Origin of the sequence: Pseudomonas sp. GZD-209 (assembly GCF_049310485.1) — a bacterium.
Lineage (GTDB): Bacteria > Pseudomonadota > Gammaproteobacteria > Pseudomonadales > Pseudomonadaceae > Aquipseudomonas > Aquipseudomonas sichuanensis.
Window position 1 is genome coordinate 1 of the sequence record NZ_JBMOWQ010000174.1, and the last position, 57,671, is coordinate 57,671.

43 protein-coding genes (1 of these 43 running past the window's edge) are annotated in these 57,671 nt (G+C 64.7%); 22 read left to right on the top strand and 21 right to left on the bottom strand.

Annotated features, from left to right (window positions below):
• Positions 1-2,857: DUF6531 domain-containing protein (locus ACO6VM_RS19305; RefSeq protein WP_422403664.1), on the bottom strand; the 2,857-nt coding region annotated here is incomplete at its 3' end.
• Between the two features lie 355 nt (positions 2,858-3,212).
• On the opposite strand from ACO6VM_RS19305, the gene mexE reads away from it, so the two are divergent.
• From mexE to ACO6VM_RS19320, 3 genes are read left to right on the top strand one after another with little or no spacing between them, the layout of a single operon-like run.
• A complete protein-coding gene (gene mexE / locus ACO6VM_RS19310; protein ID WP_422403665.1) occupies positions 3,213-4,454 on the top strand; it encodes a multidrug efflux RND transporter periplasmic adaptor subunit MexE in 1,242 nt (413 codons plus the stop codon).
• A 12-nt stretch (positions 4,455-4,466) separates the two neighbouring features.
• Positions 4,467-7,646 carry an efflux RND transporter permease subunit gene (locus tag ACO6VM_RS19315; RefSeq protein WP_125463724.1) on the top strand — a complete coding sequence of 1,060 codons (3,180 nt, stop codon included), beginning with the start codon at positions 4,467-4,469 and terminating at the stop codon, positions 7,644-7,646.
• The gene (locus ACO6VM_RS19320) at positions 7,643-9,058 is read left to right on the top strand and encodes an efflux transporter outer membrane subunit (protein ID WP_422403666.1); all 1,416 of its coding nucleotides are present in this window, start codon (positions 7,643-7,645) and stop codon (positions 9,056-9,058) included. Before ACO6VM_RS19315 ends, ACO6VM_RS19320 begins: the two co-directional genes overlap by 4 nt.
• A gap of 495 nt (positions 9,059-9,553) precedes the next feature.
• On the opposite strand, the gene ACO6VM_RS19325 is transcribed toward ACO6VM_RS19320, so the two are convergent.
• From ACO6VM_RS19325 to ACO6VM_RS19340, 4 genes are read right to left on the bottom strand one after another with little or no spacing between them, the layout of a single operon-like run.
• Positions 9,554-10,282: an amino acid ABC transporter ATP-binding protein gene (locus ACO6VM_RS19325; protein ID WP_390971042.1), complete on the bottom strand. Its 729-nt coding sequence runs from the start codon at positions 10,280-10,282 to the stop codon at positions 9,554-9,556.
• On the bottom strand, positions 10,269-10,919 hold the full coding sequence (locus ACO6VM_RS19330) for an amino acid ABC transporter permease (protein ID WP_190306083.1): 651 nt from the start codon (positions 10,917-10,919) through the stop codon (positions 10,269-10,271). Before ACO6VM_RS19330 ends, ACO6VM_RS19325 begins: the two co-directional genes overlap by 14 nt.
• A complete protein-coding gene (locus ACO6VM_RS19335; protein ID WP_258706351.1) occupies positions 10,916-11,581 on the bottom strand; it encodes an amino acid ABC transporter permease in 666 nt (221 codons plus the stop codon). Before ACO6VM_RS19335 ends, ACO6VM_RS19330 begins: the two co-directional genes overlap by 4 nt.
• 9 nt (positions 11,582-11,590) lie before the next feature.
• Entirely contained in the window at positions 11,591-12,379 is a 789-nt protein-coding gene (locus ACO6VM_RS19340) for a transporter substrate-binding domain-containing protein (RefSeq protein WP_422403667.1), read from the bottom strand.
• Between the two features lie 273 nt (positions 12,380-12,652).
• On the opposite strand from ACO6VM_RS19340, the gene ACO6VM_RS19345 reads away from it, so the two are divergent.
• The 5 genes from ACO6VM_RS19345 to ACO6VM_RS19365 all read left to right on the top strand — a co-directional run bounded on the left by ACO6VM_RS19345 (position 12,653) and on the right by ACO6VM_RS19365 (position 17,709).
• Positions 12,653-13,357: a FadR/GntR family transcriptional regulator gene (locus ACO6VM_RS19345; RefSeq protein ID WP_422403668.1), complete on the top strand. Its 705-nt coding sequence runs from the start codon at positions 12,653-12,655 to the stop codon at positions 13,355-13,357.
• A gap of 394 nt (positions 13,358-13,751) precedes the next feature.
• Positions 13,752-15,161, top strand: a complete 1,410-nt coding sequence (locus ACO6VM_RS19350; RefSeq protein WP_422403669.1) for a circularly permuted type 2 ATP-grasp protein — start codon at positions 13,752-13,754, stop codon at positions 15,159-15,161.
• A 3-nt stretch (positions 15,162-15,164) separates the two neighbouring features.
• Positions 15,165-16,115 (top strand): alpha-E domain-containing protein, encoded by a 951-nt coding sequence (locus ACO6VM_RS19355; protein WP_125463716.1) that lies wholly within the window; start codon positions 15,165-15,167, stop codon positions 16,113-16,115.
• Positions 16,112-16,909: a transglutaminase family protein gene (locus ACO6VM_RS19360; RefSeq protein WP_347151436.1), complete on the top strand. Its 798-nt coding sequence runs from the start codon at positions 16,112-16,114 to the stop codon at positions 16,907-16,909. The genes ACO6VM_RS19355 and ACO6VM_RS19360 overlap by 4 nt, the downstream gene beginning before the upstream one ends.
• A 68-nt stretch (positions 16,910-16,977) precedes the next feature.
• On the top strand, positions 16,978-17,709 hold the full coding sequence (locus tag ACO6VM_RS19365; protein WP_422403670.1) for a peptidase: 732 nt from the start codon (positions 16,978-16,980) through the stop codon (positions 17,707-17,709).
• A gap of 42 nt (positions 17,710-17,751) precedes the next feature.
• On the opposite strand, the gene ACO6VM_RS19370 is transcribed toward ACO6VM_RS19365, so the two are convergent.
• From ACO6VM_RS19370 to ACO6VM_RS19395, 6 genes are all read right to left on the bottom strand, one after another.
• A complete protein-coding gene (locus ACO6VM_RS19370; RefSeq protein WP_422403671.1) occupies positions 17,752-19,392 on the bottom strand; it encodes a methyl-accepting chemotaxis protein in 1,641 nt (546 codons plus the stop codon).
• A gap of 464 nt (positions 19,393-19,856) precedes the next feature.
• Positions 19,857-20,234 (bottom strand): response regulator, encoded by a 378-nt coding sequence (locus ACO6VM_RS19375; RefSeq protein ID WP_390971027.1) that lies wholly within the window; start codon positions 20,232-20,234, stop codon positions 19,857-19,859.
• Positions 20,235-20,279: 45 nt separating this feature from the next.
• On the bottom strand, positions 20,280-21,506 hold the full coding sequence (locus tag ACO6VM_RS19380; protein ID WP_422403672.1) for a hybrid sensor histidine kinase/response regulator: 1,227 nt from the start codon (positions 21,504-21,506) through the stop codon (positions 20,280-20,282).
• Positions 21,500-22,075, bottom strand: coding sequence for a chemotaxis protein CheB (locus ACO6VM_RS19385; RefSeq protein ID WP_422403673.1), 576 nt, complete (start codon positions 22,073-22,075; stop codon positions 21,500-21,502). The genes ACO6VM_RS19380 and ACO6VM_RS19385 overlap by 7 nt, the downstream gene beginning before the upstream one ends.
• A complete protein-coding gene (locus ACO6VM_RS19390; RefSeq protein WP_110994616.1) occupies positions 22,072-22,893 on the bottom strand; it encodes a CheR family methyltransferase in 822 nt (273 codons plus the stop codon). The genes ACO6VM_RS19385 and ACO6VM_RS19390 overlap by 4 nt, the downstream gene beginning before the upstream one ends.
• Before the next feature lie 4 nt (positions 22,894-22,897).
• Complete coding sequence (locus tag ACO6VM_RS19395) at positions 22,898-26,365, bottom strand: response regulator (RefSeq protein ID WP_422403674.1); 3,468 nt, start codon at positions 26,363-26,365, stop codon at positions 22,898-22,900.
• Between the two features lie 257 nt (positions 26,366-26,622).
• Between ACO6VM_RS19395 and ACO6VM_RS19400 the strand changes: the two genes are divergently transcribed.
• Both ACO6VM_RS19400 and ACO6VM_RS19405 read left to right on the top strand, forming a co-directional pair.
• The gene (locus ACO6VM_RS19400; protein ID WP_125858327.1) at positions 26,623-26,973 is read left to right on the top strand and encodes a response regulator; all 351 of its coding nucleotides are present in this window, start codon (positions 26,623-26,625) and stop codon (positions 26,971-26,973) included.
• 422 nt (positions 26,974-27,395) lie between these two features.
• A complete protein-coding gene (locus ACO6VM_RS19405) occupies positions 27,396-28,610 on the top strand; it encodes a glycosyltransferase (protein WP_422403675.1) in 1,215 nt (404 codons plus the stop codon).
• A 30-nt stretch (positions 28,611-28,640) separates the two neighbouring features.
• On the opposite strand, the gene cobF is transcribed toward ACO6VM_RS19405, so the two are convergent.
• Positions 28,641-29,390: a precorrin-6A synthase (deacetylating) gene (gene cobF / locus ACO6VM_RS19410; protein ID WP_422403676.1), complete on the bottom strand. Its 750-nt coding sequence runs from the start codon at positions 29,388-29,390 to the stop codon at positions 28,641-28,643.
• 144 nt (positions 29,391-29,534) lie between these two features.
• Positions 29,535-30,824 (bottom strand): OprD family porin, encoded by a 1,290-nt coding sequence (locus ACO6VM_RS19415; protein ID WP_422403677.1) that lies wholly within the window; start codon positions 30,822-30,824, stop codon positions 29,535-29,537.
• A 356-nt stretch (positions 30,825-31,180) separates the two neighbouring features.
• Between ACO6VM_RS19415 and ACO6VM_RS19420 the strand changes: the two genes are divergently transcribed.
• The 3 genes from ACO6VM_RS19420 to ACO6VM_RS19430 all read left to right on the top strand — a co-directional run bounded on the left by ACO6VM_RS19420 (position 31,181) and on the right by ACO6VM_RS19430 (position 32,755).
• The gene (locus ACO6VM_RS19420) at positions 31,181-31,540 is read left to right on the top strand and encodes a histone-like nucleoid-structuring protein, MvaT/MvaU family (protein WP_110994653.1); all 360 of its coding nucleotides are present in this window, start codon (positions 31,181-31,183) and stop codon (positions 31,538-31,540) included.
• 350 nt (positions 31,541-31,890) lie between these two features.
• Positions 31,891-32,418, top strand: a complete 528-nt coding sequence (gloA, locus tag ACO6VM_RS19425) for a lactoylglutathione lyase (RefSeq protein ID WP_390971010.1) — start codon at positions 31,891-31,893, stop codon at positions 32,416-32,418.
• Positions 32,419-32,512: 94 nt separating this feature from the next.
• Positions 32,513-32,755 (top strand): hypothetical protein, encoded by a 243-nt coding sequence (locus tag ACO6VM_RS19430; protein WP_125463705.1) that lies wholly within the window; start codon positions 32,513-32,515, stop codon positions 32,753-32,755.
• An 81-nt stretch (positions 32,756-32,836) separates the two neighbouring features.
• On the opposite strand, the gene ACO6VM_RS19435 is transcribed toward ACO6VM_RS19430, so the two are convergent.
• Entirely contained in the window at positions 32,837-33,658 is an 822-nt protein-coding gene (locus ACO6VM_RS19435; protein WP_401060747.1) for a shikimate 5-dehydrogenase, read from the bottom strand.
• A 162-nt stretch (positions 33,659-33,820) separates the two neighbouring features.
• Between ACO6VM_RS19435 and ACO6VM_RS19440 the strand changes: the two genes are divergently transcribed.
• Both ACO6VM_RS19440 and ACO6VM_RS19445 read left to right on the top strand, forming a co-directional pair.
• Positions 33,821-34,165 (top strand): hypothetical protein, encoded by a 345-nt coding sequence (locus ACO6VM_RS19440; protein WP_110994624.1) that lies wholly within the window; start codon positions 33,821-33,823, stop codon positions 34,163-34,165.
• Positions 34,166-34,266: 101 nt separating this feature from the next.
• On the top strand, positions 34,267-34,449 hold the full coding sequence (locus ACO6VM_RS19445) for a hypothetical protein (protein ID WP_422403678.1): 183 nt from the start codon (positions 34,267-34,269) through the stop codon (positions 34,447-34,449).
• Between the two features lie 116 nt (positions 34,450-34,565).
• Here ACO6VM_RS19445 and ACO6VM_RS19450 read toward each other — a convergent pair whose 3' ends face one another.
• Positions 34,566-35,594 carry a transglutaminase domain-containing protein gene (locus ACO6VM_RS19450; protein ID WP_422403679.1) on the bottom strand — a complete coding sequence of 343 codons (1,029 nt, stop codon included), beginning with the start codon at positions 35,592-35,594 and terminating at the stop codon, positions 34,566-34,568.
• Between the two features lie 553 nt (positions 35,595-36,147).
• Entirely contained in the window at positions 36,148-36,444 is a 297-nt protein-coding gene (locus ACO6VM_RS19455; RefSeq protein ID WP_422403680.1) for a hypothetical protein, read from the bottom strand.
• A 271-nt stretch (positions 36,445-36,715) separates the two neighbouring features.
• On the opposite strand from ACO6VM_RS19455, the gene pbpG reads away from it, so the two are divergent.
• Entirely contained in the window at positions 36,716-37,642 is a 927-nt protein-coding gene (pbpG, locus tag ACO6VM_RS19460) for a D-alanyl-D-alanine endopeptidase (RefSeq protein ID WP_422403681.1), read from the top strand.
• Positions 37,643-37,678: 36 nt separating this feature from the next.
• On the opposite strand, the gene ACO6VM_RS19465 is transcribed toward pbpG, so the two are convergent.
• From ACO6VM_RS19465 to ACO6VM_RS19475, 3 genes are all read right to left on the bottom strand, one after another.
• Positions 37,679-38,311 (bottom strand): LysE family translocator, encoded by a 633-nt coding sequence (locus ACO6VM_RS19465; protein ID WP_125463698.1) that lies wholly within the window; start codon positions 38,309-38,311, stop codon positions 37,679-37,681.
• Positions 38,312-38,762: 451 nt separating this feature from the next.
• Positions 38,763-39,257: a GNAT family N-acetyltransferase gene (locus tag ACO6VM_RS19470; RefSeq protein ID WP_422403687.1), complete on the bottom strand. Its 495-nt coding sequence runs from the start codon at positions 39,255-39,257 to the stop codon at positions 38,763-38,765.
• Between the two features lie 60 nt (positions 39,258-39,317).
• On the bottom strand, positions 39,318-39,752 hold the full coding sequence (locus tag ACO6VM_RS19475) for a hypothetical protein (RefSeq protein WP_422403682.1): 435 nt from the start codon (positions 39,750-39,752) through the stop codon (positions 39,318-39,320).
• A gap of 180 nt (positions 39,753-39,932) precedes the next feature.
• Here ACO6VM_RS19475 and pvdM point away from each other — a divergent pair, with 180 nt between their 5' ends.
• The 6 genes from pvdM to ACO6VM_RS19505 all read left to right on the top strand — a co-directional run bounded on the left by pvdM (position 39,933) and on the right by ACO6VM_RS19505 (position 49,176).
• Complete coding sequence (gene pvdM / locus ACO6VM_RS19480; RefSeq protein WP_401060865.1) at positions 39,933-41,279, top strand: pyoverdine-tailoring dipeptidase-like protein PvdM; 1,347 nt, start codon at positions 39,933-39,935, stop codon at positions 41,277-41,279.
• An 18-nt stretch (positions 41,280-41,297) separates the two neighbouring features.
• Positions 41,298-42,569: an aminotransferase class V-fold PLP-dependent enzyme gene (locus ACO6VM_RS19485; protein ID WP_401060863.1), complete on the top strand. Its 1,272-nt coding sequence runs from the start codon at positions 41,298-41,300 to the stop codon at positions 42,567-42,569.
• Between the two features lie 13 nt (positions 42,570-42,582).
• Positions 42,583-43,443: a formylglycine-generating enzyme family protein gene (locus tag ACO6VM_RS19490; RefSeq protein ID WP_422403683.1), complete on the top strand. Its 861-nt coding sequence runs from the start codon at positions 42,583-42,585 to the stop codon at positions 43,441-43,443.
• Positions 43,444-43,559: 116 nt separating this feature from the next.
• The gene (locus ACO6VM_RS19495; protein WP_422403684.1) at positions 43,560-44,894 is read left to right on the top strand and encodes a lysine N(6)-hydroxylase/L-ornithine N(5)-oxygenase family protein; all 1,335 of its coding nucleotides are present in this window, start codon (positions 43,560-43,562) and stop codon (positions 44,892-44,894) included.
• Between the two features lie 16 nt (positions 44,895-44,910).
• Positions 44,911-46,560 (top strand): cyclic peptide export ABC transporter, encoded by a 1,650-nt coding sequence (locus tag ACO6VM_RS19500; protein ID WP_422403685.1) that lies wholly within the window; start codon positions 44,911-44,913, stop codon positions 46,558-46,560.
• Between the two features lie 105 nt (positions 46,561-46,665).
• Entirely contained in the window at positions 46,666-49,176 is a 2,511-nt protein-coding gene (locus ACO6VM_RS19505) for a TonB-dependent siderophore receptor (protein WP_401060855.1), read from the top strand.
• A gap of 60 nt (positions 49,177-49,236) precedes the next feature.
• Here ACO6VM_RS19505 and ACO6VM_RS19510 read toward each other — a convergent pair whose 3' ends face one another.
• Positions 49,237-50,193 (bottom strand): alpha/beta hydrolase, encoded by a 957-nt coding sequence (locus tag ACO6VM_RS19510; RefSeq protein ID WP_401060854.1) that lies wholly within the window; start codon positions 50,191-50,193, stop codon positions 49,237-49,239.
• 95 nt (positions 50,194-50,288) lie between these two features.
• Positions 50,289-57,671, bottom strand: part of the annotated coding region (locus ACO6VM_RS19515) for an amino acid adenylation domain-containing protein (RefSeq protein ID WP_422403686.1) (this coding region is incomplete at its 5' end). The annotated region continues 4,263 nt past the right edge of the window; 7,383 of its 11,646 annotated nt are in view.

Sequence of the window (57,671 nt, forward strand, 5' to 3'; positions counted from 1 at the left end):
GGATCAGCTGGCCGTTGCCGTCGTAGGCGAAGGTTTCGCTCTGGCTCTGGTTGCCCAGGCGGGCCGTACGCTCACTCAATCGGCCCATGGGGTCGAAGGTCAAGTCGATACGGCGCTGGCCAACCTGGGTCGAGGCGAGGCGACCGCTGTACGGGTCGTACTGGTAACGGGTGACCAGGCCATCGAAGCCAGTCTCTTGTAGCAGCCGGCCCACCGGGTCGTAGAGGAAAGTGGCCTTGCTCGCGTTCTCGTTTTCCAGGCCGTTCAAGCGGCCAAGCTTGTCCCAGCGATAACGCAGGGTGTGTTCGTTGGCGTCGACGCGTTCGGTCAAAAGGCCTGCGGCGCTGTAGGCCCAGGTGGTGCAGCGGTCGAGGGCATCGACATGCGCCAGCAGGCGGCCTTCGGCATCGTAGTTGAAGCGCTCTTCGGTCTTGTCGGGATGGGTGACCGTGGCCAGTTGCCCGGCCTGGTATTCGTAGGTGGTCGTGTGGCCCGCCGCATCGGTGAAGTCGGTCAGCTGGCCGAAGGCGTCGTATGTCCACTGGCTGCGCTTGCCCGAGCAGTCGGTGTACTCAAGCAACTGCCCGGCGTCGTTGTAGGCGAGTGTCTTTTCGTTGCCTAGCGCATCCTTGATCGCCTTGACCAGCCCGGCCGGGGTGTAGGCGTACTCGGTCTTGTTCCCCAGCGGATCGACGCTCTCGACCAGGTTGCCGCGCTCGTCATAGTCGCGTAGCCACAAGCCACCCTCGGCATCGCGCAGTTTGATCGGCTGGTCGTGATCGTCGTAGGCGTAGTGCACCGTGCTGTGGTCGGCGCGGATGTGCTGCAGCAGGTTGCTGCGCTCATCGTAGGTGTAGCGGTCCTGGCTGCCGTCGGGGTGGACATGGCGGATGACGTTCTTGCGCGGGTCGCGGAACAGCCACTCCTCGCGGCCGTCCGGGTGGATCAGGCGGTAGGTGTAGCCCAGGGCGTCGTAGTAATGCCAGGTTTCCTGGCCGTGGGCGTCGGTGACACAGGTCAGGCGGATGTTCGGGTCCCAGGCCAGGCGGGTCTCGAAGCTGCCGTCGTCGGCCCATTCGTGGATGGCCTTGGCGTGCGGGCCGCTGCCGTCCCATTCGAGGTTGATGCCGCGCCCGGTGCGGTCGGTGTAGCGGGTCAGTAAATGATGCTGGTACTGGTAGTGCCAAGCAGCGCCGTGCTCGTCCTGGGCGGCGATCAGGTCGCCGTGGGTGTCGTAGTGGTAGCCGCACAGCTGGCGCAGCGGCGTGCCATCGACCACCTGCCACAGGCCCTGGAGATGCCCATGGTCGTCGAGCAGAGTACCCAATTGCAGATGGACTTTTTCGGGATCGTTGTCGGAGTAGGTGTTGATATCCGACAGCACCGGCCGGCCGTTGAACTGGTGCTCGTAGTGCAGCATTGCCCCGGCGCCGCTGCGCAGTTGGATATGCGTCAGGTAGAAGCGGTCGCCCTCGCGGACATAGGTTTCGCGGCGGTCCAAGCCACGCAGCAACACCAGTTGCTGCTCGGCGGTGCGCACCAGGCTGAAGTACTCGATCGGGTCATGGTGCGGCTTGCCAACGTTGGGCAGCGGGTAGTCGTGGCTGCGGCCGTCGCTGTCGTGGAACACCACGACCTTTTCCACGACATCGATGCAGGTGGTGAACTCGGTGATCCAGCGGGCGCCGAGCGAACCTTGATCGAGGGCCGCCAGCCGGGAGTTGTACACCCGCGTCCAATTGACCGGGAACGGCCCAGGCAGACTGAGATCCTGGTGGGCCAGCGTCTCGTCGCCAAGCACGTGGCCGATGCTGAACCCGGTGCAGGCGCAAGGGCCATTCTTCTCAGGCTTGGGCTGCTTGTTGGCGCGGCCCTGGCGGCGGGTAGCTTCGGTCGGCCCTTCGCTGCGGATCATCCTGGCTTGCGCAGTGGCATTGGGTTTGAGGTTGACCGCCACTCGCCGGCTTGGCGGATGGGCCTGCACAGTCTGCAGCAGTTGGGTCAACAACCAGGCGATGCTATGCGGCCGTTCGGCCTGGCCGAGGGCCGCAAGCTGCTTGGGCACGGCTTCGGCCAAGCTTTCAAGGGTGGCGATCAGTGGCTTGAACAAGGCCTCGAGCTCGCCGCTGAAATGCCCGGCGACGCTGTTGTAGGCCTGTTTGAAGGTGCCTTCGGCGGCATTGCCCAACGCCGCCAGGGCCAACAACCAGGCATCGGCTTCCAGCGCCGAGTCGTACAGGGCCACCTGGGCCAGTTGCTGGCGCGCCGTGCGCCGACTGGCCTGGGCGTCCAGCCGGCCCCTGGCGAGGTCGTCGAGGGCGCGGGCCAACTGGCGAAGCAGCGCCTGGGCGAGGTCACTGGCGTGGGCGAGCATTTCTGGCAAGTGCTGCAGCGCCCCGCTGATGAAGTTATCCAGCTCGCCGCGGATGCTGGCGTGCAGGTGGCCTTCGAGGATTTCCAGCAGCACCGCGTCGAGGCGCGCGCCAGGGCGGCGGCGCAGGGTCTGGCGGGTCAGTTGCAGCACCGGGCGCAACACCCGGCGGGGGATGGTCATGCCCGGCGGGAAGGGCACGACGCCAATCAGGTTGATACCCAGGCTGACCCACAGCAGCGGGTCGCTGCCAGGGTGCTCGACCAACTCGATGAGGTCAGCGAGCACATCCACGGCGGCCAGGGCGTTGGCAACAACAGGGGTGTTTTCACCGAGGTTGCGCAGGGACTGCAAGTCGAGAAAGCCGCCGCTGATGCCGTGCAGCCAGTCGTTGACGGCAGCGGCGGCGAGGCCCAGGTCCTCGCTGAGCAGGGTTTCGAGGGGGGCAATGGCGAGCTCGACGTCGTGCTCGGTGAGGGTGGTCATGGGGCTAGCCTTCCTGACCATGGCTTGGGAAGGCGAAATGATGGTGAGGAGATACCGCTCTGTATGTCGGAGCGCGTCGAGGCATCGACAGGAAAGGGATGAGCTAGCGGTACGGTAAATCTTGCGAAATGACCAGTTGCTCAAACAGGATGTTCATCACCGCAAGAACCATCGGTTATCCGGCACTTCGGCATGACTTGAGTCGAGGGCTCGATGCTCCTGACCATGCGTCATCATCGATAACGCCATCGCTCATATCATTGCCCGTGATAATAACCTTCGCTGCGTTCGATTCGTGCGTCGCGCGCAACACACTCACACTCCGCCCACTACTAATACATTGGCGGAGTACTCCATGGATCTCTCACTCAAACCCTTGCGCTTCCCCCTCGCTGCCCTGGCAGTGGTGGTGCTCAGCGCCTGTGGCCGCGCACCAGACGCCATGCAGGCTCCCGCCGCACCCAAGGTCAGCGTCGCCAAGGTGATCGAGCAGCCGATCAACGAATGGGACGAGTTCACCGGCCGCCTGGAAGCGCCGGAAACCGTCGAGGTGCGCCCACGGGTCTCTGGCCAGATCGACCTGGTGGCCTTCACCGAAGGCGCCCAGGTGAAAAAAGGCGACCTGCTGTTCCAGATCGACCCACGCCCGTTCCAGGCTGAAGTCCGCCGCCTCGAAGCCCAGGTGCAGCAGGCCAAGGCCACCGCCATCCGCAGCGCCAACGAGGCCCGCCGTGGCGAGCGCCTGCGCGACAGCAACGCGATCTCCGCCGAGCTTGCAGAGTCGCGCACCAGCGCCGCTGCCGAAGCCCGTGCCGGGGTCGATGCCATCCAGGCACAACTGGACCTGGCCCGCCTGAACCTGAGTTTCACCCGAGTCACCGCGCCGATCAGCGGCCGCGTCAGCCGCGCCCAGTTCACCGCCGGCAACATCGTCAGCGCCGACGTCACGCCGCTGACCAGCGTGGTCTCCACCGACAAGGTGTACGCCTACTTCGACGCCGACGAGCGCGTGTACCTCAAGTACACCCAGCTGGCGCGTGACGGCCAGCGCGGCCAGAGCACCCCGGTGTACCTGGGCCTGACCAACGAAACCGGCAACCCGCACCTGGGCCAGATGAACTTCGTCGACAACCAGGTCAACCCGCGCACCGGCACCATCCGTGGCCGCGCCGTGTTCGACAACCGCGACGGCCAGTTCACCCCCGGCCTGTACGCACGCCTGAAGCTGGTCGGCAGCGCCCAGTACGACGCCGTGCTGATCAACGACGAAGCAGTCGGCACCGACCTTGGCAAGAAGTTCGTGCTGGTCATGGACAAGGACAACAAGGCCGCCTACCGCGCAGTGGAGCTGGGGCCGAAGCTCGAAGGCCTGCGCATCGTGCGCAGCGGCCTGGGCAAGGACGACCGCATCGTGGTCAAGGGCCTGCAGCGCGTGCGCCCTGGCTCGCCAGTCACCCCAGAAGAAACCCAGATGGCCAGCGAGCAGACCCTCGCCGCCCTCGCCCAGCAGCGCCAGGCCCTCGAAGCCAGCAACCCGGCGCCCAAAGTTGCGGGTGCCAACGTCAAAGTCGCCAGCGCCCAAGCGCCACGCGGTTAAGGGACAACACCGATGAACTTCTCGAAATTCTTCATTACCCGGCCGATCTTCGCCGCGGTGCTGTCGCTGGTGCTGCTGATCGCGGGCTCGATCTCGCTGTTCCAGCTGCCGATCAGCGAATACCCCGAAGTGGTTCCGCCCACCGTGGTGGTGCGCGCCAACTTCCCCGGCGCCAACCCCAAGGTCATCGGCGAAACCGTCGCCGCACCGCTGGAGCAGGCCATCACCGGTGTCGAGAACATGCTGTACATGTCCTCGCAGTCCACCGCCGACGGCAAGCTCACCCTGACCATCACCTTCGCCCTGGGCACCGACCTGGACAACGCCCAGGTGCAGGTGCAGAACCGCGTCACCCGTACCCAGCCGAAGCTGCCGGAAGAAGTGACGCGTATCGGTATCACCGTCGACAAGGCCTCTCCCGACCTGACCATGGTCGTGCACCTGACCTCGCCGGATAACCGCTACGACATGCTCTACCTGTCCAACTACGCCATCCTCAACATCAAGGACGAGCTCGCTCGCCTGGGTGGCGTGGGCGACGTGCAACTGTTCGGCATGGGCGACTACTCGCTGCGGGTATGGCTCGACCCGAACAAGACCGCTTCGCGCAACCTGACCGCCAGCGATGTGGTGGCCGCGATCCGCGAACAGAACCGCCAGGTCGCCGCCGGCCAGCTGGGCGCCCCGCCCGCCCCCGGCTCCACCAGCTTCCAGCTGTCGATCAACACCCAGGGCCGCCTGGTCAACGAGGAAGAGTTCGAGAACATCATCATCCGAGCCGGTGCCGATGGCGAAATCACTCGCCTGAAGGACATCGCCCGGGTCGAACTCGGCTCCAGCCAGTACGCCCTGCGCTCGCTGCTGAACAACCAGCCGGCCGTTGCCATCCCGATCTTCCAGCGCCCAGGCTCCAACGCCATCGAGATCTCCGACGAAGTGCGGGCGAAGATGGCCGAGCTGAAGAAGGACTTCCCCGAGGGCATGGACTACAGCATCGTCTATGACCCGACCGTGTTCGTCCGTGGCTCCATCGAGGCCGTGGTGCACACCCTGTTCGAAGCGCTGATCCTGGTGGTACTGGTCGTCATCCTGTTCCTGCAGACCTGGCGCGCCTCGATCATCCCGTTGCTGGCCGTGCCGGTGTCGCTGATCGGTACCTTCGCGGTGATGCACCTGTTCGGCTTCTCGCTCAACGCCCTGTCGCTGTTCGGCCTGGTGCTGGCCATCGGTATCGTGGTGGACGACGCCATCGTGGTGGTGGAGAACGTCGAACGCAACATCGGGCTGGGCCTGAAACCGCTGGAAGCCACGCAAAAGGCCATGAGCGAAGTGACCGGGCCGATCATCGCCACGGCGCTGGTGCTGTGCGCCGTGTTCGTGCCGGCGGCGTTCATCTCTGGCCTTACCGGGCAGTTCTACAAGCAGTTCGCCCTGACCATCGCCATCTCCACCGTGATCTCGGCGTTCAACTCGCTGACCCTGTCGCCGGCCCTGGCCGCCGTGCTGCTCAAGGACCACCACGCACCCAAGGACCGTTTCTCGCGGTTCCTGGAAAAACTGCTGGGCAGCTGGCTGTTCGCCCCGTTCAACCGCTTCTTCGACCGCGCCAGCCATGGCTACGTCGGTGGCGTGCGCCGGGTCATCCGCTCCAGCGGCATCGCCCTGTTCGTCTACGCCGGCCTCATGGGCCTGACCTACCTGGGCTTCTCGACCACCCCGACCGGTTTCGTCCCGGCCCAGGACAAGCAGTACCTGGTGGCCTTCGCCCAGTTGCCGGACGCGGCCAGCCTCGACCGCACCGAGGCGGTGATCAAGCGCATGAGCGAGATCGCCCTCAAGCAACCGGGCGTGGCCGATTCGGTGGCCTTCCCGGGCCTGTCGATCAACGGTTTCACCAACAGCCCCAACAGCGGCATCGTGTTCACCCCGCTCAAGCCGTTTGACGAGCGCAAGGACCCGAGCCAGTCGGCGGCGGCCATCGCGGCAGCCTTGAACGCCCAGTTCGCCGATATCCAGGACGCCTACATCGCGATCTTCCCGCCACCGCCGGTACAAGGCCTTGGCACCATCGGCGGCTTCCGCCTGCAGATCGAGGACCGTGGCAACCTGGGCTACGAAGCGCTGTACAAAGAGACCCAGAACATCATCGCCAAGAGCCACAACGTGCCGGAGCTGGCGGGCCTGTTCACCAGCTACCAGGTCAACGTGCCCCAGGTCGATGCCGCCATCGACCGGGAAAAGGCCAAGACCCACGGCGTGGCGATCACCGATATCTTCGACACCCTGCAGGTCTACCTGGGTTCGCTGTACACCAACGACTTCAACCGCTTTGGCCGCACCTACCAGGTCAACGTCCAGGCCGAACAGCAGTTCCGCCTCGACGCCGAGCAGATCGGCCAGCTGAAGGTGCGCAACAACCAGGGCGAGATGATCCCGCTGGCGACCTTCCTCAAGGTCAGCGATACCTCGGGGCCTGACCGCGTCATGCACTACAACGGCTTCATCACCGCCGAGATCAACGGCGCCGCAGCCCCTGGCTACAGCTCCGGCCAGGCCGAGGCAGCGATCGAGAAGTTGCTTAAAGAAGAGCTGCCCAACGGCATGACCTTCGAGTGGACCGACCTGACCTACCAGCAGATCCTCTCGGGCAACACCGCGCTGTTCGTGTTCCCGCTGTGCGTGCTGCTGGCGTTCCTGGTGCTGGCGGCCCAGTACGAAAGCTGGAGCCTGCCGCTGGCGGTGATCCTGATCGTGCCGATGACCCTGCTGTCGGCCATCACCGGGGTGATCGTCTCGGGTGGCGACAACAACATCTTCACCCAGATCGGCTTGATCGTACTGGTGGGCCTGGCGTGCAAGAACGCGATCCTGATCGTCGAGTTCGCCAAGGATGAACAGGCCAAGGGCCTCGACCCGCTGGCTGCGGTACTGGAAGCCTGCCGTCTGCGCCTGCGGCCGATCCTGATGACCTCGATCGCCTTCATCATGGGTGTGGTGCCGCTGGTGTTCAGCTCCGGTGCCGGCTCGGAAATGCGTCACGCCATGGGTGTGGCGGTGTTCTCGGGGATGATCGGGGTGACCGTGTTCGGCCTGTTCCTGACCCCGGTGTTCTTCTTCCTGATCCGCCGCTTCGTCGAGCGTCGCCAGGCCCGCAAGGCCGAGCGCGCACTGCCGCTGGAGAACCATGCATGAACCTGCTCAAACCCCTGACCCCGAGCCTGCTGGCGCTGGCCCTGGCGGCCTGCGCCGTGGGCCCGGACTACAAGGCCCCGGCCACGGAGCCGGCCAGGCTCGACAGCAGCCTTGAAGCCAAGGCCTACGACCGCAGCCGCTTCGAGAGCGTGTGGTGGAAGCAGTTCGACGACCCGGTGCTAAACCAGCTGGTGCAAGCCTCGCTGGATGGCAACCGCGACCTGCGCATCGCCTTCGCCCGCCTGAAAGCGGCGCGGGCGATCCGCGACGACGCCGCCAACGACCAGTTGCCGGTGGTCACCAGCCGCGCCAGCAGCGACCTGGGCAAGGGCCAGATCCCCGGCCAGACCGAACGCCGGGTCAACAGCGAGCGTTACGACCTGGGCCTGGACATGGCCTGGGAGCTCGACCTGTTCGGCCGTATCCAACGCCAGATCGAAGCCAGCGAAGCGCAGGAAGCGGCCGCCGAGGCCGACCTGCAGCAGCTGCAGGTCAGCCTGATCGCCGAGCTGGTGGATGCCTACGGCCAATTGCGCGGCGCCCAGCTGCGCGAACAGATCGCCGTGGCCAACCTCAAGACCCAGCAGCAATCGCGCGACATTACCGTCACCCTGCGTGACACCGGGGTCGGCAACGAGCTCGATGTGGTGCGCGCCGACGCCCGCCTGGCCGGTGTCGAAGCCACCGTGCCGCAGTTGCAGGCGGTTCAGGTGCGGGCGAAGAACCGCATCGCCACCCTGCTCGGCCAACGCCCGGACGCCCTGACCGTGGACCTGTCGCCCAAGGTCCTGCCGGCCATCGCCAAGGCCTTGCCGGTGGGCGACCCCGGCGAGCTGCTGCGCCGCCGCCCGGACATCCGCAGCGCCGAACGCCAGCTGGCCGCGGCCACCGCCAATGTGGGCGTGGCCACCGCCGATTTGTTCCCACGGGTGAGCCTCAGCGGCTTCCTCGGTTTCACCGCCGCGCGCGGCTCGCAGATCGGCTCGGCCGCCTCCAACGCCTGGGCGCTGGGCCCGAGCATCACTTGGGCGGCATTCGACCTGGGCAGCGTGCGCGCCCGCCTGCGTGGCGCCAAGGCCGATGCCGACGGGGCACTGGCCAACTATGAGCAGCAGGTGCTGCTGGCCCTGGAAGAGTCGGCCAACGCCTTCAGCGACTACGGCAAGCGCCAGCAGCGCTTGCTGGCGCTGATGCGCCAGAGCGATGCCAGCCGCAAGGCCGCCGAGCTGGCCTCGGTGCGCTACCGCGAAGGGACGGTGGATTACCTGGTGCTGCTCGATGCCGAGCGCGAACGCCTGAGCGCCGAAGACGCCCAGGCCCAGGGCGAGGTCGAGTTGTACAGCGGCATCGTGGCGATCTACAAGGCCCTGGGTGGTGGCTGGCAGCCGGAGGTGGTGGCCAGTACGCGCTGAATGACCTGTTGAATTGAAAGCTCCTTTGGTTGGATCCTCCCCCAACCGTTTGCCCCGATGGCCTTGGTTGTCGGGGCTTTTTTATGGGGTGGGGATTGGGTGAGGGCCACCAGGTGTATGGCGGGAGATTGGGTGAGGGCCACCAGGTGCTTGCTGGGAATCTTGCAGCGCCTGTGAGATCGAGCGCCGCCCGCGCGGCGCATCGCGGGGCAAGCCCGCTCCCACATCTGTTTCGGGCCAGTCTTTCCTGTGCCATTACCTGGTCCGCCTTGTTGGTACGACGCGGTTTTGGCGTGGTCGCTAACGCTGTATCACATGACTCAAGGCGGGCACCAAGGCGGACAGCGGTACTTTCACAGGATTCATTGGCCCGAAACAGATGTGGGAGCGGGCTTGCCCCGCGATGCGCCGCGCGGGCGGCGCTCGATCTTGAGGGCCCTGCAAAATCATCGCCGAACACCTGGTGGCCCTCATGCAATCCCAAGCCAGCCCCTACTACCCCACACTCCCAATAAAATTCGCCAGCTCCGCCGTCTTCGGCGCATCGAACAAGCTCTTCGGATCGCCAACCTCATGCACCTTGCCCTGGTGCATGAACACCAGCTTGTCCCCCACCTCCCGGGCAAAGCGCATTTCATGGGTAACCATCACCAACGTCATGCCCTCCTTGGCCAACCCCCTCACCACGCCGAGCACTTCACTCACCAGCTCCGGGTCGAGCGCCGAGGTGATCTCGTCGCACAGCAGCACCTTGGGCGACATCGCCAGCGCCCGGGCAATCGCCACGCGCTGTTGCTGGCCACCGGACAGCTGATCGGGGTAGGCATCGAACTTGGCTTCCAGCCCTACCCGTTCCAGCATCCTGCGCGCCAGTTGCCGGGCCTCGGCCTTGGGCGTCTTCTTCACCAACTGCGGCGCCAGCATCACGTTCTCGCCCACGCTCAGATGCGGGAACAGGTTGAACTGCTGGAAGATCATCCCGACCTTCTGGCGCAGGCTACGCAAGTCGGCGCGTGCCGCGTCCAGGTATTCGCCGTCAACTTCGATCACACCGTCATTGATCGACTCCAGCCCGTTCAGGGTACGCAGCAAGGTGCTCTTGCCCGAGCCGCTGCGGCCGATGATCGCCACCACTTCGCCTTCCTCGATGCTCAGGTCGACGCCCTTGAGCACGTGGTTGTCCCCGTAGTACTTGTGCAACGCAGAAACGCTAACCAGCGGCATGCAGCCTCCTCTCCAGGTGGCGGGCACCCAGCGACAGTGGAAAACACAGGATGAAGTAGCCCAGCGACACCAGGCCGTAGATCAGGAAAGGTTCGAAGGTGGCGTTGGCCAGCATGCCGCCGGTCTTGGTCAGTTCGGTGAAACCGATGATCGAGGTCACTGCCGTGCCCTTGACCACCTGCACCGAAAAGCCCACGGTCGGTGCCACGGCCAGGCGCAGCGCCTGGGGCAGCACCACATGGCGCAGCTGCTCGCCACGGCGCAGCGCCAGGCTGGCACTGGCCTCCCACTGCCCGCGCGGGATCGACTCCACGCAGCCGCGCCAGATTTCGGCGAGGAACGCACTGGTGAACAGCGTCAGTGCCACGGCCGCCGCCGCCCACGCCGACACGTCGATGCCGAACAGGGCGATGCCGAAGAACACGATGAACAGCTGCATAAGCAGCGGCGTGCCCTGGAACAGCTCGATGTAGCCACGGGCCAACACCCGCAAACAGCCGTTGTCGCTGATCCGCGCCAGCAGCATCAGCAAGCCCATGGCGCCGCCGCAGACGAACGCCACCAGCGACAGCAGCAAGGTCCATTGCAACCCGGTGAGCAGGTTGCGCACGATATCCCACAAGGTGAAATCCATCAGCGTCTCCCCACGATCACGCGCCGGCCGAACAGGTTCAGCAATTGCCGCACGCCAATGGCCATGGCCAGGTACAGCAAGGTGGTGAACAGGTAGGTTTCGAACGCGCGGAAGTTACGCGACTGAATGAAATTGGCCGCGAACGACAGCTCTTCGGTGGCGATCTGCGAACACACCGCCGACCCCAGCATGACGATGACGATCTGGCTCGACAGCGCCGGCCACACCTTGGCCAGGGCCGGGCGCAGGATCACGTGGCGGAACGTCTCGAAACGCGTCATCGCCAGCGCCGAGGCGGCTTCCAGTTGCCCGCGCGGGATGGCCTGGATGCCGGCGCGGATGATCTCGGTGGAATAGGCGCCGAGGTTGATCACCATGGCCAGCACCGCCGCCTGCCATTCGCTCATGCGCACGCCAAGGGCCGGCAAGCCGAAGAAGATGAAGAACAGCTGGACGATGAACGGCGTGTTGCGGATCAGCTCCACATACACCCCGAACAGCCAGTTGAACGGCCGCAGCTGCCAGGCCCGCACCAGCGCGCCGACGATGCCCAGGGCAACGCCTGCGAGGGTGCCGATCACCGTCAGTTCCAGGGTGAACAGCGCGCCCTTGAGCAGCAGGTCGCCCTGCTGCAATGCGGCGGCGAAATCGAATTGATAGGCCATCGTTCAAGGTCACTCGAAATCGGCGGGCAACGGTTGCTTGAGCCACTTCTCGGCATTGCGCCCAAGGCTGCCGTCGGCCTTGGCCTGCACCAGGATTTCATCGACCTTGGCGCGCAGCGCCGGCTGCTCCTTGGCCATGCCCACGTACACCGGCGAGTCCTTGAGCTTGAGCTTGAGCACCGGCACCTTGGCCGGGTTCTTCGCCGCAATGGCCGACATCACCACGCTGCCGCTGGCGATCAGGTCGACCTGCCCGGACAGGTAGGCGGCGATGGTCGAGTTGTTGTCTTCGAAACGCTTGATGGTCGCGCCTTGCGGGGCCACCGCGCTCAGCTCCATGTCTTCGATGGCGCCACGGGTGACGCTGATGGTCTTGCCGTTGAGCGTATCGAGGGTGTCGATGCTGCTGGCTTCGGGGCCGAACACGCCGAGGTAGAACGGCGCGTAGGGTTTGGAGAAGTCCACCACCTTCTCGCGCTCCGGGTTCTTGCCCAGGCTCGAGATCACCAGGTCGACTTTGCCGGTGGTCAGGAACGGGATGCGGTTGGTGCTGTTGACCGGGGTAAGGGCCAGCTTTACCCCGAGCTTGTCGGCCAACAGCTGCGCCGTGTCGATGTCCAGGCCGCGCGGTTTCAGGTCGGGGCCGACCGAGCCGAACGGCGGGAAGTCCTGGGGCACGGCGACCTTCAGCACACCGCGCTGGCTGATGTCGCTGAGGGTATCGGCGTGGGCGATCGACTGCATCAGGGCACTGCCACACAGCAGTGTGGCCAGCAGGCATTTGCGCATAGTGTTCATGGTCAAGACCTCGGGTGGTGATGGGCAGCTGTTTGCTGAACCCTTGCAGCCGACGTGCCATGACGCTGAAAAACGCCGGGAAATCGCCCGCAGGCCTCGTGCTTGGCGGTATTACTGGTCTGAACAGTTGACGCCCTGGGGCCCGGCATCCCACAGAAAAATCCCCGTTAAATGGCAGCGACCGCGCCCTTGCACCAGCACGGGGCCAAACTTGCGTGCACGGTGAAGAACGTCGTAAAACGGCAGCTTCTTTGATTGGATGGGTCTGTACCGATGCTCGACACCCCCCTTCGCGGCGCCGTTCCCGAACTCGCTTTGCAGGCCATCCAGCGCCTGATCGACGAGGGCGAATACCAGCCGGGTGACGCCCTGCCCGCGCAACGCGAACTGGCGCAGAACCTGGGGGTCAGCCGTGCGTCACTGCGTGAGGCCTTGTCGTCCTTGAGTGCCATGGGCGTGGTCAGCGTGCAGCCGGGCAAAGGGGTATTCGTCAAAGCGCCGAAAGCTGAACAGCCAAGCTCGGCTTCAGGGTTTGCCTGGCCCTTTGCAGCCCAGGTATCGGCCGCCGATACCTTCCAGTTGCGCTATGTGCTCGAAGGCTTTGCCGCAGGCCAGGCCGCCAATGGCCTGACCACCGAGGCCCTCGATGCGCTGGCGGAGAATGTCGAAGCCATGGGTATCGAGTTGAAGGCGCGCAACTTCGAAGCGGCGGCGCGCCTGGACTTCGCCTTTCATCGGGGCATTCTCGAGGCCAGTGGCAACCTGGCGATGCTGCAGATTGTCATGGCCAGCGAGGCTATTTATATCGAGAGCCAGAAGTTGCCATTCATTCGCCCGGAACGGGCCATGGAAACCTGGAAAGAGCATAAAAAGATCCTCAACGCGCTGGCCAGGCATTCGGCCCCTGCCGCGCAGAAAGCGATGCAGGAACATATCCGCAGTGCCGCCTTGCGCACCGGGATCGTATTCTCGGCCTGAACGGCCGCCCTCCCCGTATTGGTTCAAAAACACCAACGCCGGCCTGCCACGCCCCGTTTTGGCGCGGGCCTGCCTTGCAGGCCGTGAGCACGCAAACAAACCCACCCCGCCTCCCCCAGCCAAAAGCGTCGCTTTATTGAATAAATAAAGCGCGCCAGCGATTGTTTTTAAAAATATTCAGCTGATTCACCGCTTATTGGATTTCCGGCACTTCCATTGCAAAGACTTTGTTTACCTGCGCAACGCATCGCCCGCTCGACGCGCAGCAGGAAGTTGTCAACGCACACTGAGGTGCCGATAAAAACCAGAACTCATTTTTGCTCGCAGGATCTCGCATCGTGAAATAGCCAAGTTGCAGGAAAATGCCGTGGGTTTATGCGGCAAGGAGTGCGGTATGTCCCGAGCTTTTTTCAATGAAATGTATGACGCCGTCGGTGCCTGCCGTCCCCACTACCAGCCGTTTGCACGCTGGCTGGCAGACACACCACCCGAGCTGCTGGCGCAGCGCCGACGCGAAGCGGACTTGCTGTTCCACCGCGCCGGCATCACCTTCACCCTGTATGGCGACGAACAGGGCACCGAGCGCCTGATCCCCTTCGACATCATCCCCCGCAGCATCAAGGCCAGCGAATGGCAGAAAGTCGAGCGCGGCTGCATCCAGCGGGTGCAGGCGTTGAATCTGTTCCTGGCCGACGTCTACCACGACCAGCACATCCTCAAGCAAGGCATCATCCCGGCCGAGCAGGTGCTGGCCAACGAGGGCTACCAGATCGCCATGCAAGGCCTGAACTTGCACCGCGATCTCTACGCCCACATCGCCGGCGTCGACCTGGTGCGCGACGGCGACGGCAGCTATTACGTGCTCGAAGACAACCTGCGCACGCCCAGCGGTGTGAGCTACATGCTCGAAGACCGCAAGATGATGATGCGCCTGTTCCCCGAGCTGTTCGCCAGCCAGCGGGTGGCGCCCATCGACCACTACCCCAACCTGCTGCTCGATACCCTCAAGAGCGCCAGCCCGCTGGACAACCCCACCGCCGTGGTGCTGACCCCGGGCCGCTTCAACAGCGCCTACTTCGAACATGCCTTCCTGGCCCGTGAGATGGGTGTGGAACTGGTGGAAGGCGCCGACCTGTTCGTGCGCGACGACCATGTGTTCATGCGCACCACCGCCGGCCCCAGGCAGGTGGACGTGATCTACCGGCGCCTCGACGATGCCTACCTCGACCCGCTGTCGTTCAACCCCGACTCGATGTTGGGGGTGCCCGGCCTGATCGCGGCCTACCGCTCGGGCAACGTGGTGCTGGCCAATGCCATCGGTACCGGGCTTGCCGATGACAAGTCGATCTACCCCTATGTCGACGCGATGATCCGCTTCTACCTCGACGAGGAGCCGATCCTCAACAACGTGCCGACCTGGCAGTGCCGCAACCCCAAGGAGCTGTCCCACGTGCTGGCCCACCTGCCGGAGCTGGTGGTCAAGGAAACCCAGGGTTCCGGCGGCTACGGCATGCTGGTCGGGCCGGCGGCCACGGCGGCAGAGATCGAAGACTTCCGCGCGCGCCTCAAGGCCCGCCCCGAGGCCTACATCGCCCAACCCACCCTGTGCCTGTCGACCTGCCCGACCTTCGTCGAGAACGGCATCGCCCCGCGCCATATCGACCTGCGCCCCTTCGTCCTGTCGGGCAGCGAAACCCGCCTGGTGCCCGGCGGCCTGACCCGGGTGGCGCTGCGCGAAGGCTCGCTGGTGGTGAACTCGTCCCAGGGTGGCGGCACCAAGGACACCTGGGTAGTGGAGGACTGACACATGCTTTCAAGAACCGCTTCGGACCTCTACTGGATGTCCCGTTACCTGGAGCGCGCCGAGAACCTGGCGCGCATGCTCGAAGTCAGCTATTCACTGTCGCTGATGCCCCAGGCCGGGCGCAGCGACGGCCGCGCCGAGCTGGCCATGTCGTTGCTGGCGGCCGGCACCCTGGATGACTACAACCAGCGCCACGCTGAACTCGACACCGCGCGCATGCTGCATTTCTTCGCCTTCGACGAGACCAACCCCGGCAGCATCTACTGCTGCCTGCAGGCGGCGCGCACCAATGCCCATGCGGTACGCGGGCGGATCACCGGCGACATGTGGGAGAACATCAACGCCACTTGGCTGGAGATGCGCAACATCGCCAGCAACGGCCTGGCACGCTATGGCATGAGCCAGTTCTGTGACTGGGTCAAGGAGCGCTCGCACCTGTTCCGCGGCGCCACCGCGGGCACCATCATGCGCAACGACGCCTACTGCTTCATTCGCCTGGGCACCTTCCTGGAGCGGGCGGACAACACCCTGCGCCTACTCGATGTGCGCTACGAAATGTTCGGCGAGGCATCGGAAGAGGTCAGCGACCACTCGGCCCGTGGCTACTACCAGTGGAGCGCCCTGCTGCGCGCGCTGTCATCGTTCGAGGCGTTCAACGAGATCTACCGCAACGCGCCCAGCGCCCGCCAGGTGTCGGAGCTACTGCTGTTGCGCGCCGATGTGCCGCGCTCGCTGCATGCCTGCATCGAGGAGCTGGACCATATCCTCGCCGGCCTGCCCAGCACCAGTGGCCGCGCCTCGCAGCGCATGGCCGCCGAGCTCAATGCGCGGCTGCGCTACACCGGCATCGACGAAATTCTCGAAGCCGGCCTGCACCCATGGCTGACCGACTTCATCGAGCGCATTCGCCAGCTCAGCCAGACCGTTCACCACTCCTATCTGGAGGTCGTATGAAGCTCGCCATCCACCACGACACCCGCTACACCTACGCCAACCAGGTGAGCGCCAGCATCCAGTTCCTGCGCCTGACGCCGCAGAGCAACGCCCGCCAGCAGATCCTTGCCTGGCAGGTGCAGATGCCCAAGCAGGTGCGCAGCCAGCTCGACCCCTACGGCAACGTGCTGCACGTGTTGACCCTGGAAGAGCCGCACAGCGCCCTGGCGCTGAGTGCCCAGGGCCAGGTCGAGATCGACCCCACGCTCGAGGTCGAGCACGACAGCCAGTCGCCCTTGCCGTTCCTGCGCACCAGCCGCCTGACCCAGGCCGACGCAGCGCTGATCGACTTTGCCAGGCAACACTGCGGTAGCCGCCGCGACCGTGCCGCGCTGGTCATGCTGATGGAGCGGCTGGCCGAGCGCATGCCGTACAGCCCAGGGGCGACGGCGGTCGACAGCACCGCTGCCGAGGCCTTCGCCGCCGGGGTGGGCGTGTGCCAGGACCACACCCATGCCTTCCTCGCCTGCGCCCGCAGCCTGGGGATCCCGGCGCGCTACGTGTCCGGCTACCTGTGCACCGAGGATGCCAGCCACCTGGCCAGCCACGCCTGGGCCGAGGCCTGGCTGGGCGATGGCTGGTACAGCTTCGATGTGACCAACCGCCTGGCCAGGCCCGATCGCCACCTGAAACTGGCGGTGGGCCTGGACTACCTCGACGCCTGCCCGGTCCGCGGCATGCGCCGGGGCGGCGGCGCCGAGTCGATGCTGGCGCAGGTTCAGGTCCGGTCGCTGCTGCAGGGGCAGCAACAGTAAGCCAAGACCCACAGCGACCCCGTCGTTGCACTGACGCCGGGGTCATTCAACGTACATAGGTAAACCACATGACGTACTGCGTGGCCATGCACCTGGCCGACGGGCTGGTGTTTGTCTCCGATTCGCGCACCAACGCCGGGATCGACCAGATCTCGACCTTTCGCAAACTGTTCATTTTCAGCACCCCCGGCGAGCGCCTGATCGTCCTGCAGAGCGCGGGCAACCTGGCCACCTCGCAATCGGTGGTCAACCTGCTGCGCCAGCGCTGCAACGGCACGGGCAGCCATCTGTTGAACGTACGCACGCTGTACGACGCTACCGTGCTGGTGGCCGCGACCATTCGCGAGGTGGTCACCCGCGACCGCAGCAAGCTGGCGAGCAAGGTCGACCTGAGCTGCTCGTTGCTGGTGGGCGGGCAGATTGCCGGCGGGCCCATGGGGGTCTACAGCGTGTATCCGCAAGGCAACTTCATTCAGGCCACGGAGGACACGCCGTTCCTGCAACTGGGCGAAAGCAAGTACGGCAAGCCGATCCTCGACCGCAACCTGACCTACCGCACGTCACTGGACGAGGCATTGCGCTGTGGGTTGATCTCGTTCGACTCGACCATCCGCAGCAACCTGTCGGTGGGCATGCCGCTGGATGTGCTGGTGTATCGCAAGGACGCGTTCGGGCCGACCCAGAGCTATCGCATTACCCAGGATGATCCCTATTACACCCAGATTCGCAGCCAATGGTGCACAGGGCTGCGCAATCTGCTGGCCGAGCTGCCGGCGCCGCCCGGGGATTACATGGGCTGACATCGGTGCTCTTGCCTTGAGCGCTCGGGGCACGCCGAGCGTTCAGGTGCGGAACACGCTCAAGCCGCCCTTGAGTGCCCGGGCGGTGCTGCCCAGTGCGGTGGCCGAATCATGGATCTCGGCAATGCCCTGATGGGTATGCTCGAAGGTTTCATGCATGCCGCCCAGGCGACCGGTGATGTCGGTGACCGCATGCTGGATTTCTTCACTGCTGGCCAGGGCGCGGTCCATGGTACCGCTGACCTGCCCCATCTGCCGTACCAGCCCATCGATGACGCCCAGCGTACTGTCGGATGCCACGGCCAGTTTGCGCGACTGCTCTGCGGTGCTGCCCATGCGCTCGGCGATCTGGCGAATGCCGCTGGTGACCGAATTGATCACCTGGTTGGCATCGCCCAGCACGCCCTGGGTCTGCAAGGCCAACTTGCGCACTTCGTCAGCGACCACCGCAAAACCTCGCCCGGCTTCACCGGCACGCGCAGCTTCGATGGCGGCGTTAAGCGCCAGCAGGTTGGTCTGGTCGGAAATCCCGGCGACCATCTGCAGTACCTGACCAATCTGCTCGGCCTCGCTGCTCAGGTGCTGCAGGTCGCTTGCCAGCTCGATGCTTGCCGACGTGCTCTGGTGCACGTCGCCGATCAGCCGCTGCAATTCCTGGTGGGTCCGGCTCAGCTCGCCGACAGCGGACTTCAGATCTACGCGAACGGTGTCGGCCAGGCTGGAGGAATGCTCGGCGGCCTGGCGAATCGACTGGCCGTGCTGGTTGATATCGGCCAACTGCCCACCCGCCTGCTGGATACGCAGGGTGATCTCGTCGGAAAGCTGCAGGAAGATGTCTGCCAGCCGCTGGTTGCTGTCAGCCATGCCGGAGGCGCTGCCCAGTGTCTCGCGCAGGTCCTGCAGCAGGTTGGACAGACGCTCGCCCATCTGCCCCATTTCATCGCCGGACAGCACGGTGACCGTGGAAGACAGGTCGCGCCTGTCGGCGATGTGGTTCAGCTGGCCGGTGAGGTGATGAATGCCGCGCACCAACATGCGTGCAGCCATCCAGGACAGTAGCAGCCCCACCAGGAACGTCGCCGCGCCGATCAGCAACAAGCGCTGCAGGCTGGCCTGGATTGCCTGTTGCAGCGCATCGAGAGTAACGTCCACGCCCACTACATAGCCCTGGCCGCTGGCACTTCGCAGCGGCAGGAAGATCGAGCGAAAACTGCCATAGCTGTCGGTGTACTCATCGAACTGCACCTGACCACTACGTGCCGCTGCAATGACGGCCGGGCTGGCGTCTTGGTAATGCTCCATGTGTTTGGAGTAGTTGCCGGAGGCAATATCCTTGGCACTGGCGCCGTCGGCCAGATAGAACACCTGCCCTTGAGCATCGACCATCAAGCCGTAGGCATACTTCAGATCAACCTGCGCCGCATACTCCCCAAGATTGAGCACCTGGGCCTGGTACTCGCCCTCTTTCAAACCGTTGGGCTGACGCGTGCGCTCGAGGTAGTCCGCGCCGAGCAGCCGCGGCACCGCATAAGCGACGGTGCGCAGACGATTGTCGATCTGCTGGCGAATATCCTGGGACTTGGAGTACTGGGCGTAACTGATGAAGGAGGCAATGCTGATCACATTGACCACGGTAAGTGCCAACAAGAGTTTGGTTTGCAAGCGCAAGTTACGCAAAAGCATGGAGAAGAATCCAATAGGTGCCTGGCCATCCAAGCTGGGCGAATGTCATGTTGTCGTACAAGGCCGGCGAATCTTAATGGCATTTTGCCTTCAGTTGCAGTTCTTTTTGATGGCCGTTGTCGCTTGTCATACGTCCATGTCCGCAGGCGCCGAATGCAGCGCAAACCTGATCGTTAAAAAAACTTTACAATACTTTGAGAGCCTCATTAACAGCCCTTAGAAATGCTTGAACTTAGCGGCAATATTCTTGGAAAGTTTCAAGCATCACTTAAACACCCGCACAGGCGTGTAACTTATATTTACCAGCCATGCTTTCAAAACATGTCCAGGCTCTGTACGAAAAGTCTTGTGGGAGCGGGCTTGCCCCGCGATGGAGCGTGAAGCGCTCCTTTACCCGATATGCATGGACCGGACCCAGGGTGGACAGGTGTGCGCAGACATGGTTGACACTTTTCGTGCAAAACCTAACGCAACAACAGCTGAATCTGCTCATGCAGCGTATCCAGATCGAACGGCTTGGCCAGGATCGGCGCCTTGCGCGCGATCGGGCTGCCCGACTCGAGGATTTCCGCCGGGTAGCCGCTGATGAAGATAACCTTCAGCTCAGGCCGCAACTTCACCGCAGGCTCGGCAATCTCCACCCCGGTGATGCCGCCCGGCAGGCGAAAGTCGGTGACCATCAGGTCCAGGTGCGGTTTGCTGGCCAGGATCGCGAACGCCTGTTCGCCGTCTTCGGCCACCAGCACGTGGTAGCCCTCGCCCGCCAGGTAATCGCGCAGGATCATGCGGATCGCCGGTTCGTCCTCGACGATCAATACGACATCTTGTGCATCTTCGCTCATGACAACGCCTTCACATTCAACTCAGTTGGCAATCAGACCCCAGCACTACGCCGAGGTTGCCTGTGTGTGGTCGCTTTGCTGCTGCACCCGTGGCAACGGCAGGTAGACGCTGAAGGTGGCACCGCTGCCCTCGCTGCTGTCGACCTGGATCCGCCCGCCGTGGGCCAGCACGATCTGCTCGGAAATATACAGTCCCAGCCCCAGCCCGCCACTGGCCTGCTGGGCGGCGACGCGCTCGAACTGCTGGAAGATCCGCTGCTGGTTTTGCGCACTGATGCCGATGCCTGAATCCTGCACCTGAACGCAGGCCATGGCGCCCTCCTCGAACAAACGCACCTGCACCGGCTTGCGCTCGCCATAGCGCAAGGCATTGGACAGCAGGTTGGCCAGCACTTGCTCAATGCGAAACTCGTCCCACTCGCCGTGCAGGGTCTGGCAACGCTGCAGTTCGATATGGGTCTCAAGGGCACTGGCCTGGGCACTGAAGTTCTGCACCAGGCCTTGCACCAGCTGGCCGAGGTCGAAGGCCTTGGGCCGGATCGACAGCTTGCCGGTGCGGATGCGCGACACATCGAGCATGTCCTCGACCAGGCGGATCAGGCTGTTGATCTGCCGTTCGTCACGCTCGACCATGGCCTTGAGCTTGTCTTCGCTGAACGCCGCCAGGTTGCCGCGCGACAGGTGCATGCGGCGCAGCTGGGTTTCCAGGATCAGGCCGTTGAGCGGGGTACGCACTTCGTGGGAGACGATCGACATGAAGTCGTCGCGCATGCGCACCGCTCGCTCCAACTCGCCGCGTGCCACCTGCAGCTGCGCCAGCAGTTGCTCCTGTTCGGCGCGGCTGCGCTCCAGCGCCTGCAACTGGCGGTCGAGGGCCTTGCGCTGGCGGAACAGATCGATGAACACCGACACCTTGCTCTTCACCGCGACGGTATCCAGCGGCTTGTGCAGAAAGTCCACCGCGCCGCTTTCATAACCCTTGAAGGCGTAGTTCATTTCGCGCCCGGCAGCTGTGACGAAGACGATGGGCACGTTGCGGGTCTTCTCCATGCCGCGCATCAGCTCGGCCAGTTCGAAGCCGTTCATGCCGGGCATCTGCACGTCGAGGATGGCCAGGGCGAACTCGTGGTCGAGCAGCAGCGACAACGCCTGTTCCGCCGACTGGGCCTGGTGGACCTCGCGGTCCTCGCCCTGGATCAGGGCACCGAGGGCCAGCAGGTTTTCCGGCAGGTCGTCGACGATCAGCAGTTTGGCGGTGATGTTGCTTAGCATGCGTGGGGTTCCAAGGTGGCGAGCAACTGCCCGATACCGCTCAGGGAAAGGATATGGTCGGGGCTGTGCAGGGCCAGGGCGGCCTCCGGCATCAGCGCGACCTGCGCATCGCGGGGGTCCTGGACCACGGTCCGGCCGCCGCTTCGTTTGATCTGCAACAGCCCACGGGCGCCGTCTTCGTTGGCACCGGTCAGCAGTATACCGAGCAGGCCCGGGCCATAGGCGTCCGCCGCCGAGGCGAACAGGTAGTCGATGGCCGGCCGGGAAAAATGCACCGGTTCTTCCTGGCTGAGGGACAGCGTCAGGTCCTGCTCCACCGACAGGTGGTAGCGGGGCCCGGCGACGTAGATCAGCCCCGCTTCGATCTGTGCCTTGTCGCAGGCTTCGCGCACCGGGCGGTGCAGGCGGCGCTGCAGCACTTCGGCCAGCTGGCTGTGGCGGTTGTCCGGCAGGTGCAGCACGCACAGCACCGGGATGGCGAAAGCTTCCGGCAACGCGCCGAGCACGCTGAACAGCGCGCTGACGCCGCCCGCCGAGGCGCCGATGACCACCGCACGCACGCCGTTCATGATTTGCGGTAGATCCGTTCAGGCCGCACCAGCGGCTCAAAACCGTCGCTGTAGGCCGAGAAGTCCACCGACTCCTTGCTGCCCAGCACCAGGAAGCCGCGGTGGCACAGCGACTCGTGGAACAACCCCAGGGCGCGGTCCTGCAGGGTCTTGTTGAAATAGATCAACACGTTGCGGCACGACACCAGTTGGGTCTCGGAAAACACGCTGTCGGTGGCCAGGCTGTGGTCGGCGAAGGTCACGTTGTCGCGCAGGCTGCTGTCCATGATGGCGTTGCCATAGGCGGCGGTGTAGTACTCGGCGAAGTCGCGCCGGCCACCGGCCTTGCGGTAGTTCTCTTCGTACTCGCGCATGCTCTGCAGCGAATAGATGCCCTGCTTGGCGCGCTCCAGCGAGTGCGGGTTGATGTCGGTGGCGTACAGGATGGTGCGCTCCAGCAAGCCCTCCTCGCGCAGCAGGATGGCCATGGAATAGACCTCCTCGCCCGTGCTGCAACCGGCGATCCAGATCTTGATCGAGGGCCAGGTGCGCAGCAGCGGCACCACTTCGTTGCGCAGCGCCAGGAAGTGGCCGGGGTCGCGGAACATCTCGCTGACCGGGATCGTCAGGTACTGCAGCAGCTCCATGAACATGCCCGGGTCGTGCAGCACGCGCTCCTGCAGCGCGGTCACCGTGCGGCAGTCGAACTGGCGCAGGGCGTGCAGGATGCGGCGCTTGATCGAAGCGCCGGAGTAGTCGCGAAAATCGTAGCTGTACTTGAGGTAGATCGCCTCGATCAGCAGCCGGATTTCAATGTCGGTGTTGCGTTCACTGGTCAAGATTTCAGATTCGCTCCAATTGCGGCAGCCACACGCGGATCAGCGAGAACAGGCGGTCCAGGTCGATCGGTTTGGCCAGGTAATCGTTGGCGCCGGCCTGCAGGCAGCGCTGCTGGTCGTCCTTCATCGCCTTGGCGGTCACGGCGATGATCGGCAGCTTGCGCCAGCGCGGCTGTTGGCGGATCAGGCGGGTGGCTTCGTAGCCGTCCATCTCCGGCATCATCACGTCCATCAGCACCAGGTCGATGTCGTCGTTGGCCTCGAGCACCTCGATGGCCTCACGCCCGTTGCGGCCGATCTCGACGATGGCGCCCTTGTGCTCCAGGGCGCTGGTGAGGGCGAAGATGTTGCGCACATCGTCGTCCACCAGCAGGATCTTGCGCCCCTCGAACACCTTGTCGCGGCTGCGCGCGGTCTTGAGCATGCGCTGGCGCTCGTTGGACAGCTGCGACTCGACCTTGTGCAGGAACAGCGTGACTTCGTCGAGCAGGCGCTCCGGCGAGCGCGCGCCCTTGATGATGATCGAGCGCGAGTATTTGAGCAGGTCGGCCTCTTCCTCGCGGGTGAGGTTGCGCCCGGTGTAGACGATCACCGGCGGGAAGCTGCGGATGTCCTCGGCGGTCATGCGCTTGAGCAGCTCGTTGCCGAGCATGTCGGGCAGCTTGAGGTCGATGATCATGCAGTCGTAGATGTTCTCACGCAGCAGCGCCAGGGCGTCCTGGGCCAGGGCCACGGCGGTGATCTGGATGTCGTCGTCGCCGATCAGGCGGGCGATGCTCTCGCGCTGCAGGTCGTCGTCTTCCACCAACAGGATGTGCTTGAGCTTCTGGGTAAGCTTGGCCTCCAGGCGGGCGAACACCGCCTTGAGCTCGTCGCGGCTGGTGGGTTTTACCGCGTAGCCCACCGCGCCCATGTGCATGGCCGCCTCCACGCGGTCTTCCACCGAAATGATATGCACCGGGATATGCCGGGTGCCGGCCTGCTCCTTGAGGCGCTGCAGCACGGTGAGCCCGGAATGGTCGGGCAGGCGCATGTCCAGCAGGATGGCGTCGGGCAGGTACTGGGCGGCCAGTTCGAAGCCTTCGTCGGCGCTCTGCGCCACCAGGCAGCTGTAGCCCAGTTCGTGGGCCAGGTCGTAGAGGATGCGGGCGAAGTTCGGTTCGTCCTCGACCACCAGGATGCAGCGGTTGCTGAACGGCGCCAGTTCGCGGTCGTCGGTGAACGCAGGTTTCGGCCGTTCGGCACGCGCCGGGACCACCACCTGCGGCGCCGGGGGCAGCTCATCGACCGCCGGGCGCAGGCTGTGCACCGCGTTCTGCTCGCCCGAGGGCTCGTAGTGCTCGGGCAGGATCAGGTTGAACACGCTGCCCTGCCCTGGGCTGCTGTCGACGCTGATCTGCCCGCCGAGCAGGTGGGCCAGGTCGCGTGAGATTGACAGGCCCAGCCCGGTGCCGCCATAGCGGCGGTTGCTGGTGCCGTCGACCTGGTGGAAAGCACCGAAGATCGCCTGCTGCTGGTCGGCGGCAATGCCGATGCCGGTATCGCGCACGGCGAACACGATACCCATGCCCACCTGGTGGCTGATGCGCAGGCTCACCTGGCCGCGCTCGGTGAACTTGACGGCGTTGGACAGCAAATTCTTGAGGATCTGTTCCAGGCGCTGGCGGTCGGTGAACAGTGTCGCCGGCAGGGGTTGTTCGAGCTGTACCTCGAAGTCCAGGCCCTTGTCCTGGGCCAGTGGCCGGAACATGCTCTGCAGGCCTTCGACCAGGCGCTCCAGCGGGGTGGTTTCGGCGCGCACTTCAAGCTTGCCGGCCTCGACCTTGGCGATGTCGAGGATGTCGTTGATCAGGTTGAGCAGGTCGTTGCCGGCCGAGTAGATCGACTCGGCGAACTTGACCTGCTCCTGGCTGAGGTTGCCCTCGCCGTTCTCGGCCAGCAGCTTGGCCAGGATCAGCGAGCTGTTGAGCGGCGTGCGCAGCTCGTGGGACATGTTGGCGAGGAATTCCGACTTGTACTTGCTCGAACGCTGCAGGTCGTCGGCGCGCGCCTGCAGCTCCACCTGGGCCTGGTTCAGCTCGCTGTTCTTGCGGTCCAGGGCATCGGTGCGCTCGGCCAGTTGTTCGTTGGTCTGCTCCAGCTCTGCTTGCTGCGTCTCCAAGTAGGCCTGGGACTCCTTGAGCACCCGCGACTGTTCTTCCAGCTCTTCGTTGGCAGACTTGAGCTCCTCCTGCTGGACCTGCAGCTCCTCGTTGAGCTGCTGGGTCTCGGCCAGCACTTCCTGCAGGCGTTGGCGGTAGCGGGCGCTTTCGATGGAGATGCCGATGTTCTCGGCCACACGCTCCAGCAGCTCGACATCACGCTCGTGCAATGGGCGCAGGAAGCCGATTTCCACGATCCCATTGATGCGGCCATCATCCCGGGCAGGCATCAGCAGGCCGCTGCGCGGCAAACCACGGCCAAGGCCGGAGCTGAGCTGGTAGTAATCCTCGGGCAAGTCATCCAGGCGGATCAGCCGCCCCTGCATCACGGCCTGGGCCAGCAGGCCGCCATGCTCCCCCAGCACCTGCTCTTTGCCTTGCTGCTCGGCATCCAGGCCGTAGCTGGCCACCCGCACCAGGTGCCCGTGCTCGTCACGCACATAAAGGGCACCGACCACGCTCCCCAGGTAGCCGGCGAAACAGCGCAGGATGTTGTCGCCGAGCATGGGCAGCGTCAGTTGCCCCATCATCTGTTCGCCCAGCTGGGTCTGCCCCGCGCGCAGCCAGGCCTGGTGCTCCAGGCCCTCGGCAGCGCGCTGCTGCGCCTGCAGGTTGTCGGCGTAGCTGGCCGAGAGCGCCAGCAGGTCGCGGCGCCCAAGGAAGGCGAGCAGGCCGCTCAGGGCGACGATGAACAGCACGAAAGCCGAGATGGCGGTGACCGTGACCGTACTGACCTTCTCGTTGCGCGCCATGCGCAGTTGCTGTTCGGTGCTGATGAAACTGTCGAATTCCTTGCGGATCTCGTCGGTGATGCGCTTGCCACGGCCGGTGCCGATCGGCAGCTGATAGTCGCCTTTGTTCCGGCGAAGGGTGATCATCTCGCCGCCGAAGTTGTTCCACTCGCGCTGCAGAGCGACCAGCCGCTCGATCCGCTCGACCTGCTGCGGGTTGTCGGCCACCATCCCCTTGAGGCTGTCCAGGCTGCTGAAAATGCGCGGTTTGGCCACCTCATAGGGATCAAGAAAACGCTCTTCGCCGGTCAGCAGGTAACCGCGCATGCCGGTTTCCATGTCGATCGACAGCTTGATCGTTTCGTTGGCATTGCCGATCACCCGATCGGTGTGCTCGACCCATTGCATGGCCGAGAGCAGGTAGTTGATCACCGCCACAAACGCCACGGCGCCCAGCAGCCCGACGCCCAGCGGCAGGCCGACGTTGCGGGCGAGTAGCTTGCGGAAGCTGCGTTGATCCATCGAGGCTGTTTGCATCATGTGATAAGGCCCGAGCGAAAAAAGTCCATTGAACAGTGCTGGCGGCTACATCCTGCAAGTGTAAGACCCTGCGCCACACCGACCGGGAATACAGCGAGTCTAACCAGCTTTAGCGGTTCTGGCAGGGCATTTAGCCAGTATTTGAAGGCGCAGTGCGCCAATCGTTCCATCTGATTGCACACGCCGTTAAGCTGGGGAACTTCTACCCCGCCACGGGCACAGAGTAGATACCCTTTACGCGAAACAGGATCCGTACCATGCACCTTCTGGTAGTCGAGGACGACGACATCGTTCGTATGTTGATAGTCGATGTGCTCGACGAACTGGGCTACAAAACCGTCGAGGCGGAAAATGCCGCTGCTGCACTGAAGGTTCTCGAAGATGCCGGGCAGTCGTTGGCGTTGATGATGACCGATGTCGGTTTGCCGGATATGCGCGGTGAAGAGCTGGCGGGCAAGGCCCGTGAGTTGCGGCCCCTGCTGCCTGTGCTGTTTGCCAGTGGCTTTGCCGAGAACGTGAATGTGCCTGAAGGCATGTACATGATTGCCAAGCCGTTCAGCATTGATCGGTTGCGGGACAAAGTGCGGGAGATTCTTGGGGCGGGTTGAGGCGGGGTGCTTTCTTCAAGGTTTGGTGTAGGGCTGCGAGGTGCTCGCCTTGACACGAGGTGCTCGCCTTGACAGGTGTTGCGCCTGGGAAATCGAGCGCCGCCCGCGCGGCGCATCGCGGGGCAAGCCCGCTCCCACATTTGTTTCGGGCCAGTCTCTCCTGCGCCATTACCTGGTCCGCCTTGTTTGTCCGACGTGGTTCTGGCGTGGTCGCTAACGCTGCTTCACATGACTCAAGGCATGCACCAAGGCGGGCAGCGGTACTTTCACAGGACTCATTGGCCCGAAACAAATGTGGGAGCGGGCTTGCCCCGCGATGCGCCGCGCGGGCGGCGCTCGATCTCACAGGCGCTGGAAATGCCCCGTCAGGCCCATGGCCCCCATATGCTTAAATAGCGCCCTTTGCCCCAAGGCCCTCCCCCATGCCCCATCTCCTGGTCCTCAGCCACCGCTGGCCCGAGCCACAGGCCTGCAGCGCCGGCCAGCACCTGCAGCAGATTCTCCAAACCTTCCTGGCCGGCGGCTGGCAGGTTACCTTCGCCAGCACGACCCAACCCTGTGAGCGCAAGGCCGACCTGGCGGCGCTTGGCGTGATCGAGCAGCACATCCGCGCAGATGATCAGGACTTCTTGACCAGCCAGGCCGCAGACGTGGTGCTGTTCGACAGTTTCACCAGCGAAGAGCGCTACGCCAGCCAGGTCACCCAACACCTCCCCCAAGCCCTGCGCGTGCTGCTCACCGGCGGCCTGCAAAGCCTGCGCGAGGCGCGCCAGCAACTGCTGCGCCGCCGCCTGATCGAAGGCCTCGACCCTAACGACTTCCGCGCCCTGTTCGCCACCAGCGGCCCGGACCTGTATCGACAGATGGCGCCCACCGAGTCGACCCAACGCGAACTGGCGGCCATGTGGCGTTGCGACCTGACGCTACTCACCTCGCAAACCGAGCTCGACCTGCTGGTCAACGGCTTCGGTGTGCCGGATTACCTGCTGCATTACTGTCCGCCGATGGTCGAGCCAGCCGTTACCTCGCGCCCGTTCGCCGAGCGCCAGCACTTCGTGTGCCTGGGCGACTTCGCCTCGCCGGCCCAGCATGATGCGCTGCTGTGGCTCAGGCACAACCTCTGGCCGGTGCTGCGCCGCCAGTTGCCCGAAGCGCAGCTGTACCTCCACGGCGCCAACCCGTCAGCCAGGAGCATGGCCTTGCATGCCCCGGAGCAGGGTTTGCATGTGATGGGCGAGGCGCCATGCGTCGAGACACTGCTGGGCAGCGCCCGTGTGTACCTGGCGCCACTACGCTCCGGCGCGGGCATCGACGGCCCGCTGCTCGATGCGCTTCGCCAGGGCACGCCCTGCGTGACCACACCGCTAGGTGCCGAAGGTATACAAGGGCAGCATCCCTGGCCGGGCAGCGTTGCCGACACCGCCGAAGGGCTGGCCAAGGCGGCCGCACAGCTGTACACCGACGCGGCACAGTGGCAACGGGCGCAGGAGGCCTGCAGGACTCTGCTCAAGGCACGCTTCGACCGCCAGCGGCATGCCACCGTGCTGCTCGGGCGGATTGAACACAGCCTCGTGCATATGCACGAACAGCGGCTGTACAACTTCGTCGGGGCCATGTTGCGGCGCGAACGCCGCTAACCGGCTGCCTGACGACGCGGCAGCACGGCCTCAGGGTTCGCGGCGCAACAGGTAGGTATCCATGATCCAGCCCTTGCGCCGCCGGGCCACTTCACGAGCGTCGAGAATCTGCGCCTTGACCTGTTGCAGCGGCCCGGCAATCAACAGCTCATCGGCCGTGCCCAGGTAGGCACCCCAGTAGATCGTCAGTTGCGGGTCCTCCAGTGCGGCAAACGCGCACTGGCCATCGAGCATCACCAGCGTATTGTCGATCCGCGCCTGCCCGGCCAGGCGACGGCCCGGCAGCACGGTCAACGGCTCGCCGATACGATTGAGGGGAACCTGATGCCTGGCCGCCAGGGCCTGGACACTGCTGATGCCAGGAATCACCTCAAGCCCCAGCGCAAGGCCACGCTGACGCACAAGCTCGAGGATGCGCAAGGTGCTGTCATACAACCCCGGCTCACCCCAGAGCAGGAAAGCGCCGACATCATCGACAGCGAGTTCGTCCTCGATCAGCCGGGCATACAGTGCGGCGCGCTGCACGTGCCAGTCGTGCACGGCCGCAACGTAGTCCGCTGCCTGGGCATCGCGCCGTGGGTCGGCGACCTGTACCAGGCGGTAGCCACCATCAGGCAGATAGCGTTCGAGGATGGTTTTGCGCAGGCCCACCAGTTCGTCCTTCTCCTGCCCTTTGTCGAGCACGAAGAACACCGTGGCACGGCGCATGGCCTCGACGGCCTGGTAGGTGACCTGGCGCGGGTCGCCCGGGCCGATACCAATCAACAGAAGTTGCTTCATCACCTGCCCTGCCTGGTTACCGGCGGTCATTCTCGGATGACCACCGGTATTTGGCAAAGGCGCTTAGGCTTTGTACGAAAAATTTTGTGGGAGCGGCGGTGCGCCGCTCCCACAATGTTGGATGACCATACTTTTCGTAAAAGCCTAGAACACCGAGAAGTTGTAGCTGACGATCACCCGTGTCTCGTCCATGTCCCGCGCCCACTTTTCGTAGTTGCTGCGGTAAGTGGAGTTGCGCAGGCGCACGCTGACGTCCTTGAACGTGCCGCTTTGTACCTGGTACTTGAGCTCGGTGTCGCGCTCCCACTCTTTGCCTTCGGCTGTGCTGCCCGGCACCTTGATGTTGTCGCCGTTGATATAACGGGTGAAGAACGTCAGACCGGGAACGCCAATGGCCTTGAAGTCGTAGTCGTAACGCAGTTGCCAGGAGCGCTCCTGGGCGGCGGCGAAGTCGTTGACCTGGGCGTAGTTGACCAGGTACGGGTTGGTGCCGTCGAGGTACGGCATGGCGCTTTCGCCATACATGCGCTGCCAGCCGGCGCTGAGCTTGTGGGCGCCCAGGCTGTAGCCGAGCATGCCGCTGAAGGCGCGGTGGTCGATGTTGCCGGCGCGGGCATTGCCGATGTCATCGCTCTTGATCAGGCGCAGGTCGGCCGACAGCGTACCCACCTGCAGCGGCTGGCTGGCAACCAGGCCGAGGAAGTGCTGGCGGTAGATATTCTCGAGCTTGGACACCTGGTACTGGGCGCTGACACGTTCGTTGAAGCGGTAATCGATACCGCCCAGGTCGAAGTGGTCGGCCTCGATATCGCAGGCATAGCGCTTGTTCTTGCAGTGCACGCGGATGTCCTGGCGGTCGGTGGAATCCCGCGCGGTGTACTGGTTCAGGCGCGCCAGGGTGAACTTGAGGTCACGCACCTCTTCGGAGGTGAGCCAGGCACCGTGGAACATGGTCGGCAACAAACGGCCATCGTTGTACTTGAGCAGGGGTACGTCCGGCATCATCGAACCGTACTTGAGCACGGTCTCGGAGACCTTCACCTTGCCGGCAATTCCCATCTTGGCGTACTGGTCGGCGGAGTGGCGCGGGTCATGCCCGGACGACGGCAGCAGCCCGCTGTTACTGTCAGCCGGGCTGGAATCCAGTTTGAAACCGACCATCCCCAAGGCATCCACCCCGAACCCTACCGGGCCTTGGGTATAACCGGACTGGACATTGAGGATGAACCCTTGCGCCCACTCTTCGCGCTTCGACGCGCCCTGGCTGGAACTGCTGTGACCATCACGGAAGTCGCGGTTGAAATAGACATTGCGGGCTTCGATCTTGGCACTGCTGTCTTCAACAAAACCGGCAGCCTGGGCACTGACACCGGCGCACAGCAAGAACAAGCCGGCAACACTGCGCCCGGGGGCGAGAGGAAAAGGGGCAAACATGCGAGGGAACATCCAGAGAAAGGCAAAAAACAATCCGGGCAGCCACCTGCACCGGCACTACGCGATGAACGAACAGATTTCGACCATCATCGCCAATTTTGCCCCGAAGGCTCTGGAATGAGCCATTGGACCATGGTCTAGCGCAGCCAAGAGCAGCCAATGAAGCAGTTTAAAAGCGGTTGCGAAAAACCGGCAAAGTTCCCGGATAATCAATTGAAAGTTTACTGTTTACCCCCCTGCCCGCGACTACTACACTCACTAACAGCGAACAGCAATACCCACCCGCGTGGCCGGCGTCTAGTGTGACTTCCATGTTCGTTACGCCATGCCACGGCAGACTTACAGGAGTGATGACAGTGTCCAGACTTGCAGAGTTTCGTGCTGCCGAAAAAGCGCTACAGGAACAGATGGCACAACTGGAAGCGCTGAAAAAGGATGCCGGCCTCAAACGCGAAATCGAATTCGAGCAGAAACTAGTCGGCCTGATGAAAAGCTATGACAAGAGCCTGCGCGACATCATCGCCATTCTCGACCCCAAAGCGACCGCGCGGGGCCCGGCAGTTGCCGCCAAACAGCAACGCCGCCCGCGTGTGGTGAAGGTGTACGAGAACCCCCACACCGGCGAGCTGATCGAGACCAAAGGCGGCAACCACCGTGGGCTGAAGGCCTGGAAAGAACAGTACGGGGCGCAGACCGTGGAAAGCTGGGTTCGCTGATGAAATGCCAACATCGGCTTCACACATTTTTCACAAGCGCTGTAACAGTATCGAACCAGCTAAAGGACTAGCGACCCCATCACGCGCCCGCACATGCGGGCCTCTAATTCCTGCGCCCTGCACTCGTGCAGGGCGCTTTCGTTTGCGCTCGAGGCTGACTGCCGTATCATGCCCTCCTGTATTTAGGCTTTGTACGAAAAGTGCCTGCGCGACGATCATGCTGCGTTGAAAACAGGCTCGGAATGCTCATTGACAACCAGTCAACTCCGCTTCCTCGCCTGTTTTCGCCTTGCCTGATCGCCGCTCGGCGACTTTTCGTACAAACCCTAGGCCCTGATTCTGGAGTCCCCATGAGCCTGCATGATCTGAACACCCTGCCCGGCGTCACCGCCCAGCCAGACACCGCCACCGCCCGTTTCGTATTCAACCACACCATGCTGCGGGTCAAGGACATCGAGAAATCGCTGGACTTCTACACCCGTGTGCTGGGCTTCCGCCTGGTGGACAAGCGCGACTTCCCGGAAGCGGCCTTCAGCCTGTATTTCCTGGCCCTGGTCGACCCGGCGCAGATCCCTGCCGACGACGCCGAGCGCCACCAGTGGATGAAATCGATCCCTGGCGTGCTGGAGCTGACCCACAACCACGGCACCGAGAACGACCCTGAGTTCGCCTACCACAACGGCAACACCGACCCACGCGGCTTTGGCCACATCTGCATTTCGGTACCGGACGTACGCGAAGCCTGCGCGCGTTTCGAGGCGCTGGACGTGCCCTTCCAGAAACGCCTGGCCGATGGCCGCATGAACCACCTGGCCTTCGTCAAGGACCCGGATGGTTACTGGGTCGAAGTCATCCAGCCGACCGCGCTGAAAGACTGACAGACGGCGCTCGCGCTCGTCGGGCCGGGAACTCCCGGCCCCTTGCCGTGGTATATGGAAGTAACCCTTCCATAGCCACAGCGAGGTAAGGACGATGCAAACCCTTCACTGTGAATACCGCGAGCACACCATCACCGCCAGTGTGATGCCCCACCCCGATTCCCCCCTGCCCTATGCCGCCGGCTGCCTGATTACCGACCCAGGCGGGCATACCAGCAAGCGCCTGTCGCTGCCGATGAAATTCTTCGCCGACCTGGAGAACGCCCAGCATGTGTCACTGGCCCATGGCCGAGCGCTGGTGGACCATCAGTTGGATGACGGGCACAAGGTGTTTTGAGGCCGCTCCTACAGTAAACAGTTGCCCCCACCCAGACCGCGCTGACTTCAAGCCATGCGTATCCTGTGGGGGCCGCTGCATTCAGCTGCCTTGGGCGAACGCCACCGCCGCCGCCACCTGCTCGTCCGTCGGCCGCACCCCGGTATACAGCACGAACTGCTCCAGTGCCTGCAGGGCAATCACCTCAAGCCCGGTGATCACCGGTTTGCCCAGCGCTTCCGCCCGTTGGATCAGCGGTGTGCGCGCTGGCATCGCCACCACGTCGAACACCCGCTCGGCCGCGGCAATCGCATTTTCCGAAAACGCCAGCTGATCGGCCTCCGGCCCGCCAGCCATGCCGATCGGCGTGACATTGACCAGCATCGGCGGGCACAGGTCGCCCAGCTCGGGCAACCAACGATAGCCACAGACATCCGCTAGGTGCCGCCCGGCCTGTTCGTTGCGGGCGACGATGGTGCCGTCGGCAAAGCCCGCATCACGCAGCGCACTGGCCACCGCCTTGGCCATGCCACCGCTGCCGCGCAAGGCAAAGCCGGTGCCAGGGTCGACCTGGTGGCGCTGCAGCAGCTGGCGTACCGCCAGATAATCGGTGTTGTAGGCCTTGAGGTGACCGTCGGTGTTGACCAGCGTGTTGACCGACTCGATCGCCAGCGCCGACGGATCAACCTCATCCACCAGCGCCATGCAGGCCTCCTTGTACGGCATCGACACACCGCAGCCGCGAATGCCCAGGGCGCGGATGCCGGCCACCGCGGCAGGCAGGTCCTGGGTGGTCATGGCCTTGTAGTAGTAATCCAGCCCGAGCTGCTGGTAGAGGTGATTGTGGAAACGCACGCCGAAGGTACCGGGGCGTCCGGCCAGGGAAATGCACAACACGGTGGCCCTGCTGGGGGAAGGGATCATTGCCGCTCCTGTCGAGGTTGCTGAAACGATTGACTCAGCGTAACAGAGGCAGCCGCCGGTCGCCCCTTACACAACCTTTACCCTTCCCCTGCGCTCACTTGACCCTGTCTGCGGTCATAGTAATCAGGCCCCAAGCGTGGGGTTGTCTTGCGAGGATTGACCATGAAGCGTTTCATCCCCGGAATCGCCCTGCTGGTCGGCGCGCTGGCCGTCAGCGGGCAGGCGTCCGCCCACGGTGGCGGCTGGTATGGCCCGGGGCCGGTGATCGGCGCGGCAGTGGTGGGCGCGGTGGTCGGGGCAGCCGTCAGCGGTGGGCATGACCGTACCGTCTACGTCGAGCGCCAGCCCGCCTATTACCCACCGCCACCGGTATATGTGCAGGCACCGCCACCCCCCGTGTACTACCAGCCCTACGTGGTCGAACAGTATGTGCCGGCACCGCCGCCACCGGTGTATCGCCGCTACTACGGCCCACCGCCGGTTTACTACGGCCCGCCCCGCTGGTAGCCGGCACAGTTGATGAAATCAATGACCACTATCGAAGCCATTGATTTCAAACCTTCACGGCGTCTGCGTAATGTGGGGCCATGTTTCACAGGAGATCCCCCATGGCCCCCATCCAGATCATGTCCGTCATCGGCAGCGCCGTACCGGCCAGCCTGCGTGCGCAAGGCCAGCTGGCATGCTGGTACCTGATGCGCAACGGTGAAGCCATCAGCGGCCCATTGAACACCCGCTCCTCGGCCGAGTTCCTGGCCGGGCAGTTGCTCGACAGCTGCCTTGCAGCCTGAACCGAATCTGTTGTTGTGCGTTGCTCCCCCACGCGTCTGCTTGCCCGCCTTCATGGCGGGCTTTTTTTTGCCCGACGCACGCGGCCCCGACGGCGCAAAAGCGCCCCCCTCAGGTTTCAGCCGCCGTAGAAATGGCTCACGAACTGCGCCACCGGCATCGTGGTGTAGTCGCCGCTGTACGAGGTGATGCGCTTGGCGACCGCGGCATCGTCCGTGGCGAATACATACTTGGCGGTGGCTGCGTCATAGATTGCAAACTGCTGCAACACCCGGCCGTACCAGGCCTTCTTGTTCAGTGCGCCAAACTCGACGATGGTCTGGTAATTCTTGAAGGTCGAATAGTCCAGGTTGGACGCATGCATGAACTCGGCAAACGAAATGCCTTCGGCGCCGGCCTTGATCATATCGAGCGCCGAGGCCTTGTCGGCTTGCGGCGTGGCGAAGAACACTTTCATGTCCAGGTCCATGGCCACCCACTTGTTGTCCTTGGGCAGGTAGACCTCGAGGAACGTGTGGCCATTGTCGTAGGAGTTCCACTCTTCCATCGTCAGCGTGGTCACCACCCGGGACTTCACATTGATGTTTTCGAGCAACTTCTGGGCAAATACCGAAATGGAACCGCAGGTCATGCTCAAGGCGCGGTGCCGCAAAGTGTCGAGCGACTGCTCGTAAGGGCTGGCATTGTCGATGACACCGTGCTTCACCACGGAGGCCAGCATGGTCAGCAGGTTGATCGGGAAGTTCTCGGCCTGACGGTTGAAGACAATTCGCTTGTCGGTGTTCTTGCCGTCGAAGCGCTCCACGATGGCGTCATGATCGCCCTCGACCAGCATGTCGGCATGCTCGCTGAAGTACTTGGCCGCCGAGCCGTCGGTGACTTCCTGCATGGAGATCACGCCAGCATCGGAAATGGTCTTCACGAACACCCGCTCCCGATCGACGAAAGGATACGGCTGCGCGGGCAGCGGCTCAGCCTGGGCAACCACCTTGCCCTTGACGCTGCCATAGAGGTTCCTCGCGGTATCCACCATGTTCGCCGTGGAGAACGCATCGAGCACATCCACTTTTGATTGGTTTTGCACCAGCAAGGACGAGCCCACGACGACCGCGGCGCACAACACATAAGGTGCAAATTTTCTCTTCATGGACAGCTCTCAAACCTTGCAAATTCAGGGTGTGCTTCAGCGTTGATCTGGGCAACGCTTCAGGGAAGGGGCGCAATGATAGCACCACACCCGCCGCTTATGTTCACCGGGGCCTCGCAGGCCAAGGGCGCCACGAAACCGGTCATGAAAGGCACAGGACTAAACATGCTTCGCGTTGCGTCAGCAGCGCAGAGCGCCCCGCCTCATCCGTTCGAGGAAACAGTTCACAGGGCGCTCTGCAGTGATGATGACGGTGTTTGGTTAATACCGGCGGTGCTCATGGCCACCGCGATCTTCATCGTAGTAATGCCGGTGATGCCTTCCATCGTGCCAATACGGCCAGCACCCGCTCAACAGCACCACCGCCGACAGTATTGCGACCCAAGCAGCTTTTCGTTTCATTTGAGTGTCTCCGGCCAGGCGAAGCCAGGCCTTGCATAGTTTGGACCTCCGCAAAAGTGCAGGTTCAAACATTGCCGCTCCACTCATCCCTTCACATACAACTGCATTGGCAGACGCCAGGCGACCTTGAGGCAGTCTGCCCGACAGTGCCTCAAGCGCCTTCGCCCTTCACCTGGCAGATGCCATTGGCTCGGTTCTTTCCGGTATAGGAAACGCTCGCAGAGCCGTCCGGGTTGATCGACAGCGAGATCGCCACATCGCTGCCCTTGGCTTCGAAGTAGTTGTCGTTGAACCTCTTCAACTTGCCTTCCTTGCCATTGATGTAGACAGGGCCGCCCTTGTCGGCGTGCACCTCGATGTTGCCTGGGCACGTGGCGTTCACCAGCGGAATTCCAGCCTGAGCGGCGCCCGACGCAACCAGCATGACGCCCAGCAGTAGTCGCTTCATCTCAGATTCCTTGAGTGGATTGATCGAGAGGGAAGCAGTAGCCCAATTCGGCGCTGGCCGCCAGTACCCTCCACCAATGACCGGGCCGAAATTGCCAAGCTGGAGCAGCAGGTAATGGGTACAGAATTGGTACAGGATTAAATTTCGTTCACCTTGCGCCCTTTGGATATAAGGCATTCGACAGCCTTTAAGCCATACTCCACAATGCATCGGTTTTTGGGGGAAAACCCTTGCACAGCCAACGACATACCAACATTTAGTGAGCCTCAACGTGAAAACTTCCCTGTCCATCCTCAGCCTGCTGCTGTTGCTCACAGGTACTGCGACCCTCCCGTCGACCGCTGCTGCACAACCCCCGGCCCAGGCCCAACGTGACCCCAGCAAGTTGCACCTGGCCTCCGGCAGCGCCCTGCTGATCGACCTCAACACCAACCAGGAGCTGTACGCCAGCCACGCCGATCGCGTGCGCCCCATCGCCTCGGTCACCAAACTGATGACCGCGATGGTCGTGCTCGACGCCAAGCTGCCCATGGACGAAATGCTCAGCATGACCATCGCCAACAACCCGGAGATGAAAGGCGTGTATTCGCGGGTGCGCCTGGGTAGCGAGCTCAACCGTCGCGAGACGCTGCTGATTACCCTGATGTCGTCGGAGAACCGCGCCGCCACCACCCTGGCCAACCACTACCCTGGTGGCTACGGCGCGTTCATCAAGGCCATGAACGCCAAGGCCCGCGCACTGGGCATGAGCCATACCCGCTACGTCGAGCCGACCGGCCTGTCGACGCTGAACGTGTCCACCGCCCAGGACCTGGCCAAACTGCTGATGGCCTCGCGCAAGTACCCGATGCTCAGCGAACTGTCGACCACCCCGGAAAAGACCGTGGCGTTCCGTAAACCCAACTACACCCTGGGCTTCCGTAACACCGACCATCTGGTCAACAAGAGCAACTGGGACATCAAGCTGACCAAGACCGGCTTCACCAACGAGGCGGGCCACTGCCTGGTGCTGCTGACCCGGATGGACAACCGCCCGGTGGCCATGGTGATTCTCGACGCCTACGGCAAGTACACCCACTTCGCCGATGCCAGCCGCATGCGCCAATGGCTGGAAACCGGCAGCGCCAAGGCGGCGCCGTCGGTGGCCATGCAGTACAAGAGCGAGCGCCAGACCCGCCCGCGCCTGGTTCAGGACTAAAAGCCCGCGCCGCCCCGCAGGACGCGGGGCACGCCTTCAGCGGCGGCCTTCGGCCAGCATGCGCACGGCCAGCCCGGCCAGTACGGTCCCCATCAGCCAACGCTGAACCTGCTGCCACACCGGCCGCCCGGCGAGAAACACGGCGATGGAGCCGGCCATCACCGCGATCAACGCATTCACCGACACACTGATCATGATCTGCGTGCAGCCCAGCACCAGCGACTGGGCCAGCACACTGCCGTGGCCCGGTTCGATGAACTGTGGCATCAGCGACAGGTACATCACCGCGATCTTGGGGTTGAGCAGGCTGGTCAACAGGCCCATGCCGAACAGCCGACGCGGGCTGTCCGCCGGCAGGTCGCGCACCTGGAACGGCGAGCGGCCACCCGGGCGCAGCGCCTGCCAGGCCAGGTACAGCAAGTACAAGGCGCCGCCGATGCGCAGCGCGTCGTAGGCCAACGGCACCGCCATCACCAGCGCGGTGATGCCCAGTGCCGCGCACAGCATGTAGATGACGAAGCCCAGGGCCACACCGCCCAGCGAGATCAACCCGGCCGCACGGCCCTGGCAGATCGAGCGGGAGATCAGGTAGATCATGTTCGGGCCGGGGGTGAGGACCATGCCCAGGCAGATCAGGGCGAAGGCCAGCAGGCTGGTGAGTTCAGGCATCGTGCACGTCCTTGTGGTGGTGTGTGGGCGAAGTGTATCCGCAGATGATCGCGCCTTGAAACGCTGATCCATGCTTGGGATCGCATATGGGCCACCAAGTGTATGGCGATAGATCTGCAGCGCTCTCAAGATCGAGCGCCGCCCACGCGGCGCATCGCGGGACAAGCCCGCTCCCACATTTGTTTCGGGCCAGTCTTTCCTGTGCCATCACCTGGTCTGCCTTGTTGGTACGACGCGGCTTCATCATGGGCGTTGCAACCGCCCCACATGACTCAAGGCATGCACCAAGGCAGGCGCCGGTACTTTCACAGGAATAATTGGCCCGAAACAAATGTGGGAGCGGGCTTGTCCCGCGATGCGCCGCGCGGGCGGCGCTCGATCTCACAGGCGCTGCAAAAACACCGGCGAACACTGGTGGCCCGCATGCGCTCTCAAGCCAGACCCCCAGCCCTCACACCACCCTCTGCATATGCGTAGTCCGCCAAACCGGGTCCCCTTCCACATCCACAATCGCAAACCCCTGCCCCTCCCAGAACCGAATCGCTCCCGGCAAAAACGGATGGGTATGCAGGTACAGCCACTCAACCCCAGCGCGCTGCGCCGCCGCACTCAGCGCCGCAAACAGCTCCCTTGCCAGCCCATGGCGCCGATACTCCGGCACAACAAACAACCGCACCACTTCCACGGTACGGCGAGCGCGGTAATCGAGCTGGGCAAAACGATGGTCATACGGCAGGTACCCGATGCCCGCCACCAACCGCCCCTGGTCATGGGCGACCAGGAACAACCCCTCCCCTTCGAGGTAGCTTTCCTCGAAACAGGCAAGGTCCCTGGGCATCGGTGAATCGGCGAGCATCGGGAAAAGCCCACGGCGGGCGGTATCGATGAAATCGACGACCTCGCGGGCATTGCGGTGGGTGGCGGTGCTCAGCGTCCAGGTCGGCATCGGTGTTGCGGCGGCTCGTTCATCACGGGCCGCCAGCATACCCAATCAACCCGGCGAAGGTCAGGCCACGGTGTCGACCGAACCACCGGCACTGCTGCCACCAAGCTTGTTCAGGGTCTCCAGCAACTGCGCGGTAGCCGCCGAGATCTGCCCGATCAGGGTGGTGATACTGGCCTGCTTGGCAGCAATCGCCGCCTGGCTCGCCGGGTCGTCGTGCTGCTTCGCCATCATCGCGGCCAACTGCTTCTGCTCTTCGGCCAGCTGCTTCTGCAGCCGCTCGATCATCTCGCGCAGCTCTTTGACCTCGGGCGGATCGGAGCTTTCGTCGGTCTCGATGCTGGGCCCGGCGTCGGCATCAGCCTTGAACAGCTTGGGGTCGATCTTCAGCGGCGCTGCTTCCTGAGTGCCGCTGCCGGCCTGGGTTGTGCCGTTCTGAGCGGTGGTATTGAGCGTCGGCGCGGCGCCGGCGATGTTGATGAGCGTGAAATTAACCATGTCCCTATTCCTCTGCCAGGGTCCTTCCGATGACTGCTTATCGGCCGGCCACAGCGAAACCTGAACGCCAACGCATCGATAAATTTACCCCCCCGCCATTCGTCCACCTGATACCCGAACCCTGCCCGGGCGCCCGTGCGCCACCGGCAGGCACCCGATCAGCCCTGCAACGAGATGGCAATGACCAAGACCCGTTCCCGCAAAGCCCTGTACATCGGCCTGCCCCTGGCCCTGGCGGTCGCCCTGGGCAGCGCCGCCGGCTACTTCTACTGGCAAGGCCGGGAGGCCGGCTACCCGCGCCAGATCGTCGAACAGGCCAACGCCCTGCACGAACACATGCTCTCCTTCGACAGCCACGTCACCGTGCCGCTGGACCTGGGCAACGCCGGCAACGAACTGGACAAGGACGGCCCGACCCAGTTCGACCTGGTCAAGGCCAACCGCGGGCGCCTGTCGGGCGCCGCGCTGACCATTTTCGGCTGGCCGGAAATCTGGAACGGCCCCAACGCGCCGCACCGCCCCACCCCCGGTTTCGTCGACGCCGCGCGTCACGAGCAAGAGGTGCGCTACAAGATCATCAGCGGCATGGTCCGCGACTTCCCCAACCAGGTCGGCATCGCCTACACCCCCGCGGACTTCCGCCGCCTCAACGGCGAGGGCAAGTTCGCCATCTTCATCAGCATGCTCAACGCCTACCCGCTGGGCCATGACGTCGCCCAGCTGGACCTGTGGGCCGCACGCGGCATGCGCATGTTCGGTTTCAGCTACACCGGCAACAATGACTGGGCCGACTCCTCGCGCCCGCTGCCGTTCTTCAATGACACCGCCGACGCCCTCGGCGGCCTGTCGCCGCTGGGCGAGCAAGCGGTCAAGCGCCTCAACGACCTGGGCGTGATCATCGACGTGTCGCAGATGTCGACAAAGGCCCTGGAAGACGTCGCCCGCCTGTCGCGCGCACCGATGGTCGCCTCGCACTCGGCGCCCCGGGCGCTGGTGGACATCCCACGCAACCTCTCCGACCACGAGATGCAGCTGATCAAGGCCAGCGGCGGGGTGATCCAGGTGGTCGGCTTCGGCCAGTACCTCAAGCCGCTGGGCAAGCCTGTGCTGGACAAGCTCGACGCCCTGCGCGCGCGCTTCGACCTGCAACCGCTGCAAGGCCTGGCCAACGCCCTGATGCCGGGCGACGCGGTAATCGCCATCTGGCCCGAGTCGCGCTTCGGCGAATACGCAAGTTCGCTGTACGGCATCCTCGAAGAAGAACCCAAGGCCACCCTCAAGCAGTACGTCGACGCCATCGACTACACGGTGAAGAAGGTGGGCATCGACCACGTCGGCATCAGTTCCGACTTCAACGACGGCGGCGGCCTGGACGGCTGGAAGGACGTGAGCGAAATCCGCAACGTCACCGCCGAGCTGCTGACCCGCGGCTACAGCGAGACGGACATCGCGAAACTCTGGGCGGGCAACTTCCTGCGCGCCTGGGAACAAGTCCAGAAAGCCGCCCACCCCGTCGCCAATCGCTGAGTCGAGAGCCCCCCTTTCATGAGCAACCGCCGCACCTTCCTCAAACACGCCGGCCTGCTGGCCGCCAGCCTGCCCCTGCTGCCCGAGGCCCTGGCGGCCGGCGACACACCACTGGCCGGCACTGACAAGTGGCGCAACCTGCGCACGCTGTTCCCGCTGGCCCCGGACGTGGCGCACTTCGCCAACTTCCTGGTCACCGCCCACCCACGCCCGGTGCAGCAGGCGATCGACCGCCACCGCGCCGATCTCGACCGCAACCCCGCCGCGCTGATGGACTGGGAAAGCCAGTACGAATGGCAACGCGAGGACGAAGTGCGCGAGTGGGCCGGGCGCTACCTGGAAGTCGGCCCCCGGCAGATCGCCCTCACCGGCAGCACCACCGAAGGCTTGGCGATGATTTACGGCGGCCTCAAGGTCGGCGCCAACCAGGAGATCCTGATCACCGAGCACGAACACTACTCGGCGCAAAAGGCCCTGGAGTTTCGCAGCCAGCGCCAAGGCACCGCGGTGCGCACGATCCGCCTGTTCGACGACCCCTGGACAGTGTCCACCGACCAGGTGCTGAGCACCCTCGACAAGGCCATCAAGCCCAACACCCGGGTGCTGGGCATGACCTGGGTGCATTCGGGCAGTGGCGTCAAGCTGCCGGTGGGCGAGATCGGCGAACTGGTGCGCCGGCACAACCGCAACCGCAGCGAGGCCGAGCGGATCATCTACGTGGTCGACGGCGTGCACGGCTTCGGCGTGGAGAACGCACGCTTCGCCGACTTCAACTGCGACTACTTCATCGCCGGCACCCACAAATGGATGTTCGGCCCGCGCGGCACCGGGATCATCTGCGCCGCCTCCACCGGCATGCAGCACCTTACCCCAAGCGTCGCCACCTTCTCCCGCGACGAAGACTTCGCCACCATCATGACCCCGGGTGGCTACCACGCCTTCGAGCACCGCTGGGCTGTCGGCGAAGCCTTCAAGCTGCACCTGCAACTGGGCAAGGCCGATGTGCAGCAGCGCATCCACCAGCTCAACAGCCTGCTCAAGCAACGCCTGGCCGAGCACCGCCAGATCCAGCTGGTGACCCCGCGCAGCGAACAGTTCTCCGCCGGGTTCACTTTCTTCCGCATCAAGGACCGCGACGCCGATGCCGTAGCCGCCCACCTCAACGCCAACAAGGTGATGTGCGACGCCGTGTACCGCGACGTTGGCCCGGTCATCCGCCTGGCGCCCAGCCTGCTCAACGACGAGCAGCAGATCGACCGGGCCATGGCCCTGATAACCCAGCAACTCTGAACAAGGCATACCCATGAGCGCTTCCCTGCATCGCCTGACCCTGGCCGCCGTGCTGGCCGCCTGCAGCCTGCCGGCCCTGGCCGCCAAACCCGCCGACACCCCCGGCACGGTGTTCCGTGACTGCAAGAAGACCTGCCCGGAAATGGTCGTGCTGCCCGCCGGCACCTTCACCATGGGCACCCCGGCCGACGAGATGGGCCGCCAGGACGACGAAAGCCCGCAGCACCCGGTGACCTTCGCCAAGCCGTTCGCCATCAGCCGCTACCAGATCACCGCCGAGGAATGGGCGGCCTACCAGAAAGAGGCCGGCGTGGTCATCGCCGACGGTGACGAGCGCCCCGGCCGCCACTGCAGCAACAGCAAGCCCAGCTACAAGCAGGGCCCGCGCCAGCCAGCGGTGTGCATGAGCTACCACGACGCCGGGCGATACGCGGCGTGGCTGTCGAAGAAGACCGGCCAGCGCTACAGCCTGGTCAGCGAAGCCCAACGCGAATATGCCGCACGCGGCGGCAGCACCGGGATGTTCCCGTTCGAAGCGGATGCCAACTTCGAAATCAGCAAGAACGCCAACGTCTACGGCCCCAAGGACGGCTTCAGCTTCACCGCGCCGGTGGGCAGCTTCCCGGCCAACGCCTTCGGCGTGTACGACATGCACGGCAACGTCTACGAGTGGGTCGCCGACTGCTACCACGACGACTACAAGGGCGCCCCGGCCGATGGCAGCGCATGGCAAGAGGCGAGCTGCGAACTGGTCAGCATCCGCGGCAACGACTGGGGCGAGGCACCGATCTTCTCGCGCTCGGGCAACCGCAACAACGCCGAGCCCGACAACCGCGGCGACTGGATCGGCGTGCGGCTCGCCAGGGAGCTCTGAGACGCCCGACGGCGGTAAATTCTCCCCTCCCCGGCTCGTTCCTATCGGTGTACTTGCGCAGGACACGGGGCGCCATTTGCAGGCGCCCCCTCTCGACCATCCAAGGAACCGCAACCATGAGCCAGACCAACTCCTCCGAACACATCCACGACCTTATCGGCGTCGGCTTCGGCCCTTCCAACCTGGCCCTGGCCATCGCCCTGGAAGAGCTCGCAGAGACCAACGGCCACGCCCTCGACGCCCTGTTCATCGACAAGCAGAGCGACTATCGCTGGCACGGCAACACCCTGGCCACCCAGAGCGAACTGCAGATCTCCTTCCTCAAGGACCTGGTCTCGCTGCGCAACCCCACCAGCCCCTACAGCTTCGTCAACTACCTGCACCAGAAGCAGCGCCTGGCCGACTTCATCAACCTGGGCACTTTCTACCCTTGCCGCCTGGAGTACAACGACTACCTGCGCTGGGCCGCCGACCACTTCGCCACCCAGGCCGTGTACGGTGAAGAGGTGCTGCGCATCGAGCCGGAACTGCGCGACGGCAAGGTCGACCACCTGCGCCTGGTCTCCCGTGACCAGCAAGGCCGCGAATACCAGCGCCGCGCCCGCTCGGTGGTGGTCGGCAGCGGCGGCACGCCGAAGATTCCCGAGGCCTTCCGTGCCTTCAAGGACGACCCACGGGTGTTCCACCACTCCCAGTACCTGAGCGCCCTGCAACAGCTGCCGTGCAACCAGGGCAAGCCGATGCGCATCGCCGTGGTCGGTTCCGGCCAGAGCGCCGCCGAAGCCTTCATCGACCTCAATGACAGCTACCCGTCGGTCAAGGTCGACATGATCCTGCGCGCCTCGGCCCTCAAACCGGCCGACGATAGCCCGTTCGTCAACGAGATCTTCGCCCCCGAGTACACCGACCTTGTGTTCAACCAGCCCCACGCCGAGCGCGCCAAGTTGGTCAACGAATACCACAACACCAACTACTCGGTGGTCGACGTCGACCTGATCGAACGCATCTACGGCATCCTCTACCGCCAGAAGGTCGCCCACCAGTACCGCCACGGCGTGCTCTGCCGCCGCAACATCGAAGACGTGGTCAGCACCGCCGAAGGCATCGAGCTGACCCTGCGCGACCTGGCCACCGACGTGCGCCAGACCCACCGCTACGACGCCGTGATCCTCGCCACCGGCTACGAGCGCCGCTCGCACCGCGACCTGCTGGCGCCGCTGCAGCAGCACCTGAAGGACTTCGAGGTCGACCGCAACTACCGCGCCCTGGCCAGCCCCGAATTCGGCGCCAGCGTCTACCTGCAAGGCTTCTGCGAAGCCTCCCACGGCCTGAGCGACACGCTGTTGTCGGTGCTCCCGGCACGCGCCCAGGAAATCGGCCAGTCGCTGTACCAGCACCTCGGCTCGCAGGCCAGCAACGCCCCGGCCGCGCTGCGCGCGACCCGTGCCTGACCACAGGGAACACTCGATGAGCAATCAACCGCGCGGGGCCATGCGCGAGCTGCTGGCCCTGCTCCGCCCTTTCTGGCCGGTGGTCGCGCTGTCGATCGTGCTGGGCATGGTCGGTGGCCTGAGCGTCACCGCCCTGCTCGCCACCATCAACAACGGGCTGCACACCGAAGGCGGGCTGAGCCAGGGCCTGGTGCTGGGCTTCGCCGGGCTGTGCTGCCTGGCGCTGGTCAGCAGCATCCTCTCGGACATGGGCACCAACCATGTCGGCCAGCACATCATTGCCAAGCTGCGCCGCGAGCTGGGCGAGAAGGTACTGGCGGCGCCGATCGAACAGATCGAGCGCTTTCGCACCCACCGGCTGATCCCGGTGCTGACCCACGATGTCGACACCATCAGTGATTTCGCATTCGCCTTCGCCCCCCTGGCGATCTCGCTGACGGTGACCCTGGGCTGCATGGGTTACCTGGCGATGCTGTCGTGGCCGATGTTCCTGCTCATGCTGGCGGCCATCGTGATCGGCTGCAGCGTCCAGTTCATCGCCCAGGCTCGCGGCCTGCGCGGCTTCGAGGCGGCACGCGAGGCCGAAGACGAGCTGCAGAAGAACTACAGCGCCATCGCCGAGGGGGCCAAGGAACTGCGCATCCACCGGCCACGGCGCAAACGCATGTTCACCCAGGGCATCGTCGGCACCGCCGATTTCATCTGCAACACCCAGGTCAAGGCGATCAACACCTTCGTCGTGGCCAAGGCCTTCGGCTCGATGCTGTTCTTCGTGGTGATCGGCCTGGCCCTGGCGTTGCAGGCGTTCTGGCCGAGCGGCGACAAGAGCGTGATGAGCGGCTTCGTGCTGGTGCTGCTGTACATGAAAGGGCCGCTGGAGCACCTGATCGGTACCTTGCCGCTCGTCAGCAAGGCGCGCATTGCCTTCGCCCGCATTGCCGAACTGTCGCAGCGTTTCTCCTCGCCTGAACCCCACCTGGTGCTCGACGCCCCTGTGCAGACCGGGCGCAGCATCGAGCAGCTGGAGCTGGTCGATGTGCGCTATGCCTTCCCGCCCGTCGGCGAGCAGGCTCCGTTCTGCCTGGGGCCGGTGAACTTGCGCATCGAACAGGGCGAGATCGTCTTCATCGTGGGTGAGAACGGCTGTGGCAAGACCACCCTGATCAAGTTGCTGCTGGGCCTGTATGCGCCACAGCAAGGCGTCATCCGCCTCGATGGCCAGCCGGTGGAACATGTCAATCGCGACGACTATCGCCAGTTGTTCACCACCATCTTCGCCGACTACTACCTGTTCGACGACGTGATCCAGGCCGACCAGGCCCTGCCGGCCCAGGCCGACCAGTACCTGCGACGCCTGGAGATCGCCCACAAGGTCAGCGTGGAGGATGGACGCTTCAGCACCACCGACCTGTCGACCGGCCAGCGCAAACGCCTGGCACTGGTCAATGCCTGGGTCGAGGGGCGCCCGGTGCTGGTGTTCGATGAATGGGCAGCCGACCAGGACCCGACATTCCGCCGGGTGTTCTACACCGAGTTGCTGCCTGACCTGCAACGCCTGGGCAAGACCATCATCGTGATCTCCCACGACGACCGTTACTTCGATTGCGCCGACCAATTGGTGCGCATGGAGGCCGGGCGGGTCGTCAGCGAACGCGTCAGCGCCTGATGTAGGAAAAAACCGGGAATTCTTTTCCGGTTTTTTTACGCCCTGCGTCTTATAACCATAACCATTCGCAATTAGCACAACATCTTAATTACAACAGGCAGTCCCATGAGCCCTTCGCCAGCACATAAAAAACGCTCCACCTTCCGCCCGATCCTGGCCCTCAGCACAGCACTGGTCATCGGTTACACCGCCCAGTTGCAGGCCGCCCCGATCGCCCTGGACATTCCCGCCCAGCCACTGCCCAGCGCCCTGCAGGCCATCAGCAAGCGCACCAACCTGCAGTTCGTCTACAGCCCCGACATGCTCGCCAACCTGCGTTCGTCGCCGGTCAAGGGCACCTACGAACCTGAGCAGGCACTGGCCGAAATGGTCCGTGGCACCGGGGTGAGCTACACCCTGGAGGGCAGCACCGTCATCTTTTCGGTACCCACTGACGCCAGCGAAGGCACCATCAACCTGGGCGCCACCTCGGTGAATGCCGCGGCCCTGGGCCAGACCACCGAAAACACCGGTTCCTACACCACGGGCGCCACCACCGTCGGCAGCAAGATCGCCCAGTCGATCAAGGAAGTGCCGCATTCGGTATCGGTGGTCACCCGCCAGCGCATCGAGGACCAGAACCTCACCACCCTGACCGACGCCCTGGACAAGACCACCGGCGTCACCCTGCAGAAGAACGGCGCCTCCGGCTCCTCGCTGGGCAACGACACCAACTTCTTCTCCCGCGGCTTTGCCGTGTCGAACATCCAGTTCGACGGCGGCGCACCGATGGACACCGCGATCTCCGGCTACGGCTCGATCAGCCAACTGGACCTGGCCCAGTACGACCACGTCGAGTTCCTGCGCGGCGTCGACGGCCTGTATTCGGGCAGCGGCAACCCCGGCGGCACCATCAACCTGGTGCGCAAGCGCGCCCTGGACCACAACCAGCTCAAGTTCTCGGCCTCGGCCGGCAGCTGGGACACCTACCGCAGCGAGCTCGACGTCACCGGCCCGCTGACCGAAAGCGGCAATATCCGTGGCCGCGCAGGCATGGCGTACCAGAACAACCAGTTCTTCTACGACGGCGCCAACATGGAGAAGCACCTGTTCTACGGCTCCCTGGAGTTCGACCTGAGCCCGGACACCTTGCTCACCGTCGGCGCCAGCTACCAGGAGAACGAAGGTATTCCCAACTTCGGCGGCCTGCCGCGCTACAAGAACGGCGATGACATCGGCCTGTCACGCAAGACCGCCTACCTCGCCTCCTGGGGCTCGGTGCACGAAAAGACCAAGCAGGCCTACCTGAAGCTCGACCACAACTTCAACGAAGACTGGGTGTGGACTACCGACCTCACCTACATGGACATGGACCGCAACGGCAACTCGCTGTTCGCCAACGGCGCCGTCGACCCGCTCACCGGAACCGGCACCATGTGGCTGAACTACCCAGCCAAGACCGGCCTGGAGCGCAAGGGCATCAACAGCTACGTCAAGGGCGGCTTCGACCTGTTCGGCCTGCGCCACGATGTGCTGGTGGGCGCCGACTACTCCCACGCCGACGGTTACACCGTGCAGCGCTGGGGCCTGCTCAACTTCACCCCGCTCGACATCTTCAACCCGGTCACGCCCGCCAACCCGGGCAGCACACCGAACAAGACCGACGACAACACCACCGAGAAGTACGGCTACTACGGCATGACCCGCCTGTCGCTGACCGACCGGACCAAGCTGATCCTCGGCGCGCGCGTTGCCACCTACAAGTACCGCGACGTCGAAGTGTTCTTCGACGACTTCGGCAACGTGCTCGATGACCCTGCGCCCTACCACCGCCGCTTCAAGGAACAAGGGGTGACCACCCCGTACGCCGGCCTGACCTACGACCTGACACCGCAGTGGACCGCCTACGTCAGCTACGCCGAGACCTACAAGCCACAGTTCCTGCAAGTGGGCTACCCCAACCAGGCACTGGACGCTGCCACCTCGAAGAACTACGAGGTCGGCCTCAAAGGCCTGCTGTTCGAAGACAAGATCAACACCAGCTTCGCCATCTACCGCATCGAGCAGGAAGGCGCGGCAGTACTCGACTCGCGTTACCCGCAGGAATTCGGCGCCAACAACTGCTGCTACCTCAACCAGGGTGAAGTGGTCAGCGAAGGCTTCGATGCCGAAATCAGCGGCGAGGTGCTCACCGGCCTCGAGCTGTTCGCCGGCTACACCTACAACCACACCATCGACAGGGCCGGTGACGAAACCCGCGCCATCTACTCGGCCGTCACCCCCAAACACCTGTTCAAGCTGTGGGGCACCTACCGCCTGCCGGGCGAGCTGGACAAGTGGAAGCTGGGCCTGGGCGTCACCGCGCAAAGCACCAACAGCCGCAGCGGCATGGTCAACCCGTACAACCCTGCCACTGGCCAGTACGACGGCCAAGCCGAGGAGTTCAAGTTCGCCCAGGCCGGCTACGCCATCTGGAACTCGAGCGCGGAGTACCAGATCGACAAGAACTGGTCGGCGATCGTCAACGCCAACAACATCTTCGACAAGAAGTACTACCAGACCGTCGGCACCTCGGCCAACGGCAACTTCTACGGCGAGCCACGCAACTTCACCCTTACCGTGCGCGCTACCTACTGAGCCCACCCTGCAAACACGAAAAGGCCGCCCTCGGGCGGCCTTTTCGTTTTCGGCGCAGCGCTATCGGAGCCGCTCGTCCAACCATTGCCCCAGGTGCCGGTAGATCCCCTCCACCTCCGAGACCATGCCATGCATGCGCAGGAAGTCATGGGTCAAGCCCGCCTGCACCTGCAAGGTGGTCTGGGTACCGCTGTGCTCCAGGCGCTCGGCCCAGGCCACGCCCTCGTCGAACAGCGGGTCGTATTCGGCCAGCGACACCAGCGCCGGCGCCAACGGGCGCAGTTGCTCGATGCGCAGCGGGGAAACCCGCCAGTCATCGGCCATGGTCGGCGCATAGTGCCGGTAGAACCAGTCCAGCGTCGCGGTCTCCAGCAGGTAACCCTCGCCATAGCGGGCATGGGACGCCCGTGTGGTGCTGGCCTCGGCCACCGGGTAGAACAGCAACTGCGCCCGTGGCCGCAGCGCCAGCTCCTCGGGCTGGTGCGCCGCAGTGATCGCCAGCACCGTGGCCAGGGTCGCCCCGACGCTGTCGCCGCCCACCGCCACCCGGCCGCTGTCCAGGCCCAGCGCCGCGCCCTGTTCGGCCAGCCAGGTGGCCGCATCCAGGCAGTCGTGCAGCGCCGCCGGGAACGGGTGCTCCGGCGCCAGCCGGTAGTCCGGGGCCAGCACCGCGAAATCCCCCGCCAGCGCCAGGCGCCGGCACACCACGTCATGGGAGTCGAGGCTGCCCACCACATAACCGCCGCCGTGCAGGTACAGCAGCACGGGTTGCTGCGTATCGGCACAGTCGGGCCGGCAGTACAGCCGCGCGGCGATGGCATGGCCATCACGCGCCGGGATCGACAGGGCCTGCACCTGCACCGCCTGGGGCGGGCTGGCATCAAGGATCTGCGAGGCGTTTTCGAATTCCAGGCGGGCCTGGGCCACGTCCAGCGTATGCATGGGCTGGCTCTTGCCGCTCATGCGGCCAAGTTCGACGAGCTCGAGAAAGCCCGCCAAGTCGGGATGCAATGGCATCGAATGGATCCTTGCTGAAGAAGACTCTGATTAGACGAACCAGCCGCCTGCCAATAAAGCAAAAGGCCGACCCCTTGCGGGGCCGGCCTGTGCTTTCAGCCTTCGACGTCCTGGGCTAGCCTGAGCTGCCCGGCCAGGGCCTGCAGCAACGGCTCGCTCTTGATGATCTGGTAATGGGAAACCCCATCGATCACCTGCGTCTGCGTGACGCCGCCCAGGCCCTGTTCGAAGGCGCCGGTCAACGCCTCATCCTGGCCACCGGCCCACCACAGGCGGGCCTGGCAATCAACTGCCGGCACCTGTTCGAGTTGCGCCGCCAGCGCTTTCAGGCGCATGGCGACCACGAAGGTGTGCGCCAACTCCTCGGCAGCGAAGCCCGCATGGCCCGCAGCGCCGCGTTGGGCCTGCAGGGTTTCGATGAGACCCTGCAGGGCCACCACGTCACCATCGGCCACGGCATCCAGCGCAGGCAATGCCTGGGCCTCGCAGTCGAAGATCACCGCCAGGTAACCCGGCAGGTCCTCGCCCCAACCCTGCACATCGGCCACCTGGCCAGCCTGGGGCACGAAGCTGTCGACCAGCCCCAGCAGCGCCACCTGCTGGCCCTGCTCACGCAGCTCGCGGGCAACCAGCGCCGCCAGGGTACCGCCAAGCGACCAGCCCAACAGATGGTAGGGCCCCTCGGCCTGCTTCTGGCGGATGTACTGGGCATAGTCGATGGCCATCGCCTGCAGGCTGTCGTCCATCCACTCACGGTCCAGCAGCATGCGGTTCTGCAGGCCATAGACACTGCGCACCCCGTCCAGGCGACGCGCCAGCGGCTCGTAGTCGAACACCGTGCCGAAGCCGGCATGGATGCAGAACAACGGCGCCACCCCCGCCACCCGCGCATTGAGCAGCAACAACGGATCGAGGCTGCCCTGCTCGGCCTGGTAGCCAGACAGCTCGGCGATGGTCGGCTTGCCCATGATGTCGCGCAGCTTCAGGTCCAGGCCCAGTTGCGGCTCGCCGCGCACCTTGCCGAGCACCTTGAGGATGCGCAGCGAGTCACCACCGATCTCGAAGAAGTTGTCGGTGACCCCCACCTGCTCAAGCTCCAGTACCTCCTGCCAGATCTGCGCCAGGCGCCGCTCGACGGCATTACGCGGCGCCACGTAGGCACGGCCCTGGAAGTCCGGCTCAGGCAGCGCCTTGCGGTCAACCTTGCCGTTCGGGCTCAGCGGCATGGCCGCGAGCACCATCACCAGGGCTGGCACCATGTAGTCCGGCAGTTCCTGGGCCAAGGCACCGCGCAGGCGCTCACCGAGCCCGGCCTGTGGCTCGGCCACCACGTAGCCGACCAGTTGTTTGCCGGCCGCACTGTCGCGGGCGATCACCAGCGACTCACGTACGCCCGGCTGCGCTGCCAGGCGCGCTTCGATCTCGCCCAGTTCGATGCGGAAGCCACGCACCTTCACCTGATGGTCGAGGCGGCCGAGGTAATCCACCACACCATCGGCGCGGCGGCGCACCAGGTCACCGGTACGGTACAGGCGCCCGCCAGCGTCGCCGAACGGATCGGCAACAAAGCGCTCGGCGGTCAAGCCGGGGCGGCGGTGGTAGCCACGGGCCAGTTCATAGCCACCGATGTACAGCTCGCCGGCCACGCCCTCGGGCACCGGGTTCAGCTGTGCATCGAGGATGTACAGGCTGCGCGCCCCCACCCCACTGCCGATCGGCGCGTACGCCGCATTGCAGTTGGCGTCGCCGGCGGCATTCCACAGCAACGGCGTGACCACCGTTTCGGTGGGGCCGTAGCCGTTGGTGAACTGGCGTGGGCGCAGGGTGCGCTTGACCAGTTCGAAGTTGCTGTTGGCCACCGCGTCGCCGCCGAAGCAGTAAGTGTCCACCGGTGGTGGGTTGTCACGCCCTTCGCCGTATTCGGCCAGTTGTTGCAGGTAGGCCGGTGGGAAGCAGGCAATGGTGATGCCGTGCTGGTGCAAGGCATTCCAGGTTTCTTCCGCCGTCCACAGGCGCTCGTCACGCAGCACCAGGCGCCCGCCGGCGGCCAGGGTCGAAAGCCAGCGCTCCTGGGCACCGTCGAAGGCAAACGACATGAACAGCAGCTCGCGGGTCTCGCGGCCCATGCCATAGCGCTGGATGATCGCCTCGCAATGCCGCGCGATCGGGCCGTGGCTGACCGCCACGCCCTTGGGCAGGCCGGTCGAGCCGGAGGTATAGATCAGGTAGGCCAGCTGGTCGGCGTCCGTCACCGTTGCCTGTGCCAAGCGCGGGGCCTGCGGGTCGAGGTCCTCCAGTTCCAGACGCAGCGCGCCGTCGACCTGCGGCAGGCGCTCACGCAGCGAACGCTGGCTGAGCAGGATGCCCATGCCCGAGTCCTGCATGATCCATTGCAGCCGCTCACGCGGGTAACCGATGTCCAGCGGCACGAAGGCAGCGCCGGCCTTGTGCACCGCGTACAGGGCCACCACGCTGTCCACCGAGCGCTCCAGGGCCACGCCGACAAAGGTCTCGGGGCCGGCACCCAGTTGCACCAGGCGTGCCGCCAACTGGCTGGCACGCTGCTCGAGCTGGCCATAGCTGAGCTGCGCTTCGCCGCAGACCACCGCAACGGCCTGGGCTTGGGCCTGGGCCTGCTCGCCGATCAACTGCGGCAGCAGGCGTGCCGGTGCCTTGGCCACGGCCGGTTGCGCGGCGCCCTGCACCACCTGCGCCAGCGCGCCGATGGCCCGCTCGCCCGGTTGCAGCAGGGCCTGCAGCAAGGCCTCGAAATGCCCGCGGATCTGCGTCACCGCCTCGGCGGTGAAGCGGTTGCGCAGGTACAGGAACTCCACCTCGAAGGTATCGCCCAGCTTGATCGCCAGGTCCATGGCGAAGTTGGTCACATCCCGCGACTGCACCTTGCCAAAGCGCGGCGCCGACGGATCTGGTTGCTGCAGGCGCTCGTCGACCGGGTAGTTCTCGAACACCAGGATGCTGTCGAACAGCGCCTGACCACCCTGCCCCGACCAGCGCTGGATATCCGCCAGCGAAGCATGCTCGTGGTCACGCACCTCCAGGTTGTGTGCCTGCAACGCCTGCAGCCACTGGCCGAGCGAGGCCTGCGGCGTAGGCTGGTGGATGATCGGCAGGGTGTTGATGAACAGCCCGAGCATCTCATCCGCCCCGGCCAGGCTCGCCGGTCGGCCCGCCACGGTGGCACCAAAGCACACCGCCTGCTGGCCGGTGTAGCGCTGCAGCAACAGCAGCCACGCGGCCTGCACCAGGGTGTTGGCAGTCACGCGCAGGGCCTGGGCGCGTTCGCGCAGCAACGCGGTGCGCGGCGCATCCCACTGCAGGTAGAGCGCATCGTGGCCCAACAGCTCGGCGGCGGGTTTCGGGTGCACCGCGTCGGCCAGGCTGGTCGGCCCTTCGCACAACGCCAGGCGCCCCTTCCAGAACTGCTCCAGCGCCTGTTGCGGCTGGGCCTGCAGCCAGGCGATGTAGTCGCCGTAGCGTCCGCGCTTGGCCGGCAGCGCGCGGCCGGCATACAGCTCGAGAACCTCGCCGAACAGCCGCGAACTGCTCCAGCCGTCCATCAGTATGTGGTGGCTGGTCCAGATCAGGTGGTGACGGTCGTCGTCAAGGCGCACCAGGGTCAGGCGCATCAACGGCGGTGTCAGCCAGTCGAAGCCACGCGCGCAGTCAGCCTGCACCAGTGCCTCGATGGCGGCGCTGTCGACCGTGCGGCCACGCCAGTCCAACTGCTCGACCGACAGCGGTGCGCGGCGCTTGACCACCTGCAACGGCTGGCTCAGTTCAGGGCTGGTCCAGAACGCGCTGCGCAGGATCTCGTGGCGCTCGACCACCTGTTGCCAGGCGCCGACGAAGCGTTCGGCGTCGAGCTGCTCCACCGCCACGCTGAGCTGGTTGACGTACAGGCTATTGCCGGCGGCTTCCAGGCTGTGGAACAGGATGCCCTGCTGCATCGGCGACATCGGGTAGATGTCCTCGACCTCACGGGCCGGGAACGGCAGTTGGCGCAGCTGCCTGGCGGCCAGGCCACTGTGTGGGAAATCACTGGCGGTGACGCCACCCGCGCCTGGCGCCAGGCAATGCTCGACCAGCCCTTGCAACGCCGTCACGTAGGCATCGGCCAGGCGCTGGATGGTGCTGGCGTCGAACATCTCGCCGCTGAAACTCCAGGCCAGGCTGAGCACGCCGTCATACACCTGGCCGTTGATGGTCAGCCAGTTGTCCAGCGGCGCCTGGTCCGACTGCTCCTGGCCCTTTGCCTCGGCCACCGGCAGGAACAGCGTGCTGTCGGCCTCGAAGCTGGCATCGAACTGGCCAAGGTAGTTGAAGGTGATCCGTGGCACCGGCAACGCCGCCAGCGCGGCACGGGTCGCAGGCTCACCGAGGAAACGCAGCAGGCCATGGCCCAGGCCCTTGTCCGGGATGGCGCGCAATTGCTCCTTGATCGCCATGATGCTGGCACCGGGCTGCGCCGCCGGGCTCAGCTTCACCGGGTACAGGTTGGTGAACCAGCCGACGGTACGGGTCAGGTCGATGTCATCGAACAGCGCCTCGCGGCCATGCCCCTCCAGTTGCACCAGCACCGAGGCCTCGCCGGTCCACTGGCTGACCACCTGGGCCAGCGCGGCCAGCAACAGGTCGTTGACCTGGGTGCGGTAGGCCGCCGGGGCTTCCTGCAGCAGTTGTCGGGTGCGGGTGCTATCGAGCTCGGCATGCACGGTCAGCGCATGGCGGTTCTCACCTTGCTCCACGGCACGGTCCCGTGGCAGGTCGCCACGCACGCCCTCGAGCTGGGCCACCCAGTAGTCACGCTCGGCCAGCACCTGTTCGCTGCGGGCATGGGCCTTAAGCCGCTCGGCCCAGGCCTGGATCGAGCTGGTGCGCGGCATCAGTACCTGACCCTGATAGGCCAGTTGCAGGTCTTCGAACAGGATCCGCCACGACACGCCATCCACGGCCAGGTGGTGGATCACCAGCAACAGGCGCTGCTCACCATCGGCCAACTGGGCCAGTACCGCGCGCAGCAGCGGGCCGTGGCCCAGGTCAAGGCTGCGTTGCGCCTGCTCGGCGAACGCCTCCAGGGTCTGCCCGGGCGCAAGCTGCACCTGCCACAGCAGCTCAGTGTCGAGCGCCTCGGCAAAGTGCGCCTGCCAGCCACCCTCGCCCTGGGCGAAACGCAGACGCAGGGCATCGTGGTGGGCCAGCACCGTGGCCAGCGCCTGGCGCAGGCGCTCGGCATCCAGGGCCTGCACCGGTTTGAGCAGTACCGACTGGTTCCAGTGGTGGCGCTCGGGCACCGCTGTGTCGAAGAACACCTGGTGCACCGGCAACAGGGTCAGCGCCCCACGGGCAGGGCCCTGGGCCTCGCCCAGCGGCGCCTCACCCAGTTGCGCGACGCTGGCCAGCGCCTGCACCGTCTGCAGCTGGAACAGCTGCTTGGGCGTGAAACGAATCCCCGCCTGACGGGCACGGCTGACCAACTGGATCGACACGATAGAATCGCCGCCCAGTTCGAAGAAGTTGTCGGCAAGGCCAACCCGCTCGACTTTGAGCACGTCCTGCCACAGTTGCGCCAGGCGTTGCTCCAGGTCGCTCACCGGCGCCTGGTAGGCCTGGGTTGCCTGCTCGCGGTCAGGCAACGGCAGGGCCTTGCGGTCGAGCTTGCCGTTGGCGGTCAATGGCAAGCCATCGAGCAACAGGATATGGCCAGGGACCATGTACCCCGGCAGCTGCGCCAGCAGCTCGGCCCGCAATGTCTCGCGCAATGCCTGCGCTTCGCTGCCCGGCTGGGCCACTACATAGGCCACCAGTTGCTGGCCCTGTTCCAGCGTTTGCGCCAGCACCACCGCCTCGCGCACCTGGGCATGGCGCGCCAGGCAGGCCTCGATCTCGCCCAGTTCGATGCGCAGGCCGCGGATCTTCACCTGATGGTCGATACGCCCGGCGTACTCGACCACCCCGTCGCCACGCTGGTGCGCCAGGTCGCCGCTACGGTACAGGCGACTGCCCGGCGCACCGAACGGGTTGGGCAGGAAGCGCTCGGCGGTCAGTCCAGGGCGCCCGTGGTAGCCACGGGCCAGGGAATCGCCGGCAATCATCAGTTCGCCCGTCACGCCCGGCGCCACAGGGTGCAGCCAGGCATCCAGCAGCCACAGCTGCACGTTGGCCAGCGGCCGGCCAATCGGCGTCACCGCACCGTCAGGGCCGTCACCCAGCAGCAGGAAGCTGCTGTCGATGGTCGCCTCGGTCGGCCCGTAGAGGTTGCACAGGCGGCCCTGCCAGCAGGCCCGCAGTTGGCTGACCAGGGTCGCCGGCAATGCCTCGCCACCCATGTACAGCTGACGCAGGCCGGCCAGTTGCCCGGCATCGGCGTGTGGCAGCAACGCCTGCAGCAGCGACGGGGCCATCTGCAGCACACTGATCTGCTGTTCGGCGACCATCGCCCACAGCGCGGTCAAGTCGTCGTTGAGCGACGGCGCAGCCATCACCAGCTGCGCGCCATCGATCAGGGGCGCCCAGAACTCCCACACCGAAGCATCGAAGCTGAAGGCGGTCTTCTGCAGCACCCGGTCGTCGGCCTGCAGCGCCAGTTGCTCGCGCATCCACAGCATGTGGTTGGTCAGCGCGCCATGGCGCAGCGCGACACCCTTGGGCTGGCCGGTCGAGCCGGAGGTGTAGATGACATACGCCAGGTTGTCCTCGTGCACCGCCACCTGCGGGTCGCGGGCCGGCTGATCGACGCAATCCGCGCCGAGTTCCAGCACCTGCAGGCCGTCCAGCGCCGGCAGGCGCTCACGCAGCGATGCCTGGGTCAGCAGCAGTTCGATGCCGCTGTCCTCGATCATGTAGGCCAGCCGCTCACGCGGGTAGGCCGGGTCCAGCGGCACATAGGCGGCACCCGCCTTGAGCACGGCCAGCAAGCCGACCACCATCTCCAGGCTGCGCTCGGCCGCCACGCCGACCAGTTGGTCGCGGCCCAGGCCTGCGGCCAGCAGGCGATGGGCCAGGCGGTTGGCCTGGGCGTCGAGCTGGGCGTAGCTCAACTGCTCGTTGCCGGCCCGCACCGCCACGGCGTCCGGGCTGCGCAGCGCCTGGTCCCGCACCAGCTGGTGCACCGGTTGCGCGGCGGCGAACACCCGGCCGCTGGCGTTCCAGCGCGCCAGTTGGTGCTGCTGCTCGCCTTGCACCAGGTTCAACTGGCCCAGACAACGTCGCGGGTTGTCGGCCAGGGCCAGCAACAGCAACTGCAGGTGACTGTCGAGCTGGCGCAGTTGTGCGGCATCGAAGCGCTCACCGTCGTAGCTGAAGTGCAGGTCCATGCGCTCGCCCAGGTTGACCGCCAGGGTCAGCGGGTAGTTGGTCTGCTCATGGTGGGCGATGGCGCCAAAGCGCAGGTCCTGCGGCGACGCCTCCTGCAGCGCCTCTGCCACCGGGTAGTTCTCGAACACCAGCAAGGTGTCGAA

Coding starts and splice junctions, on each gene's coding strand:
- mexE (WP_422403665.1), top strand. CDS start 3,213: ATGGATCTCTCACTCAAACCCTTGCGCTTCCCCCTCGCTGCCCTGGCA.
- ACO6VM_RS19315 (WP_125463724.1), top strand. CDS start 4,467: ATGAACTTCTCGAAATTCTTCATTACCCGGCCGATCTTCGCCGCGGTG.
- ACO6VM_RS19320 (WP_422403666.1), top strand. CDS start 7,643: ATGAACCTGCTCAAACCCCTGACCCCGAGCCTGCTGGCGCTGGCCCTG.
- ACO6VM_RS19325 (WP_390971042.1), bottom strand. CDS start 10,282: ATGCCGCTGGTTAGCGTTTCTGCGTTGCACAAGTACTACGGGGACAAC.
- ACO6VM_RS19335 (WP_258706351.1), bottom strand. CDS start 11,581: ATGGCCTATCAATTCGATTTCGCCGCCGCATTGCAGCAGGGCGACCTG.
- ACO6VM_RS19340 (WP_422403667.1), bottom strand. CDS start 12,379: ATGAACACTATGCGCAAATGCCTGCTGGCCACACTGCTGTGTGGCAGT.
- ACO6VM_RS19345 (WP_422403668.1), top strand. CDS start 12,653: ATGCTCGACACCCCCCTTCGCGGCGCCGTTCCCGAACTCGCTTTGCAG.
- ACO6VM_RS19350 (WP_422403669.1), top strand. CDS start 13,752: ATGTCCCGAGCTTTTTTCAATGAAATGTATGACGCCGTCGGTGCCTGC.
- ACO6VM_RS19355 (WP_125463716.1), top strand. CDS start 15,165: ATGCTTTCAAGAACCGCTTCGGACCTCTACTGGATGTCCCGTTACCTG.
- ACO6VM_RS19360 (WP_347151436.1), top strand. CDS start 16,112: ATGAAGCTCGCCATCCACCACGACACCCGCTACACCTACGCCAACCAG.
- ACO6VM_RS19365 (WP_422403670.1), top strand. CDS start 16,978: ATGACGTACTGCGTGGCCATGCACCTGGCCGACGGGCTGGTGTTTGTC.
- ACO6VM_RS19370 (WP_422403671.1), bottom strand. CDS start 19,392: ATGCTTTTGCGTAACTTGCGCTTGCAAACCAAACTCTTGTTGGCACTT.
- ACO6VM_RS19375 (WP_390971027.1), bottom strand. CDS start 20,234: ATGAGCGAAGATGCACAAGATGTCGTATTGATCGTCGAGGACGAACCG.
- ACO6VM_RS19380 (WP_422403672.1), bottom strand. CDS start 21,506: ATGCTAAGCAACATCACCGCCAAACTGCTGATCGTCGACGACCTGCCG.
- ACO6VM_RS19385 (WP_422403673.1), bottom strand. CDS start 22,075: ATGAACGGCGTGCGTGCGGTGGTCATCGGCGCCTCGGCGGGCGGCGTC.
- ACO6VM_RS19395 (WP_422403674.1), bottom strand. CDS start 26,365: ATGATGCAAACAGCCTCGATGGATCAACGCAGCTTCCGCAAGCTACTC.
- ACO6VM_RS19400 (WP_125858327.1), top strand. CDS start 26,623: ATGCACCTTCTGGTAGTCGAGGACGACGACATCGTTCGTATGTTGATA.
- ACO6VM_RS19405 (WP_422403675.1), top strand. CDS start 27,396: ATGCCCCATCTCCTGGTCCTCAGCCACCGCTGGCCCGAGCCACAGGCC.
- cobF (WP_422403676.1), bottom strand. CDS start 29,390: ATGAAGCAACTTCTGTTGATTGGTATCGGCCCGGGCGACCCGCGCCAG.
- ACO6VM_RS19415 (WP_422403677.1), bottom strand. CDS start 30,824: ATGTTTGCCCCTTTTCCTCTCGCCCCCGGGCGCAGTGTTGCCGGCTTG.
- gloA (WP_390971010.1), top strand. CDS start 31,891: ATGAGCCTGCATGATCTGAACACCCTGCCCGGCGTCACCGCCCAGCCA.
- ACO6VM_RS19430 (WP_125463705.1), top strand. CDS start 32,513: ATGCAAACCCTTCACTGTGAATACCGCGAGCACACCATCACCGCCAGT.
- ACO6VM_RS19435 (WP_401060747.1), bottom strand. CDS start 33,658: ATGATCCCTTCCCCCAGCAGGGCCACCGTGTTGTGCATTTCCCTGGCC.
- ACO6VM_RS19440 (WP_110994624.1), top strand. CDS start 33,821: ATGAAGCGTTTCATCCCCGGAATCGCCCTGCTGGTCGGCGCGCTGGCC.
- ACO6VM_RS19445 (WP_422403678.1), top strand. CDS start 34,267: ATGGCCCCCATCCAGATCATGTCCGTCATCGGCAGCGCCGTACCGGCC.
- ACO6VM_RS19450 (WP_422403679.1), bottom strand. CDS start 35,594: ATGAAGAGAAAATTTGCACCTTATGTGTTGTGCGCCGCGGTCGTCGTG.
- ACO6VM_RS19455 (WP_422403680.1), bottom strand. CDS start 36,444: ATGAAGCGACTACTGCTGGGCGTCATGCTGGTTGCGTCGGGCGCCGCT.
- ACO6VM_RS19465 (WP_125463698.1), bottom strand. CDS start 38,311: ATGCCTGAACTCACCAGCCTGCTGGCCTTCGCCCTGATCTGCCTGGGC.
- ACO6VM_RS19470 (WP_422403687.1), bottom strand. CDS start 39,257: ATGCCGACCTGGACGCTGAGCACCGCCACCCACCGCAATGCCCGCGAG.
- ACO6VM_RS19475 (WP_422403682.1), bottom strand. CDS start 39,752: ATGGTTAATTTCACGCTCATCAACATCGCCGGCGCCGCGCCGACGCTC.
- pvdM (WP_401060865.1), top strand. CDS start 39,933: ATGACCAAGACCCGTTCCCGCAAAGCCCTGTACATCGGCCTGCCCCTG.
- ACO6VM_RS19485 (WP_401060863.1), top strand. CDS start 41,298: ATGAGCAACCGCCGCACCTTCCTCAAACACGCCGGCCTGCTGGCCGCC.
- ACO6VM_RS19490 (WP_422403683.1), top strand. CDS start 42,583: ATGAGCGCTTCCCTGCATCGCCTGACCCTGGCCGCCGTGCTGGCCGCC.
- ACO6VM_RS19495 (WP_422403684.1), top strand. CDS start 43,560: ATGAGCCAGACCAACTCCTCCGAACACATCCACGACCTTATCGGCGTC.
- ACO6VM_RS19500 (WP_422403685.1), top strand. CDS start 44,911: ATGAGCAATCAACCGCGCGGGGCCATGCGCGAGCTGCTGGCCCTGCTC.
- ACO6VM_RS19505 (WP_401060855.1), top strand. CDS start 46,666: ATGAGCCCTTCGCCAGCACATAAAAAACGCTCCACCTTCCGCCCGATC.
- ACO6VM_RS19510 (WP_401060854.1), bottom strand. CDS start 50,193: ATGCCATTGCATCCCGACTTGGCGGGCTTTCTCGAGCTCGTCGAACTT.